This is a genomic window from Streptomyces sp. NPDC037203 (genome assembly GCF_055605065.1).
Genome location: NZ_JBVJUC010000002.1, coordinates 1 through 57,671, shown reverse-complemented (window position 1 = coordinate 57,671; position 57,671 = coordinate 1). Strand labels below are relative to the sequence as shown.

General features: G+C 72.2%; 39 protein-coding genes and 2 rRNA genes (1 of these 41 running past the window's edge). 24 read left to right on the top strand and 17 right to left on the bottom strand.

The window, feature by feature from the left end; genetic code table 11:
• The 7 genes from ACZ7EC_RS04710 to ACZ7EC_RS04680 form a co-directional block, all read left to right on the top strand.
• Positions 1 to 1,620: the end of an FHA domain-containing protein gene (locus ACZ7EC_RS04710; RefSeq protein WP_471058023.1), read on the top strand. The gene continues 1,734 nt to the left of window position 1, outside the view; the window shows 1,620 of its 3,354 coding nt (coding positions 1,735–3,354); its start codon lies off the left edge, out of view; its stop codon occupies positions 1,618 to 1,620.
• A gap of 195 nt (positions 1,621 to 1,815) precedes the next feature.
• Complete coding sequence (locus tag ACZ7EC_RS04705; RefSeq protein ID WP_471058020.1) at positions 1,816 to 3,192, top strand: ABC transporter substrate-binding protein; 1,377 nt, start codon at positions 1,816 to 1,818, stop codon at positions 3,190 to 3,192.
• A gap of 7 nt (positions 3,193 to 3,199) precedes the next feature.
• Positions 3,200 to 4,543 (top strand): carbohydrate ABC transporter permease, encoded by a 1,344-nt coding sequence (locus ACZ7EC_RS04700; protein ID WP_471058017.1) that lies wholly within the window; start codon positions 3,200 to 3,202, stop codon positions 4,541 to 4,543.
• Positions 4,540 to 5,442, top strand: a complete 903-nt coding sequence (locus ACZ7EC_RS04695) for a carbohydrate ABC transporter permease (RefSeq protein ID WP_471058014.1) — start codon at positions 4,540 to 4,542, stop codon at positions 5,440 to 5,442. Before ACZ7EC_RS04700 ends, ACZ7EC_RS04695 begins: the two co-directional genes overlap by 4 nt.
• Before the next feature lie 156 nt (positions 5,443 to 5,598).
• Positions 5,599 to 7,848 (top strand): bifunctional glycosyltransferase/CDP-glycerol:glycerophosphate glycerophosphotransferase, encoded by a 2,250-nt coding sequence (locus ACZ7EC_RS04690; protein ID WP_471058012.1) that lies wholly within the window; start codon positions 5,599 to 5,601, stop codon positions 7,846 to 7,848.
• A 151-nt stretch (positions 7,849 to 7,999) separates the two neighbouring features.
• Entirely contained in the window at positions 8,000 to 10,201 is a 2,202-nt protein-coding gene (locus ACZ7EC_RS04685; protein WP_471058009.1) for a bifunctional glycosyltransferase/CDP-glycerol:glycerophosphate glycerophosphotransferase, read from the top strand.
• A gap of 3 nt (positions 10,202 to 10,204) precedes the next feature.
• Positions 10,205 to 12,409 carry a bifunctional glycosyltransferase/CDP-glycerol:glycerophosphate glycerophosphotransferase gene (locus tag ACZ7EC_RS04680; RefSeq protein WP_471058006.1) on the top strand — a complete coding sequence of 735 codons (2,205 nt, stop codon included), beginning with the start codon at positions 10,205 to 10,207 and terminating at the stop codon, positions 12,407 to 12,409.
• 80 nt (positions 12,410 to 12,489) lie between these two features.
• Here the strand turns inward: ACZ7EC_RS04680 and ACZ7EC_RS04675 are convergent, their stop codons facing one another.
• Complete coding sequence (locus tag ACZ7EC_RS04675) at positions 12,490 to 12,903, bottom strand: organic hydroperoxide resistance protein (protein WP_471058003.1); 414 nt, start codon at positions 12,901 to 12,903, stop codon at positions 12,490 to 12,492.
• A gap of 121 nt (positions 12,904 to 13,024) precedes the next feature.
• On the opposite strand from ACZ7EC_RS04675, the gene ACZ7EC_RS04670 reads away from it, so the two are divergent.
• Positions 13,025 to 13,510: a MarR family winged helix-turn-helix transcriptional regulator gene (locus tag ACZ7EC_RS04670; protein ID WP_471058001.1), complete on the top strand. Its 486-nt coding sequence runs from the start codon at positions 13,025 to 13,027 to the stop codon at positions 13,508 to 13,510.
• Here the strand turns inward: ACZ7EC_RS04670 and ACZ7EC_RS04665 are convergent.
• Positions 13,455 to 15,032, bottom strand: coding sequence for a glycosyltransferase family 39 protein (locus ACZ7EC_RS04665; RefSeq protein WP_471057997.1), 1,578 nt, complete (start codon positions 15,030 to 15,032; stop codon positions 13,455 to 13,457). The genes ACZ7EC_RS04670 and ACZ7EC_RS04665 overlap by 56 nt on opposite strands.
• A gap of 180 nt (positions 15,033 to 15,212) precedes the next feature.
• Here ACZ7EC_RS04665 and ACZ7EC_RS04660 point away from each other — a divergent pair, with 180 nt between their 5' ends.
• The 3 genes from ACZ7EC_RS04660 (at position 15,213) to galE (ending at position 19,271) form a co-directional block, all read left to right on the top strand.
• Positions 15,213 to 16,484: a glycosyltransferase 87 family protein gene (locus ACZ7EC_RS04660; RefSeq protein WP_471057993.1), complete on the top strand. Its 1,272-nt coding sequence runs from the start codon at positions 15,213 to 15,215 to the stop codon at positions 16,482 to 16,484.
• A gap of 43 nt (positions 16,485 to 16,527) precedes the next feature.
• Entirely contained in the window at positions 16,528 to 18,168 is a 1,641-nt protein-coding gene (locus ACZ7EC_RS04655) for a glycosyltransferase family 2 protein (RefSeq protein ID WP_471059705.1), read from the top strand.
• A gap of 107 nt (positions 18,169 to 18,275) precedes the next feature.
• The gene (gene galE, locus ACZ7EC_RS04650; protein WP_471057990.1) at positions 18,276 to 19,271 is read left to right on the top strand and encodes a UDP-glucose 4-epimerase GalE; all 996 of its coding nucleotides are present in this window, start codon (positions 18,276 to 18,278) and stop codon (positions 19,269 to 19,271) included.
• Positions 19,272 to 19,781: 510 nt separating this feature from the next.
• Here galE and ACZ7EC_RS04645 read toward each other — a convergent pair.
• Entirely contained in the window at positions 19,782 to 20,420 is a 639-nt protein-coding gene (locus ACZ7EC_RS04645; RefSeq protein ID WP_471057987.1) for a TetR/AcrR family transcriptional regulator, read from the bottom strand.
• A 208-nt stretch (positions 20,421 to 20,628) separates the two neighbouring features.
• On the opposite strand from ACZ7EC_RS04645, the gene ACZ7EC_RS04640 reads away from it, so the two are divergent.
• From ACZ7EC_RS04640 to ACZ7EC_RS04625, 4 genes are all read left to right on the top strand, one after another.
• Positions 20,629 to 21,540: an ABC transporter permease gene (locus ACZ7EC_RS04640; protein ID WP_471057984.1), complete on the top strand. Its 912-nt coding sequence runs from the start codon at positions 20,629 to 20,631 to the stop codon at positions 21,538 to 21,540.
• On the top strand, positions 21,533 to 22,414 hold the full coding sequence (locus ACZ7EC_RS04635) for an ABC transporter ATP-binding protein (RefSeq protein ID WP_471057980.1): 882 nt from the start codon (positions 21,533 to 21,535) through the stop codon (positions 22,412 to 22,414). Before ACZ7EC_RS04640 ends, ACZ7EC_RS04635 begins: the two co-directional genes overlap by 8 nt.
• Before the next feature lie 181 nt (positions 22,415 to 22,595).
• Entirely contained in the window at positions 22,596 to 24,791 is a 2,196-nt protein-coding gene (locus tag ACZ7EC_RS04630; protein ID WP_471057977.1) for a CDP-glycerol glycerophosphotransferase family protein, read from the top strand.
• Positions 24,788 to 26,461, top strand: a complete 1,674-nt coding sequence (locus ACZ7EC_RS04625; RefSeq protein WP_471057974.1) for a glycosyltransferase family 2 protein — start codon at positions 24,788 to 24,790, stop codon at positions 26,459 to 26,461. The genes ACZ7EC_RS04630 and ACZ7EC_RS04625 overlap by 4 nt, the downstream gene beginning before the upstream one ends.
• Positions 26,462 to 26,562: 101 nt before the next feature.
• Here the strand turns inward: ACZ7EC_RS04625 and ACZ7EC_RS04620 are convergent, their stop codons facing one another.
• Positions 26,563 to 28,077: a hypothetical protein gene (locus ACZ7EC_RS04620; RefSeq protein WP_471057971.1), complete on the bottom strand. Its 1,515-nt coding sequence runs from the start codon at positions 28,075 to 28,077 to the stop codon at positions 26,563 to 26,565.
• 182 nt (positions 28,078 to 28,259) lie between these two features.
• Positions 28,260 to 33,221 carry an NAD-glutamate dehydrogenase gene (locus ACZ7EC_RS04615; protein WP_471057969.1) on the bottom strand — a complete coding sequence of 1,654 codons (4,962 nt, stop codon included), beginning with the start codon at positions 33,219 to 33,221 and terminating at the stop codon, positions 28,260 to 28,262.
• 577 nt (positions 33,222 to 33,798) lie between these two features.
• On the opposite strand from ACZ7EC_RS04615, the gene ACZ7EC_RS04610 reads away from it, so the two are divergent.
• Positions 33,799 to 34,365 carry a DJ-1/PfpI family protein gene (locus tag ACZ7EC_RS04610; RefSeq protein WP_471057966.1) on the top strand — a complete coding sequence of 189 codons (567 nt, stop codon included), beginning with the start codon at positions 33,799 to 33,801 and terminating at the stop codon, positions 34,363 to 34,365.
• A 166-nt stretch (positions 34,366 to 34,531) separates the two neighbouring features.
• Here the strand turns inward: ACZ7EC_RS04610 and ACZ7EC_RS04605 are convergent, their stop codons facing one another.
• Both ACZ7EC_RS04605 and ACZ7EC_RS04600 read right to left on the bottom strand, forming a co-directional pair.
• Positions 34,532 to 35,194 carry an HAD family hydrolase gene (locus ACZ7EC_RS04605; protein WP_471057964.1) on the bottom strand — a complete coding sequence of 221 codons (663 nt, stop codon included), beginning with the start codon at positions 35,192 to 35,194 and terminating at the stop codon, positions 34,532 to 34,534.
• A 58-nt stretch (positions 35,195 to 35,252) separates the two neighbouring features.
• Positions 35,253 to 35,756, bottom strand: a complete 504-nt coding sequence (locus tag ACZ7EC_RS04600) for a DUF6912 family protein (RefSeq protein WP_471057962.1) — start codon at positions 35,754 to 35,756, stop codon at positions 35,253 to 35,255.
• A gap of 289 nt (positions 35,757 to 36,045) precedes the next feature.
• On the opposite strand from ACZ7EC_RS04600, the gene ACZ7EC_RS04595 reads away from it, so the two are divergent.
• The gene (locus ACZ7EC_RS04595; RefSeq protein ID WP_471057959.1) at positions 36,046 to 36,531 is read left to right on the top strand and encodes an Rv3235 family protein; all 486 of its coding nucleotides are present in this window, start codon (positions 36,046 to 36,048) and stop codon (positions 36,529 to 36,531) included.
• A gap of 230 nt (positions 36,532 to 36,761) precedes the next feature.
• On the opposite strand, the gene secA is transcribed toward ACZ7EC_RS04595, so the two are convergent.
• Entirely contained in the window at positions 36,762 to 39,575 is a 2,814-nt protein-coding gene (gene secA / locus ACZ7EC_RS04590; RefSeq protein WP_471057956.1) for a preprotein translocase subunit SecA, read from the bottom strand.
• A 251-nt stretch (positions 39,576 to 39,826) separates the two neighbouring features.
• Between secA and ACZ7EC_RS04585 the strand changes: the two genes are divergently transcribed.
• Positions 39,827 to 40,399 carry a GNAT family N-acetyltransferase gene (locus tag ACZ7EC_RS04585; protein WP_471057953.1) on the top strand — a complete coding sequence of 191 codons (573 nt, stop codon included), beginning with the start codon at positions 39,827 to 39,829 and terminating at the stop codon, positions 40,397 to 40,399.
• Between the two features lie 48 nt (positions 40,400 to 40,447).
• The gene (locus tag ACZ7EC_RS04580) at positions 40,448 to 41,623 is read left to right on the top strand and encodes a winged helix-turn-helix domain-containing protein (RefSeq protein ID WP_471057950.1); all 1,176 of its coding nucleotides are present in this window, start codon (positions 40,448 to 40,450) and stop codon (positions 41,621 to 41,623) included.
• Between the two features lie 16 nt (positions 41,624 to 41,639).
• On the opposite strand, the gene ACZ7EC_RS04575 is transcribed toward ACZ7EC_RS04580, so the two are convergent.
• The 7 genes from ACZ7EC_RS04575 to mtnA all read right to left on the bottom strand — a co-directional run bounded on the left by ACZ7EC_RS04575 (position 41,640) and on the right by mtnA (position 50,582).
• Entirely contained in the window at positions 41,640 to 42,395 is a 756-nt protein-coding gene (locus ACZ7EC_RS04575) for a response regulator (RefSeq protein WP_471057947.1), read from the bottom strand.
• A 206-nt stretch (positions 42,396 to 42,601) separates the two neighbouring features.
• Positions 42,602 to 43,294 (bottom strand): ribosome hibernation-promoting factor, HPF/YfiA family, encoded by a 693-nt coding sequence (hpf, locus tag ACZ7EC_RS04570; protein WP_471059703.1) that lies wholly within the window; start codon positions 43,292 to 43,294, stop codon positions 42,602 to 42,604.
• Between the two features lie 315 nt (positions 43,295 to 43,609).
• Positions 43,610 to 44,479 carry a ComF family protein gene (locus tag ACZ7EC_RS04565; RefSeq protein WP_471057944.1) on the bottom strand — a complete coding sequence of 290 codons (870 nt, stop codon included), beginning with the start codon at positions 44,477 to 44,479 and terminating at the stop codon, positions 43,610 to 43,612.
• Positions 44,480 to 44,664: 185 nt separating this feature from the next.
• On the bottom strand, positions 44,665 to 46,497 hold the full coding sequence (locus ACZ7EC_RS04560) for an LpqB family beta-propeller domain-containing protein (RefSeq protein ID WP_471057941.1): 1,833 nt from the start codon (positions 46,495 to 46,497) through the stop codon (positions 44,665 to 44,667).
• Positions 46,487 to 48,604, bottom strand: coding sequence for an MtrAB system histidine kinase MtrB (gene mtrB, locus ACZ7EC_RS04555; protein ID WP_471057938.1), 2,118 nt, complete (start codon positions 48,602 to 48,604; stop codon positions 46,487 to 46,489). Before mtrB ends, ACZ7EC_RS04560 begins: the two co-directional genes overlap by 11 nt.
• A gap of 1 nt (position 48,605) precedes the next feature.
• On the bottom strand, positions 48,606 to 49,295 hold the full coding sequence (gene mtrA, locus ACZ7EC_RS04550) for a two-component system response regulator MtrA (RefSeq protein ID WP_469867625.1): 690 nt from the start codon (positions 49,293 to 49,295) through the stop codon (positions 48,606 to 48,608).
• A 144-nt stretch (positions 49,296 to 49,439) separates the two neighbouring features.
• Positions 49,440 to 50,582 carry an S-methyl-5-thioribose-1-phosphate isomerase gene (mtnA, locus tag ACZ7EC_RS04545; protein WP_471057933.1) on the bottom strand — a complete coding sequence of 381 codons (1,143 nt, stop codon included), beginning with the start codon at positions 50,580 to 50,582 and terminating at the stop codon, positions 49,440 to 49,442.
• A 140-nt stretch (positions 50,583 to 50,722) separates the two neighbouring features.
• Here mtnA and ACZ7EC_RS04540 point away from each other — a divergent pair, with 140 nt between their 5' ends.
• The 5 genes from ACZ7EC_RS04540 to ACZ7EC_RS04520 are packed head-to-tail and all read left to right on the top strand — an operon-like array spanning position 50,723 to position 56,342.
• Positions 50,723 to 52,066: a DUF7847 domain-containing protein gene (locus tag ACZ7EC_RS04540; RefSeq protein WP_471057930.1), complete on the top strand. Its 1,344-nt coding sequence runs from the start codon at positions 50,723 to 50,725 to the stop codon at positions 52,064 to 52,066.
• Between the two features lie 52 nt (positions 52,067 to 52,118).
• Positions 52,119 to 52,850 carry a DUF4129 domain-containing protein gene (locus tag ACZ7EC_RS04535; protein ID WP_471057927.1) on the top strand — a complete coding sequence of 244 codons (732 nt, stop codon included), beginning with the start codon at positions 52,119 to 52,121 and terminating at the stop codon, positions 52,848 to 52,850.
• Positions 52,847 to 54,043, top strand: a complete 1,197-nt coding sequence (locus ACZ7EC_RS04530) for a DUF4350 domain-containing protein (protein WP_471057924.1) — start codon at positions 52,847 to 52,849, stop codon at positions 54,041 to 54,043. Before ACZ7EC_RS04535 ends, ACZ7EC_RS04530 begins: the two co-directional genes overlap by 4 nt.
• A complete protein-coding gene (locus ACZ7EC_RS04525; RefSeq protein ID WP_471057921.1) occupies positions 54,043 to 55,032 on the top strand; it encodes an AAA family ATPase in 990 nt (329 codons plus the stop codon). The genes ACZ7EC_RS04530 and ACZ7EC_RS04525 overlap by 1 nt, the downstream gene beginning before the upstream one ends.
• Entirely contained in the window at positions 55,032 to 56,342 is a 1,311-nt protein-coding gene (locus tag ACZ7EC_RS04520; protein WP_471057918.1) for a DUF58 domain-containing protein, read from the top strand. Before ACZ7EC_RS04525 ends, ACZ7EC_RS04520 begins: the two co-directional genes overlap by 1 nt.
• 109 nt (positions 56,343 to 56,451) lie before the next feature.
• Here the strand turns inward: ACZ7EC_RS04520 and rrf are convergent.
• A 5S ribosomal RNA gene (rrf, locus tag ACZ7EC_RS04515) occupies positions 56,452 to 56,568 on the bottom strand.
• 75 nt (positions 56,569 to 56,643) lie between these two features.
• Positions 56,644 to 57,671, bottom strand: a 23S ribosomal RNA gene (locus tag ACZ7EC_RS04510); the annotation flags it as partial.

The window sequence follows — 57,671 nt, the reverse complement described above, 5'->3', positions numbered from 1 at the left end:
TCCCCCGCCTTCGGCACGCCGCCCCGCGGTGCCCGCCGTCCCTCCTGGGCCAGGGAGGAAGCCGACCTCGGCGCCACCGGGTTCCCCGGCCCCTACACGGTGGTCGTGGTCGACGGCGACCCCGGCGGGACCGGACTCCAGGAGGCCCTGGCCCGGCTGGCCGCGGTGGGCCCGCGGGCCGGGGTGCACGTCCTGTGCCTGGCCGAGGTCACCGCTGCCTCGGCGGCCTCGCCCGTGACCCGTACGTACGACATGGCGTGCACCGTGGCCCCGACGTTCCGGCACTGCGGGGCCGTGGCCCTGCTTAGCGGCGATGTGGCGGGCACCCTCCAGCTGCTGCGGATCGCGCCGGGCGGCCCGGTGGCGCCCGGTGTGCTCGCCACCGTGGACGCGGTGTCCCCGGCGTGGGCGGAGCGGTTCGCGCGGGCGCTGGCGCCGCTGCGGCCGGACGGCCCGGCCGGCGCGGGGCACGCGCGGGTGGCGGCGCCGCTGCCGCAGTCGGCGCGGCTGCTGGACGAGCTGGGCCTGGCCCGTGCCACCCCGGCCTCGCTGATGGCCCGCTGGGCGGACGCGGCCGACGACCCGGAGGCGCTGGGCGGCCGGGCCCGTGCCGTGCTCGGCGCCGGACCGCACGGCCCGGTGACCGCCGATCTGGTGGCCGACGGACCGCATCTGCTGATCGAGGGCCCGGCGGGCAGCGGCCGTACCGAACTGCTGCGGGCCGTGGTGGCGTCGCTGGCCGCGGCCGAACGGCCGGACCGGCTCGGCATGGTGCTCATCGACGGCCGGGACGGCGTGGGCACCGGCAGCGGGCGCAACGAGGGTCTGCGGGTCTGCGTGGAGATACCCCATGTGACGACCCACCTGCTCGCCAACGACCCCGTCCGCATGCGGGAGTTCGCCCAGTCGCTCAGCGCGGAGCTGAAGCGGCGCGCGGAGCTGCTGGGCCGGACGGAGTTCGTGCAGTGGCACGCGGGGCAGGCGGCGCCGGGCCGGGTCGTCGCGCAGCGCACCCCGCCGGGCACCGGGGACATCGAGGCGCCGCCCAGCTCGACGCTGCGGCTGCGCCCCGGCGCCGCGGCACGCCGGCGCGCCGAGGCGGTACCGCCGTTGCCCCGGCTCGTGGTGGTCGTCGACGATCTGGACGCGCTGGTCTCGCCCGCGCTCGGCGCTCCGGGCCGGCCCGCCGCGGGTTCGGTCATGCGGGCCCTGGAGGCGGTGGCCCGCGAGGGCGAGCGGCTCGGCGTGCACCTGGTGGCGGCGGCCGGCACGGACGGCCGTACCGCGGACAGCGAACCGGCCCGCCGGGCTGCCCTGCGCATCACGCTCGCGGCCCCTCGGCAGGGTCCCGAGGAACCGGCGCCGGGGCGGGGCGAGTTGGCCCGTCCGGGTGCCCCCTCGGTGGAGTTCCAGGCCGGCCGGGTCACCGGTCGCATCCCCCGTACCGCGACCCAGCGCCCCACGGTCGTCCCGCTGGACTGGCAGCGGATGGGCGACCCCCCGGCCCGCCGTCCGGTCCGCGAACTCGGCAACGGCCCCACCGACCTGGCGCTGCTGGCCAGCGCCGTGGAGCGTGCCGCCCGGCAGGTCGCGGCGGTCCGGGTGCCCTCGCTGCTGTAGAGGCCGCGGAGCCGACTCCCCCCGTGTCCGGGCGCATACACCGATGATCACGACCCGGTCACGATCGCCCCTTCCCGGATGCAGGCGCTCTTGCCCCGCCCCGACGGCCCGCGTACACCGGAGCGCACGAACAGCGTCCGGCGTTCACGCGCACGGGCGTTCACGGCAGGACGCAGAACGACGAACGGGGAAGTGATGCGCAGCAAGAGCAGCACCATCCGGACCGGCAGGGCCGTCGGCGCGGTCGCCGCGTTGCTCGCGGGGGGCCTTGTGCTCGGCGCGTGCTCCGGCGGGGGCGGCGACGGCAAGAAGGGCGGCGGAAGCGCGCCCTCCACGGGCGGTTCGGTCGCCCTGCCCCGGCTGGACGGCGCGCACCTGGAGATCGCGGCCGTGTGGACCGGGCAGGAGCAGACGAACTTCAAGAAGGTCCTCGCGGAGTTCGAGCGGCGCACCGGCGCGAAGGTCACCTTCGTGCCCGCGCAGGACCCGATCATCAACTTCCTCGGATCGAAGATCGCGGGCGGGCAGCCGCCGGACATCGCGCTGCTGCCGCAGCCCGGCGCCATCAAGCAGGCCGTGGACAAGGGCTGGGCCAAGCCGGTCGGACCGGACGCGCTCAAGGAGGTCCGGAAGAACTACTCGCAGGGCTGGCAGGACATCGGGAAGGTGAACGGCAAGCAGTACGGCGTCTACTACAAGGCCGCCAACAAGTCGCTCATCTGGTACAACGCCAAGGCCTTCGAGAACGCGGGGGCCAAGGAGCCCAAGACGTGGAAGGACCTGCTGACGACCGCGCAGGCCGTCTACGACTCCGGGGTCACGCCCTTCTCGGTGCCGGGCGCGGACGGCTGGCCGCTGACGGACTGGTTCGAGAACGTCTATCTGTCGCAGGCGGGGCCCGAGAAGTACGACCAGCTCGCCCAGCACAAGATCAAGTGGACCGATCCCTCGGTGAAGCAGGCGCTCCAGACGCTGGCGCAGATCTGGGGCAAGAGGGACTACCTGGCCGGCGGGCAGGACGGCGCGCTCCAGACCGAGTTCCCGAACTCGGTCACCCAGACCTTCACCGGCGGCGACCAGCCGAAGGCCGCGATGGTCTACGAGGGCGACTTCGTGCAGGTCAACATCGGTGAGACCAAGGCGAAGGTGGGCACGGACGCCAAGGTGTTCCCGTTCCCGGCCGTCGGCGCCACCGCGCCCGTGGTCTCCGGCGGTGACGCGGCGGTCGTCCTGAAGGACTCCAAGGCGGCGCAGGCCCTGATGGCCTTCCTCGCCTCCCCGGACTCGGCCACCATCCAGGCGAAGCTGGGCGGCTATCTCTCGCCGAACAAGAACGTGCCGGTCTCGGCGTACCCGAACAGCGTCCAGCAGAAGATCGCGAAGTCGCTGATCGCGTCCGGTGACGACTTCCGCTTCGACATGTCCGACCAGGCCCCGCAGGCGTTCGGGGGCACGCCGGGCAAGGGCGAGTGGAAGGACCTCCAGGACTTCCTGAGGAATCCGGGCGATGTCGCGGGCGCCCAGGCCGCGTTGGAGAAGGACGCGGCGGCCGCGTACGGAAGCGGGAGCTGAGCCGGCGATGGCGTCGGCAGCGGCGGCCGGGGCCCCACCGGGTCCCGCCGCGCCCCGCGCGCGCAAGAGCGTGACTGGTACCCGCAGGGCGGTGGCAGTGCTGTTCCTGCTGCCCGCCCTGGTGCTGCTGGGCGCGCTCGTGGTCTACCCGATCGGGTACTCGGTCGTCCGCAGCTTCGGCACCGACTCCGGGCACGGGTTCGCCGGATTCGACAACTACAAGACGGTCTTCACGGACGACGGCATCCTCACCGCTCTGAAGAACAACGTCATCTGGGTGGTGTTCGCGCCCGCCGTCTCCACCGCGCTCGGGCTGATCTTCGCGGTGCTGACCGAACGGGTCCGCTGGGGAACGGCGTTCAAGCTGGTCGTCTTCATGCCGATGGCGATCTCGATGCTGGCGGCCGGGATCATCTTCCGGCTGGTGTACGACCAGGACCCGGACAAGGGCGTCGCCAACGCGGCGTGGGTGTCGGTGCACGACACCTTCGCGCAGTCCTCGGCGTTCCCGAAGGCGCATCCGGGGCGCGAGTCGCCGCTCGTCCCGCAGGGCGGCGGCTTCGTCACCAGGGCCGCGGTGCACGCCGGGCGGCCGGTCGCCCTGCCGCTCGTCGGGGTGGCCCCGGACGAGATGCCCGGCGACGCGAAGCGGGCGACGGCCGCGCGGGCGGAGCCGGGCAAGGTCACCGGCACCACCTGGCAGGACTTCACCCGCGGCAAGGGCGTGGGCCGGCTCGGCGTGCCCGACCCGTCCGAGCCGGGCTATCCGGGGATGCGGATCGAGGCGGTGAAGGGGGGCAAGGTGGTGGCGTCCACGAAGGCGGCGGCGGACGGCACGTTCACGCTGCCCGCGGCGGCCGACGGGGCCCGGCTGCGACTGCCCGCGAGCAACTTCAAGGAGCCGTACAACGGCGTGGAGTGGCTCGGCCCGGCGTTGGTCACCCCGGCGATCATCGGGGCGTACGTGTGGATGTGGGCGGGCTTCGCGATGGTGCTGATCGCGGCCGGACTCGCGGGGGTGCCACGGGAGTTGCTGGAGGCCGCGCGGGTGGACGGCGCCACCGAGTGGCAGGTGTTCCGCAAGGTCACCGTGCCGCTGCTCGCGCCGGTTCTCGCGGTCGTCGCCGTCACCCTGATGATCAATGTGCTGAAGGTGTTCGACCTCGTGTACATCATCGCCCCCGGCTCCTCCCAGGACGACGCGAACGTGCTCGCCCTGGAGCTGTACCGGCGGGGCTTCGCGGAGGGCCAGCCGGGTGTCGCCAGCGCGATCGCGGTGTTCCTGCTGGTGCTGGTGATCCCGGTGATGCTGCTCAACGTCCGACGGCTCCGGCGGGAGGTACGGCGATGACGGCGCTCGCCACCGATACGCGCACGACCCCGCCCGCCCCCGCGGCCCGGCCGCCGCTCGGCGCCCGGATCACGGAGAAGCTGGGCGGCACCCTGGTCCGCGTCTTCCTCGTCCTGGTCGGCCTGTTCTGGCTGGTGCCGACCATCGGCCTGCTGATCTCCTCGCTGCGCTCCCCCGACGACATGAGCGCGAGCGGCTGGTGGACGGTGTTCACCAAGCCGTCCCAGCTGACCTTCGTCAGCTACCGGAAGCTGCTGGAGAACGGGGACATCACCCACTCCCTGCTGAACTCGCTCCTGATCACGGTCCCGGCGACCGTCCTCGTCGTCGTCATCGGCTCGCTCGCCGGTTACGCGTTCGCCTGGATGGAGTTTCCGGGCCGGGACTGGTGGTTCATCGGCGTGGTCAGCCTGCTGGTGGTGCCGGTGCAGGTGGCGCTGATCCCGATCGCCGAACTCTTCGGCAAGGTCGGCCTGTTCGGGACGATCTTCGGCGTGGTCCTGTTCCACACCGGCTTCGGACTGCCGTTCGCGGTGTTCCTGCTGCGGAACTTCTTCGCGGAGATCCCCCGCGAACTCCTGGAGGCGGCCCGCCTGGACGGCGCCGGCGAGCTGCGCCTGTTCGCCCGCGTGGTGATGCCGCTGGGCGGCCCGGCCATCGCGAGCCTCGGCATCTTCCAGTTCCTGTGGGTGTGGAACGACATGCTGGTCGCCCTGGTCTTCACCAAGTCCGGCACCCAGCCGATCACGGTCGCACTCCAGACCCAGGTACGGCAGTTCGGCAACAACATCGACGTGCTGGCACCCGGCGCGTTCATCTCCATGGTCATCCCGCTGGCCGTCTTCTTCGCCTTCCAGCGGCAGTTCGTGTCGGGGGTGATGGCGGGGGCGGTCAAATAGCGCATGGCAGAAGGCCGTTCAGGGGGCGGGTCCGGGTGCGGGCCCGCCCCCGCGCGTTCACCGGATGTCCCCCGAATGCCGTACGGGCCGTAACCCCGTCACTCCTTCGGCCGTTGCCGGGCAGAACGCCCGCGCCGAGAGACCCATGGATGTCCCGTGCCCAGGTTCAGTGTCATCGTCCCCGTGTACCAGGTCCAGGCGTATCTCTCCGAGTGCCTGGACTCCGTGCTGTCGCAGTCGTACCGGGATCTCGAAGTGATCGCCGTGGACGACCGTTCGCCGGACGCGTGCGGGGAGATCATCGACGAGTACGCGGTCCGGGACCCGCGCGTCAAGCCGTTACACCTGCCGGAGAACCGGGGGCTCGGGCGGGCCCGGAACGCCGGGATCGCGCAGGCCACCGGCGAGTACCTGATCTTCCTGGACAGCGACGACACCCTCACGCCGGGCGCGCTCGCGGCCGTCGCCGAGCGGATCGAGGCGACCGGCGGGCCGGATGTGCTGGTGTACGACTACGAGCGCGCGTACTGGGACGGCCGGCGGGTGCGCAACCATCTCGCGGCCGAGCTGAGCCAGTGGGGGCGGGCGCCCTTCCGGCTCACGGACCGGCCGGGGCTGCTGCGGGTGCTGATGGTGGCCTGGAACAAGGCGTACCGGCGGGAGTTCGTCGCGGAGCAGGGCTTCGCCTTCCCGCCGGGCTACTACGAGGACACCCCCTGGACCTTCCCGGTGCTGATGGCGGCCGGTTCGATCGCGACCCTGGACCGGGTGTGCGTGCGCTACCGGCAGCGCCGCCAGGGCAGCATCCTGTCCACCACCAGCCGCAAGCACTTCGACCTGTTCGACCAGTACGAGCGGGTCTTCGCCTATGTCGCCGACCACCCGGAACTGGCCTTCTGGAAGCCGGAGTTGTTCCGCCGGATGATCGACCACTACGGCGTGGTCTTCACCCGCCCCGGACGGCTGCCGCGCGGCAGCCACGGGGATTTCCTGCGCCGGGCCCGCGACCACTACCGCCGCTACCGGGTGCCGAAGGCGCGGCTGCGGCGGCGGCACCTGCTGATCCGGTTCGGGCTGCACCGCACCTTCCGGGCCCTGCGGTACGCCGCCGCCGCCCGCCGCCGCCTGCGGGCGCTCGTGCTGGGCCCGGCGCGCGCCGTGCGCTCCGGCGCGCTGCAGCTGCACTACGGCGTCCAGCGGCGGCTGCCGCTGCGCCCCGAGCGCGCGGTGTTCGCCGCCGCGGGCGGGTACGGCGGCGACCCGGCCGCGCTGGAGGAGGCGATGCGCCGGTACGCCCCGCATGTGCGCACCACCTGGATCGCCGACCCGGCGCACCCGCACCCGCTCCCCGCCGGTCCCCGCCTCGTCGCCCCCGGCACGGCCGCCCACTGGACGGCACTCGCCCGCTCCACGTACCTGTTCGGCGACGCCCACCTCACCCGCGGGCTGCGCAAGCGGGACGGGCAGATCCTCGTGCGCACCCTCGGCGGAACCCCCCTCGGCCATACCGGACTCGACCTCGTGGAGCGCCCGGCGGCCACCGCGGGCACCGACCCCGCGGCGCTGCTGCGGGACGTCGACCAGTGGGACCACGTGGTCTCCGGCAACCGGCACTCCACCCTGACCTGGCAGCGCGTCCATCCGGGCCGCTGGACCGCCCTGGAGTACGGCAGCCCGCGCACCGACGTCTTCCAGCGGGCCACCCCGGACGACGTGGCCCGGCTGCGCGCCACCCTCGGCATCCCCGCGGGCGCCGTCGCGATCCTCTACGCCCCCGCCCGCCGCGACCACCGCCGCACCCAGCACCTCCCGCTGGACCTGCCGAGGCTCGCGCACGGACTCGGCCCGCGCTTCGTGCTGCTCGCCCGCACGCACGGGGACGCGCCCGTCGAGGGCGCCCGTGTCGTCGACGTCTCCGCGCATCCCTGCCCCGAGAGCCTGTGCCTGGCCGCGGACGCGCTGCTCACCGACCAGTCGCCGCTCATGTTCGACTACGCCGGCCTGGACCGGCCGATCGTGCTGCACACCGGGGACTGGGCGACGTACCGGGCCGTCCGCGGCGCCTACGTCGACCTGCCCGGCGCCCCGCCCGGCGCGGTGGGGCGCGACGAGGACGAACTGATCGGCGTGTTCACCGAGGGCCACTGGAACGGCGCGCGGGCCGCGCTGCTGCGGGCCGCGTTCCGGGAGCGGTTCTGCCCCTGGGACGACGGGCGCGCCGCCGAACGCGTCGTACGGCACATCGTGCTGGGCCGCACCGAGCCGTCCCCGGTGGTGCCGCTCGGCGAGCGCCGTCCGGTCCGCACGGCCATGGCGGGCACCCCGCACCCGGCACGGACCCCGCTGGCCACCGTGCCGCATCCGACCGGCCACCGGTCCGTCACCAGGATCGCCGAACACCGTTGAGAACACCGGGAGTTCCCTTGCCCCTCGGCTCGACGCGGCCCGCCCCGAGCCGGCCGCCCACCTGGCGCCCGGCGGGCCGGCCGGGACGGATGCGCACGGCGCCGTAGAACCACGTCCGCAGGACGACAGGAAGAACGACAGAAAGAGCAGAATGCCCCGCTTCAGCATTATCGTCCCCACTCATGGGGTCGCCGGCCGGCTGTCCCAGGCGCTGGACTCGGTCCTCGGCCAGTCCTTCGGCGACTTCGAGCTGATCCCGGTCTGCGACGCGCCCGACGCCCCGGCCGCCGAGGTGGCCGCCGGGTACGCCGGGCGGGACCCGCGGGTGATGCCGGTCCACTCACCGCCGTCCGCCGGGCTCGGCGGGGCGCGCAATGCCGGGATGCGGGCGGCGAGCGGCGCGTACGTGCTGTTCCTGGACGGCGACGACCTGCTGCTGCCGGGCGCACTGGCGGCCGTGGACGGCCTGCTGACCGGGTCCGGCGGGGTGGACGTGCTGTACGTGGAGCACGAGCGGGCCCCCTGGTGGGAGGGCGATCCGGTGAACCCGGTCGCGCCGCTGTTCGCCGGTGCCCCGCGCGGTGCCTTCGCCCCCGCCGCGCTGCCCCGGCTGACCGGCGCCGCGCTCCCCGCGTGGAGCGCGGTGTACCGCCGCGCGTTCCTCACCGGGCACGAGCTCGTTTTCCCCGAGGGGCACTTCACGGACCTCGGCTGGGGCGGCCTGACCACGGTCGCCGCCCGGCGGATCGCCGTACTGCGCCGGGTGGTCGTCCGGCACCGGCTGCGCCGGCAGGGCAGCCGGCTGAACCTGCCCGGCGAGCACCAGCACGCCCTGCTCGACCAGGTGGAGCTGGTCCTCGCGCGGGCCGCCGAGCACGCCCTGCCCGCCGAGCGCACCCGGCCCCTCTTCGACCAGCTGTTCGCACTGGTGCTGAAGACCGCGGCCCGGCCGGAGCGGCTGGCCCGCGGACACCGGGCGTTCTTCCGCCGCGCGGCCCGCCTGTACCGGAGGTTCCGGCCGGACGGGCACCGGATGCCGCGCGGCAGCCTCGGGGTGCAGCACCGCTTGCTGGCGGTCGGCGCGTACGACGCCTTCCGCGCCCTGCGGGACGCCAACCGGCTCGCGGGCCGGGCCGTCGAGAGCGTCCCGCGCCCGCACGCGGTCCGCACCCGGCTGCGCTACCGCGCCGCCCTGCGCCGCCCGCTCGACCCCGACCTCGCCGTGTACTGCGCCTACTGGGGCCGCGGCTACGCCTGCAACCCGGCCGCGATCCACGCCAAGGCCCGCGAACTCGCCCCGCGGCTGCGCCAGGTGTTCCTGGTGGAGGGCGGGCAGGAGCACACCCTGCCGGAGGACGTGGAGTACGCGGTGCTCGGCTCCCACCGCGCCTGGGAACTGCTGGCCCGCGCCACCTACCTGGTCAACAACGCCAACTTCGCGGAGGGCGTGGTGAAACGACCCGGCAGCGTGCACCTCCAGACCCAGCACGGCACCCCGCTGAAGACGATGGGCGTGGACCAGTCGACGTACCCGGTGGTGGCCGCGCGCTCCGGCAGCTTCACCAAGCTGCTGGGCCGGGTGGACCGCTGGGACTTCAACCTCTCCTCCAACCGGCACTCCACCCGCATGTGGGAGCGCGCCTTCCCCGGCTCCTGGGAGGCGCTGGAGTACGGCTATCCGCGCAACGACGTCTACTACACGGCGACCGCCGCCGACGTGGCCCGCGTCCGCCGGGAGCTGGGCATTCCCGAGAACCGGCTCGCCGTGCTCTACGCGCCCACCCACCGCGACCACCACTGCGGCTTCGAACCCGGCCTGGATCTGGAGGAGTTCTGCGCGGCGGCCGGCGAGGACGTCGTCGTACTGCTGCGCGCCCACTACTTCTACGACCAGGGCCGCACCCGGCACTCGGACCGGATCATCGACGTCACCGCGCACCGCAGCGCCGAGGACGTGTGCCTGGCCGCGGACGCGCTGATCACCGACTACTCCTCCATCATGTTCGACTACGCCAACCTGGACCGGCCGATCGTGATCTACGCCGACGACTGGGACGTCTACCGGCAGGCGCGGGGCGTCTACTTCGACCTGATGGCCGAGCCGCCGGGGCCGGTCGCCCGCACCCCCGAGGAACTGGCCGCCGTCTTCCGCGAGGGCGCCTACGCGGACGCCGAGTCGACCGCGCTGCGGGCCGCGTTCCGGGAGAAGTTCTGCGAGTTCGACGACGGGCGGGCCGCCGAGCGCGTCGTCCGGCGGGTGCTGCTGGGCGAGCCGCCGCAGGCGCTGCCGCCGGTGCTGCCGCTCGGCGAGCGCGTCCCCGCCCCCGCCGCCGTCACCCTCGTGAGGAGCTGACCCGTGCCCCGCTTCAGTGTGATCGTGCCCTGCTTCAAGGTGCAGGCGTACCTGCGCGAATGCCTGGACTCGGTGCTGGGGCAGTCGTACCGGGACCTGGAGGTGATCGCCGTGGACGACCGCTCGCCGGACGACTGCGGGGCGATCCTCGACGAGTACGCCGCCCGCGACCGGCGGGTGAAGGTGCTGCACCTGCCGGAGAACGTGGGCCTCGGACGGGCCCGCAACGCCGGGCTGCCGCACGCCACCGGGGACTACCTGTTCTTCCTGGACAGCGACGACACCCTCACTCCGGGCGCGCTCGCGGCGATCGCCGGGCGGCTGGCGGAGAGCGGCGACCCGGACGTGCTGGTGTTCGACTACGCGCGCACCTACTGGTGGGGCGGCACCCGGCGCAACGCGCTCGCGGAGGTGCTCGCCGAGGCCGGCCCGGACACCTTCACGGCGGCCGGGTACCCGCGGATCCTGGACCTGCTGATGGTGGTGTGGAACAAGGTCTACCGGCGGGAGTTCGTCGCGGCGCGGGGCTTCGCCTTCCCGCCCGGCTACTACGAGGACACCCCCTGGACCTTCCCGGTCATGCTCAGCGCCGGGCGGATCGCCGTGCTGGACCGGATCTGCCTGGACTACCGCCAGCGCAGGCAGGGGAACATCCTGTCCACCACCAGCCGCAAGCACTTCGACGTCCACGACCAGTACGAACGCGTCTTCGCCTTCCTGGACGAGCATCCCGAACTCGACCCCTGGCGGCCCTACTTGCACCGCAAATTGGGCGAGCACTGCCTGGACATCCTGGCCAAGCCGGACCGGCTGCCGCCCGCCGACAAGGCCGAGTTCTTCCGCCGTACCGCGGACCTGTTCCGCCGGCTGAAGCCCGAGGGCGCCCAAGTGGCGGGTGACCTGGCCGTGCTGGAGGGCGGCTGGGTGAACTACCGGCTGCGGCGGCAGGCGGGCCGGGCCGCGCGGGAGGCGGCCCGGCGGGCGGGCGCGGCGCGGCGCGCGGCGGCCGGGCGGGCCCGCACCGGCTGGGCCGCGCTGCACGCCCGCCGCCCGCTCGACCCCGACCTGGTGGTGTACTCGGCGTCCGCGCACCGGGGCCTGCTCGGCGACCCGGCGGCCGTCTACCACGCGGCCCGGCGGATCGCTCCGCAGCTGCGGGGGGTGTGGGTGGTGCGGGACGCGGAGACGGCGGCGGGGCTGCCGCCGGACGTGGAGCATGTGATCGCGGGCACCCGGCGCTGCGCGGAGGTCCTCGCGCGGGCCGCGTACCTGGTGAACGACGTGCCGTGGACCGGCGTCCCGGCCAAGCGGCCCGGCAGCGTGCACATCCACACCCATCAGGGCACCCCGCTGAAGTACCTCGGCGCCGATCTGCTGGACAAGCCGGGCGCCCGGCTCGGCGTGGACGTCCCGCAGCTGCTGCGCCGCGCCGACCGCTGGGACCACAGCCTGGTCGCGAGCCGCTACGCGGAGCTGGTGTACGAGCGGGCCTACCCCTGCCACTTCGCCCCGGCGCGCACCGGCAGCCCGCGCAACGACGTGCTGGTCAACGGCGGTTCGAGCGACTTCCGGGCACGGCACGGCATCCCCGAGGACCACACGGTGGTGCTGTACGCGCCGACCCGCCGGGACTACCGCAGGGGCGGGCACGTGGACCGGATCGACCTGGCCCGCCTCGCGGCCGACCTCGGCGAGGGCCGCACGCTGGTGGTCCGGCTGCACCCGGCGCTGGCGACCGGATTCGCCCGCGGCCTGGGCCTCGCCGAACTGGCCCGGCGCGGTGTCGTGGTCGACGCGACGGACGAGCTCCACCTGCCGGACGTGCTGCTCGCGGCGGACGCGCTGATCACCGACTACTCGTCCGTGATGTTCGACTACGCCAACCTGGACCGGCCGATCGTGATCCACGCCGACGACTGGGAGGTCTTCCGCCAGACACGCGGCACCTACTTCGATCTGCCGGCCGATCCTCCCGGCCATGTCGCCTATTCGTACGCCGAGTTGACCCGGCTGTTCGCCTCGGGCGACTGGCGGAACGAGGAGTCGGCCCGCCTCCGCGCCCGCTTCCGCGCCCGCTACTGCGCGTTCGAGGACGGCCGAGCCGCCGCCCGCGTCGTCCACACCCTCCTGCTGGACGAGCCGCTGCCGGACCCGGTCCGGCTGCCGGGGCAGGCGACGACGGGGCGGGACGCGCTGACGTCGGCGTGAGGGGCATGCGGGGGCGGTGGACATGCCGCGCCCGGCCGGCGGGGGGACCCGCCGGCCGGGCGCGATGCGGCTGATCGGGCTTACTCGACGACGAGGTCGACCTCGATGTTGCCGCGGGTGGCGTTGGAGTAGGGGCAGACCTGGTGGGCGGCCTCGACCAGCTTGCGGCCGGTCTCGCGGTCCACCGTCTCCGGCAGCTCGACGCGCAGGGTGACCTTCAGGCCGAAGCCCTCGCCCTGCTTGCCGATGCCGACCTCGGCGGTGACGGCGGCGTCGGTGACGTCCACCTTCTCCCGGCGGCCGACGACGCCGAGGGCGCCGCCGAAGCAGGCGGCGTAACCGGCGGCGAACAGCTGCTCGGGGTTGGTGCCCTCGCCGTTGCCGCCCAGCTCCACCGGCGGGGCCAGCTTGACGTCGACCTTGCCGTCGGAGGAGACGGCACGGCCCTCGCGGCCGTGGGTGGCGGTGGCGACGGCGGTGTAGAGCGCGTCCATGACGAACCCTCCCTCTCGATGTGTCCTGCGTGGTGTGGCGTGCTTGTGTTCCCCGCCATAAGTAGAGCACACAATTAAGTTGCCCACAACCAAATGCCGGGCGAGGGGCTACCCTGGACTCATGACCGCTTCTCCCGCCGAGACCGAGACGGACTGGCTCCGCCTGGACAACCAGATCTGCTTCTCGCTGCACGCCGCGTCCCGCGCCTTCAACGGCGTCTACCGCGTGATCCTCAAGGACCTCGGCCTCACCTACCCGCAGTACCTGGTGATGCTGGTGCTGTGGGAGCAGGGCGACCTGCCGGTCAAAAAGCTCGGCGAACAGCTGCGGCTCGATTCCGGCACGCTGTCCCCGCTGGTCAAACGGCTGGAGGCGGCGGGCCTCGTACGCCGGGAGCGCAGCGTCGAGGACGAGCGCTCGGTACGGGTCCTGCTCACCGAGGAGGGCACGGCCCTGCGCGAGCGGGCCCTCGCGGTACCGCGCCGCATCATGCGCTCCACCGGCTTCGACCGCGCCGAGATCGCCGACCTGCGCGCCCGCCTCGACCGGCTCACCAGCGCACTGGACGAGGCTGCGGCGACGGAGGCCGGAGACCCGCGGGACTGAGCGGCCGTACATAGAGCCGTACGACGGTCCGCCCGCGCACGGCCTCGCCGCGCACCGTGAACTCCTGCCGGAGCACGGCGAGTTTGGCCATCTCACCGGGGTTGCGCGGCGTCCACCGCCCCGCCAGCACGGCCCGGTCGGCGACGACCCACACCCGCCGGACCCCGGCCACCCGCTGCCGCACCCGTGCGGCGGGGACCTCCACTCCGTACAGGGTCCCGGACACGTCCCCGGCCCGCGCGAGCGCGAGATCCCGCGTCCCGCGGAAGGCCGCCGGGTAGGCCAGCGCGGTGTTGCGCGTGTACGCCGGCAGGTACAGCACCGCGTCCCCCTTCCGCACCCCGTGCGCCGCCGCCCGCGCGATCGCCGCGAGGTCGTCCGGACGCCGGGCGGGGTCCCGGTCCTGCCGGAGGAGGGGGAGCTGCTGGAGGGGGACGAGAGCGAGGGCGAGGAGGCCGAGAACGCCGAGGAGGGTGGCGGGAGCGGGCATGAGGCCCCCCAGGTGCGGCTCGGGGTGATGGCTTCGCGATCGGCCGGCGGTGAGCAGGCGGGCCGCCCCTCCCGCCACCCGCTCCGCACCGCCGGCCACCAGCAGCGGCGCCCCCGCCAGCGCGTACAGCACATACCGGTCGACGTACAGCGGCGGCGAGGACTGCGAGACCAGCATCAGCACGGCCGGCGGCACCACCGCCAGCGGCGCCGCCACCCCCGCCAGCGCCACCTTCCCCCTCCGTCCGGTCCGTCCGGCCGCCCCCGCCACCTCCGCCACCCCCGCCAGCAGACCCGTCGCCGCGAGCCCCAGGCAGACCCAGTAGACCCCCTCCGACATGCCGAAGAACTGCCGCGCCAGCCCCGCCACCGTCTCCCCCGTCGGCCTGCGCAGCCACGCCACCTGCGCCGCCTGCGCCCGCGACGTGGCCACCATCGGCAGCAGACAGACCAGGACCGCCCCGGCCGCGCACCCCCACCCCCGCCACACCCGCCCCCGCACACGGGACAGCGCCAGCGTCACCGCGTGGGCCGGCACCACCAGCACCGCGAACTCGTGCAGCCAGCAGGTGGCGCCGAGGACGAGGCCGTACCCCCACCATCCGCCGCGCTCCACCCCCCGCAAAAGCAGCAGCGTCGCCCCCATCACCCCGGCCGCGACCAGCGCGTAGGAGCGGCCCTCCTGCGCGTAGTGGCCGACCATCGGGTTCACGGCGTAGAGCAGCCCCGCCCACAGGCCCACTCTCGGTCCCGCCAGCCGTGCCCCCACCTCGGCCACCAGGGCCGCCGCCACCACCGCCCCGGCCACCGACGGCAGCCGCAGCGTCACCTCGTCGGCGCGCACGGCGAGCACGGCGTGCATGAGCACGTAGTACAGCCCGTGCACCGCGTCGACGCCGTGCACGAGCCGCCAGATCTGCGGCACCGTCCGCCGCGCGACCTGGAACGTGACCGCCTCGTCCCGCCACATGCCGCCCCGGTCCAGCCCCCACAGGCCGAGCGTCAGCATCACCGCCGCGGGCACCCCGGCCACGGCCCCGCGCCGTCCCCGCGCTCCGGGCGGCTTCCGCGACGGCGCTGGCACGGTTTCCACAGCATCCACAGGGACCCCGACGTTCACCACGGCCCGATCTTTTGCGATGACACGATGTTTGCGGGTGATTGCGGCGTATCGCCGCTGATACTCCATCCACCCGGCTTAGGCTCCAACGCGATGAAGTGTCTCCGTGTCACCCCTGGCCCGGTCCTCGGGCTCACCGCCTGCTGGCTCGCCACCCGCGCGTCGATGCTGTGGCTGCTCGCGCACGACAGTTCGCCGCTGCTCAGCGGCGGTTCGGTGGCGCGCGAGGTGGGCCGGTTGTACTTCCACTGGTACGGCGTCCTCGAACAGGGGTCCTACCCGGTCCACGACACGCTGTGGCAGTACCCGCCGGGCGCGGGCGCGGTGCTGCTGGCGCCGGGGCTGCTGCCGGGGCTGTCGTACGTCCAGGCGTTCGTGACGCTCATGCTGCTCGCGGACGCGCTGATCGAGGGGGCGCTGGTGCGCGCGGGGCGCGGGCCGGGGCGCAGCCTGCTCGGCGCGGCGCTGTGGACGGGCGGGCTGCCGCTGCTACTGCATCTGCCGCTCGCGCGCTACGACGTCCAGGTCACCGCCCTCGCCGTCCTCTCCCTGCTGGCGCTGGCGCGCTCCCCGCGCGCGGGCGGGGTGCTCGGGGCGCTCGGCGCGCTGGTGAAGGGCTGGCCCGCGCTGGTGCTGCTGGGGACGCCCCGCGGCGCGGCGACGCGCAGCGCGTGGACGTGGGCGGCGGCTGCCGGGACCGTCGTTTTGGGACTGCTGTCCGTCGCGTTCCGGCATCCGCTGTCCTTCCTGGCGGAGCAGGGCGGGCGCGGGGTGCAGATCGAGTCGCTGGGCGGTACGGCGCTCAACCTCGCCCGGCACGCGGGCTGGTCGGGGCGGCCCCACTACCAGTACGGCGCCATCGAGCTGGTCGGCCCGTACGTGCCCGCCGTCGCCGCCGTGTCCCTCGCACTGACGGCACTCGCCTTCGGGCTGCTGGTGCTGTGGCGGGTGCGGGCGCGGCGCTGGACCGGGGCGACACCGGCCGACGCGGCGCTGTGCGCGGTGCTGCTGTTCACGGTGACCAGCCGGGTGATCAGCCCGCAGTACATGGTCTGGCTGCTCGGGCTCGCCGCGGTGTGCCTGGCCTCGCGCCACACCGGCCAGCGCCCGGTGGCGGTGCTGGTGCTGGCGGCGTCCGCGCTGAGCACGGTGGTGTATCCGCTGTGCTACGGGCAGGTGATCGGGGGCACTTGGGCCGGCTGTCTGCTGATGCTGGGCCGCAACGGACTGCTGACCGCCGCGGCGGTACTGTCCTTCATCCGGCTGTGGCGGGACACCGGAGCAGCAAAGGTAAAGGGTGAGCAAAGAGCACAACCCCGCCTCGATTCCGACCGTCTACCAGACCGAACACTAAGCCTCTCTTAACGGGGTATTACCGAATATTTCTACGCTCCGGCCTGTGGACTCCATGATTCCCGACTCGCCCGCCCAGTCAGCGAACACACAGACCCGGCAGAGCGCACGGCGCACCGGCTCTGTCGGTGTCGTCGTGATCGGCTACAACGACCGTGCCCATGTGGCCGACGCGGTGCGTTCGGCGCTCGCGCAAGGGCCCGCGGTCGCGGAGGTCGTCGCGGTCGACGATCATTCCACGGACGGCAGCGCCGAGTTGCTCGACCGGATGGCCGCCGACGACGACCGGCTGCGGGTGATCCGGCGGGACGAGACCAGCGGTGGCTGCGGCAGTCCGCGCAACACCGGGATCGACGCGGTGACGGCGCCGTACGTGATGTTCCTGGACAGCGACGACGTGCTGCCGCCGGGTGCGGTGGACGCGCTGCTGGCCGCCGCCGAGGGGGCGGGGGCCGCGGTGGCGAGCGGGCTGTGCGTGCGCCGGGAGCTGCCCTCGGGGCGTGAACAGCCCTGGCAGGAGCCCCTCTACACGGCGCACTCCGTCCTCGCGCGCCCCGCAGAACGCCTGAGCCTGGTCCACGACACGCTGTGCGTGAACAAGCTGTACCGCACCGGCTTCCTGCGCGAGCACGGCATCCGCTTCCCCGAAGGCCGCTTCCTCTACGAGGACTTCGTCTTCACCGCCCGCGTCCTGGCCGCGGACCCGCGCATCGCGCTGGTGCCGGACCGGGTGTACGTCTGGCATGTGCGCCGCGCCGCCGAGCGGCTGTCGCTCTCCCTGGACCGGGGGCACATCGACAACTGGCAGGCGCGCACGCGGGCGTGCGCGCTGGCGTACGACATTCTGCTGGCCGCCGGCCAGAAGGAGCTGGCGCGGGCGGCGCGGGCCAAGTTCCTCGACCACGACGTGCGGATGTACGCGCGGGAGCTGGACTTGCGCGACGCGGCGTACCAGCGCGCGTGGTGGACGCACACCCGTGCGTACCTCGGGCGCTACGACGCCGCCGACTGGGAGCAGGACCCGGCCGCCCCCGGCCGGCTGCTGGGCCGGCTGCTCCTGGCGTCGCCCGAGCCGCGCGACCTGCCCCGGCTGCGGGACCTCGCCGCGCGTCCGGGCCGGCTGCTGCCGCCGTACGCCCGCACCCCGGACGGCACCCCGGTCTGGTCGCAGGACCTCCCCGAGGTGTCCCTCGCCGCCTTCCTGACCAGCCCCGTCGAGGCGCTCCCGGTCGCACTGGACGCGGAGGTGCGGCCGCGGGCGGGCACCGGCACCCTCACGCTGCGCCTGCACGAGCTGTACGGCAGGGTGGCCGAGGCGGGGCCGCGCGAGCTGGACGTGCGCTGGGACGCGCGGGACGACGCGCGGACCCGGCGGCGGGCGACGGCCGCCCTCGTCCCCGCGGGCCCGGACCTGTGGTCGGCCGAGCTGCCCCTCGATGTCGGCGCGCTCGGCGAGGGCGTCTGGGACCTGCGGCTGACCGTGCGCTTCGCGGACGGCGCGGAGCGCGAGGTCACGGCGGCCGCCCGCGCGGGCGCGGGGCGGCTGCGCCGGCGTGTCGTGCCCGACCTGCGGCACGGCGTACTGCTCGTACAGCCGTACGCGACGCACTCCGGCGCGCTGGCACTGCGCGTGGCGGCGGGGATGTCCGGACTCGTCCGGATAGTGCGCGGCCGCCTGCGGCGGCTGCTGCGCTGACGCCGCGGGCCGCTTGCTCGTACTGTGTCGGGGGCCCCCGCTGTGCCGGGAGCCGCTGGGCCGTCTGGAACTACTGGGTCTGGAACGAGACCGGGAAGAGAATCAACGTGTCTGTCCTCATCGCCGGTGGCGCGGGTTACATCGGAAGCACCGTCGCGTCGGCCTGTCTGGACGCGGGGATCACCCCGGTGATCCTCGACAGCCTGGTCCGCGGCCGCGCCGAGTTCACCGAGGGGCGGGTCTTCTACGAGGGCGACATCGCGGACGGCGCCCTGGTGGACCGGATCTTCGCCGAGCACCCGGACATCTCCGCGGTGGTGCACTGCGCGGCGCTGATCGTGGTGCCGGAGTCGGTGGCGGATCCGATCGGGTACTACGAGGCGAACGTCACCAAGAGCCTGGCCTTCGTCGAGCACCTGCGCCGCAACGGGTGCGACCGGCTCGTCTTCAGCAGTTCGGCCTCCATCTACCGGGCGGAGGACGGCTCGCCGGTCACCGAGGACTCGCCGCTGGCGCCGCAGAGCCCGTATGCGCGGACCAAGGCGGTGTGCGAGGAGATGTTCGCCGACATCGCGGCGGCCGGGGAGATGCGGGTGCTGTCCCTGCGGTACTTCAATCCCGTCGGCGCCGACCCGCTGCTGCGCACCGGTCTCCAGCTCAAGCGGCCCAGCCACGCGCTGGGGATGCTGATCCGGGCGCACCAGGCGGGTACGCCGTTCCCGGTGACCGGGGTGAACTACCCGACCCGCGACGGCACGGGCATCCGTGACTACGTGCACGTCTGGGACCTGGCCGCGGCCCACATCGCCGCGATCGAGCGGTTCGACTCCATCCTCACCGCGTCCGCGCCGTCGATCGCGATCAACCTGGGCACCGGATCCGGCACCACGGTCCGCGAGCTGTGCGCGGCGTTCAACAACGTCGTGAGCACGCCGCTGGCCACGGTCGACGCGGACCCCCGGCCGGGTGACGTGGCCGGCGGCTACACCACGAGCGACCGCGCGGCCCGCCTGCTGGGCTGGACGCCGAAACTCTCCCTGGAGGAGGGCATCCGCTCGGCCCTGGAGTGGATCCCGGTCCGGGACAAGATGCTGAAGGACTGAGGGGGTTCCGCCGCGAGAGCGGGGCCGACCGCCGGGTGCGGCTCCGCCGCGGCTGGCCACACGGTTCCCCCCGCCCCTTCGGGGCGCCCCCGGCCGCGGGCAGGCGTGCCGTCCGGGGCGACCGGGGGCGCGCGAGACCCGCGCACACCGACGCCCGGCCTCGGCGGGCGGATGCCGCGGACGCCGGAGCCGGCCCCCTCGCCCGCCGACCCATGTCGCCCGAGCGCCAGTACAGCGGCCCGGAGATGAGGTCGAGGGCGAGGTCGGGGTCCAGGTCGGGGCTCAGTTCGCCGCGCGCCGCCGCCGCGACGACCTTGCTGGTCGCGCGGTTCCCCCCCCCCCCCCCCCCCGCCCCCTCGGGGGGCGCCCCCGGCCGCGGGCAGGCGTGCCGTCCGGGGCGACCGGGGGCGCGCGAGACCCGCGCACACCGGCGCCCGGCCTCGGCGGGCGGGCGCCGCGGACGCCGGAGCCGGCCCCCTCGCCCGCCGGCTCATGTCGCCCCGACCGCCGTCACAACGCCTTGAGCGCTCCCGCCGTGGCCCGCGCCAGCTTCTCCAGATAGCCCTTCGGCTGCTTCGGCGAGCGGATGACCACCGAGCGCCAGTACAGCGGCCCGGAGATGAGGTCGAGGGCGAGGTCCGGGTCCAGGTCGGGGCTCAGCTCGCCGCGCGCCGCCGCCGCCGCGACGACCTTGCTGGCCACGCCCTCCTGACCGTCGCGCAGGGCCTTCTGGAACGCCTCCGCGATCTCGGGGTTGCGGGCCGCCTCCGCCTGGAGGTCGGGGATGATCTGGGAGGCGACGGGGTGGCGCAGCGCCCGCGAGGTCACCTCGTAGAGCAGCCGCAGATCGCCCTCCAGGGAGCCCGTGTCCGGCACCGGCAGGCCGAGGACCGCCATCGCGGAGACCACGTCGAGCACCAGGTGCAGCTTGGAGCGCCAGCGGCGGTACACCGCCGTCTTGCCGACCCCCGCCCGCCGCGCGATCCCCTCGATGCTCATGCGCGCGTAGCCGACCGCGGCCAGTTCCTCGAAGACGGCCGCCCGGATGGCCTCGGTCACATCCGGGCGCAGCACCGCGGCCCCGGCAGGGGTACGGCGGCGCGCGCGCTTGGCCGGTTCTTCTACGGGCCCGGCGGCGTTCGTGGTCATGGCACCCAGCATAGGGCGTGACGACGAAACGGTTGCGTTGCGACGTCACCACGTTCTACGCTCACGTTGCGACGATACGGTCCCGTCCCGTCGTAAGAGAACGTGAAGAGAAACGTAAGGAAACGCCGGACGACGGGACCGGCCCGCCCCGGTTCCGGCCACAGTCGGAGTCGTGGCACCCCCCTCCCCCCGAGCGAAAGCAGCGGATGTGAGCCAGGTCCTCGACACACCGCCCCCGATCCAGGCCCCGGCCGACGACCTCAAGGCGCTGGCCGCCCGGCACGGCCTGTCGGTGAGCGGCGCCCGCCCCTCGCTGCCGGAGTACATCCGCCAGCTGTGGGCCCGGCGCCACTTCATCACCGCCTTCGCCACCGCCAAGCTCACCGCCCAGTACAGCGAGGCGAAGCTGGGCCAGGTCTGGCAGGTCATGACGCCGCTGCTGAACGCGGCGGTCTACTACTTCATCTTCGGCGTCCTGCTCGGCACCAAGAAGGGCGTTCCGGACTACATCCCCTTCCTGGTCACCGGCGTGTTCGTGTGGACGTTCACGCAGAGCTCGATCCAGGTCGGCACCCGTGCGATCTCCGGCAACCTCGGCCTCGTGCGCGCCCTGCACTTCCCGCGTGCCGCCCTGCCGATCTCCTTCTGCATCCAGCAGCTCCAGCAGCTGCTGTTCTCGATGGCCGCCCTGGTCGTCATCCTGCTCTGCTTCGGCGTGCCGGTCAGCGCTTCCTGGCTGCTGGTGATCCCGGCGCTGATCCTCCAGTTCACCTTCAACGCCGGCGTGGCGATGATCATGGCGCGCTGGGGTGCCAAGACCCCGGACATCGCCCAGCTGATGCCGTTCGTCCTGCGCACCTGGATGTACGTGTCCGGCGTGATGTGGAGCATCGACAAGCTCACCAAGAAGGACCACCTGCCGCACATCGTGACGGTCCTGCTCCAGACCAACCCGGCCGCGATCTACATCGACCTCATGCGCTACGCGCTGATCGACAGCTTCCACGCCAAGCAGCTGCCCGCGCACGTCTGGCCGATCGCCCTCGGCTGGGCCCTGCTCGCCGGCGTCGGCGGCTTCGTCTACTTCTGGAAGTCCGAGGAGAAGTACGGCCGTGGCTGAGCAGACCGAGCGGACCCAGCAGACCACCCATCGGACCCAGCAGACCGGGCAGGCCATGCAGAGCGAGCGGATCCCCACCGTCGTCGCCGACAGCGTCGACATCGTCTACCGGATCAACGGCACCGGCTCGGGCCGCGGCTCCGCCACCGCCGCCCTCAACCGCATCATGCGCCGCAAGCAGGCCGAGAAGGCCGCCGGCGTGCGCCGGGTGCACGCGGTGAAGAAGGTGTCGTTCGTCGCCTACAAGGGCGAGGCGATCGGCCTCATCGGCACCAACGGCTCCGGCAAGTCCACCCTGCTCAAGGCCGTCGCGGGCCTGCTGCCGGTGGAGAGCGGCCACATCTACACCCACGGCCAGCCCTCCCTCCTCGGCGTCAACGCGGCGCTGATGAACGACCTGACCGGCGAGCGCAACGTCTACCTCGGCGGCCTCGCCATGGGCATGACCCGCGAGCAGATCAAGGAGCGCTACCAGGACATCGTCGACTTCTCCGGGATCAACGAGAAGGGCGACTTCATCACCCTGCCGATGCGCACCTACTCCTCCGGCATGGCCGCCCGGCTGCGCTTCTCCATCGCCGCCGCCAAGGACCACGACGTCCTCCTCATCGACGAGGCGCTGGCCACCGGCGACCGCAGGTTCCAGGTGCGCTCGGAGGAGCGGATCCGCGAGCTGCGCGAGACGGCCGGCACCGTCTTCCTGGTCAGCCACAACAACAACTCGATCCGCGACACCTGCGAGCGGACGCTGTGGCTGGAGCGCGGCGAGCTGCGCATGGACGGCCCCACCGAGGAGGTCCTCAAGGAGTACGAGGCCTTCACCGGCGACAAGTCGGACAAGACGAAGAAATCTGCCCCGAAGAAGGCCGCGTAACGCGCTCACAAACCCCTCACCACATGAAGGTGGCCGTGCGGGCAACCAGGGACCCGGAACGACTGTCTAACAGCCGGGTCCCCTTCTTCTTACCCCGAACGTGGTCATCCCTTTCATCCGCTTGATGACAGTATGTTATGAAGGGTGATCCTCCACCGACGAGCCGAAGGAGTCCATCGCGATGCCCCAACTCAGCGTCATCGTCTACGGACCCAACGCGCAGGGGCATCTGACGGAACTGCTCGACACCCTCGAAGCGCACCCCCTGTCCGACGCCGAGATCGTGGTCGCCGCGGTCGGTGACTGGGCCCGCGAGACGGCCGAGGGCCACGCCCCCGGCACCATCGTGGTCCCGCTGCCCGACGGCACCACCGACGCGGCCGCCCGAGCCGCGGGCGCCGCCCGCGCCACCGGCCGCTGGCTGCACTTCGTGCACGCCAAGGACGGGCTGCCGGCCGGCGCCCCCCGCCTGATCACCGAGCGCACCGCCGAGCTGGACGACTCCGTGGACGTCCTCCTCCTCGACCACCTCACCACCACCTGGCAGGCCGCCGCCCGCCCCTCCCGCGACGGCCGCTTCCTCGCCGCCGTCGGCCGCGCCGCCCTCCCGCTGGACGAGGCTTCCGACCTGCTGCGGCTGACCCCGCTGCTCGGCAACCGCGCCCTGCGCAGGGAGTTCTGGACGGCCCACGAGGAGCGGCTGAACAGCGACGACGAACCCCGTGCCGCCAGCGCCGCCCTGCTGTGCGCGGACCGCGTCGCCTGCCTCAACCAGGTGGCGTACGAGAACCGGGAGCTGCGCCCCGAGAGCCTGCCGCCGCTCGACCCCGAGGACCGCTTCGAGCTGGTCGAGCGCTACGAGACGCTGATGCCGCTCGCCCGCGACCGCCGCGCCCCGCGCGTGGTGCTCTACGACCTGATGATGCGCGACCTGGTGCGCACCTTCGCCGGCGAGAACCTGCCCGACGCGGTGGCCCGCGAGTTCTTCCGCCGCGCCTCCCTCGCCGCGGTGCGCTGGCGCCCCGAGCGCTACGAGCACCCGGCGGGCGTGGAGGGCGTACGGCACGCGCTGCTGGAGGAGGGCGCGTACACGAAGTACCGCGCGTTCCAGGCCGCCAACCGCACCCGCCGCGCCGCCCGCAAGGCGGTCCGCGCCCGCAAGCGCCAGGTCGGCGCCAAGCTGCGCGAGCAGCAGTACCGGCGCGCCCTGAGCCGGCCGATCGACCCCGACCTCGCGGTGTTCGCGGCCTACTGGGAGCGCGGGGTGGCCTGCAACCCGGCCGCGATCGCCGCCAAGCTGGCCGAACTCGCCCCGCACATCCACCCGGTGTGGGTGGTGGCCAAGGAGAACACGGCCCTGCTGCCGCCCGGCACCGACCACGTGGTGCCCGGCACCCGCCGCTACTGGGAGGTGCTGGCCACCGCCAAGTACCTCGTCAACAACGTCAACTTCCCCAACGCGGTGGTCAAGCGGCCCGACGCGATCCACCTCCAGACCCATCACGGCACCCCGCTCAAGCGCATGGGCCTGGACCAGATCGAACACCCGGCAGCCGCCAAGGGCCTCGACTTCGACGCGCTGCTGGCCCGCATCGACCGCTGGGACTACAGCGTCAGCGCCAACAGCCACTCCACCCGGATGTGGGAGCGCGCCTACCCGGCCCGCTACACCTCGCTGGACCACGGCTATCCGCGCAACGACGTCTTCTACACCAGCGGCGCCGACGCGGTCCGCGCGGCCCGCGCCCGGCTCGGCATCGCCCCCGGCAAGACCGCGATCCTCTACGCCCCCACCCACCGCGACTACGAGGCGGGCTTCACTCCCCGCCTCGACCTCGCCGAACTCGCCGACCGGCTCGGCGAGGACACGGTCCTGCTGGTGCGCGCCCACTACTTCTACGGCGGCGCCACCTCCCCGCTGACCGGCCTGCGCCGCTCCGGGCGGCTCATCGACGTCTCCTCCTACGACCCCGTCGAGGAGCTGTGCCTGGCCGCCGACGCGCTGGTCACGGACTATTCGTCGATCATGTTCGACTACGCCAACCTGGACCGCCCGATCGTCGTCTACGCCGACGACTGGGAGACCTACCGCACCACCCGCGGCGTCTACTTCGATCTCATGACCGACCATCCGGGCCAGGTCGCCCGCACCCAGGAGGAGCTGACGGAGATCTTCCGCTCCGGCGCCTGGCGCGACGAGACCGCGGCCAAGGCCCGCGCCGCCTTCCGGCGCCGGTTCTGCGAGTACGACGACGGCCGCGCCGCCGAGCGGGTCGTGCGCCGGGTGTTCCTGGGCGAGCCGGAGGAGGCCCTGCCACCGGTGCTGCCGATCGAGGACCGCACCCCCGCCCCGACCCCCGAGGAGGCCACGGCATGACGAATGCGGCCACGACCCCCGACGTCACGGTCACCGTCATCGTGTACAACGACGCGGCCCGCCTCCCGCGGGCGGTCGCCTCGCTGCGCGCGCAGACGCACGCCAACATCGAGATCGTCATCAGCGACGACCACTCCACCGACGACACGCCCGCGGTGGCGCGCCGCCTGGAGGCGGAGGACCCGCGGGTGCGCTACCTCCGGCTGCCGGAGAACAGCGGCGGGTGCAGCGCCCCGCGCAACCGGGCCATCGAGATCGCCCGCGCGCCGTACCTGATGTTCCTGGACAGCGACGACGAACTCCCGCCGCAGGCAGTGGAGTTGCTGCTGGCCGCGCACCGCGAGCGCGAGGTCGACTTCACCATGGGCGCGGTGCGCCGGGTACGGGTGGACAACGGCCGGCGTACGACGTGGATGCCGCACCTGGTCGCCGAGCGGCGCACGGTCGAGGGTATCGAGGACGACCCGCGGCTGCTGTTCGAGCACCTGTCGACCAGCAAGATGTACGCGCGCTCCTTCCTGGACCGGCACGAACTGCGCTTCCCCGAGGGCATCCACTACGAGGACCAGCTGTTCTCGGCCCAGGCGTACTGCCTGGCGAAGGCGTTCACGATCATCCCGGACCCGGTCTACGTCTGGTACATCGACCCGTTCGCGGCGGCCGCGTCGGCGTCCATCTCCAACCAGCGGCACAAGGTCAGCAACGTCCGCGACCGCGTCCACGTCCAGCGCCTCATCGACGACTTCCTGGTGGAGAGCGGGCACGCGGGGCTGCGCGAGGACAAGGACTTCAAGTTCCTCAAGCACGACTTCCGGATGTACGCGGGCGATCTGCCGTACCGGGACGAGGAGTGGCTGACCGCGTTCGCGGACATCATGAACCCGTACCTCGACACCCTGGCGCCGGGCGCGTTCGCCCGGCTGCCCCGGCCCGAGCGGGTCGTCCTCGAACTGCTGCGCTCCGGCCGCCTCGCGGACGCGCGGCTCGCGGCGCGGGGGCTGGGCCAGGAGGTGGCGCCGCGCCAGGTCACGACGGACGCGGCGGGCGTGCCGTACTGGGGCGGGAGCGTCCCGGACACCGAGCGCGGCCGGCGCGAGCTGTCCATCGCCGACCTGGAGCTGGAGACGCGGCCGTTCCCGACGGCGCAGTTCCGGCACGAGATCACGGAGCTGGACCGGGGCAGCGGGGCGACCCTCACGCTGGGCATCCGTACGTACGACCCCGGTCTGCGGCTCCCGGTCGGGCCCCAGCGCGCCGGTCTGATCGTCTCCCCCGGCGGGCGCCGGATGACGGTGCCGTTCCGGCTCGACCCGGTCAGCCCCGGTGTCTTCGAGGGCACGGTGCGGCTGGACCTCGGCGCCGCGCGCCTCCCCCTCCAGGGCTTCCAGGGCTTCCGCCACCCGCTGGTCCGCCTCAACCAGCAGGGCCTGTGGAACTCCGGCGTCCTGCTGGCCCCGCTGGACTTCCCCGCGGCCGCGGTCCGTGTCGACTACCACTCCGGCGCGACGCCGCACCTGGTCACGGTGGAGCCGGAGGGCCGCAACCCCGGTCGCCTGCAGCTCCGCTGGGAGCCGGTGGGGGCGACGGCGGTGATCCGACCGGTCCTGCACAAGATCGCACGGCCGAGGGTGCGCAAGGCGGCGAAGCTGGTGGCGAGCCTGCTGAAGTAGCCGCGTGAAGACAGCGCCGTAGCACTGCGGGCCCGTGGTCGTCCACGGGCCCGCAGTGGCTTGTCGCGCGGTTCTCCGCGCCCCTCACGGGATGCTTCGGCTCAGGGCACCACCCGGTACAGAACCTGGTCGGCCGGGCCCGTCGTCACCTTCCGCAGGCCGGGCCCGGCCAGGTCCGCCGAGCCGACGACCCAGCGCACCCCGTACTCCCGCAGAATCCCCCGCCGCTGCGCCGCCGGCGTCCCCGACGCGAAGAACCGGGACACCGCGGCGGAGCGCTCCGCCGCATCCCGCAGGAACACATCCGGATACCCCGGCGCCACCGTGTATCCCCCGTACGCCGGAATCTGCCGCGCCGGCACCGTCCGCGCCATCACCACATCCCCGTACCGCACCCACGGCGTGATCCAGTGATAACCGGCCCACGGTGCCTCGTACTTGTCGGCGAGAACGGACGGCAGCGCGGATTTCCCCGTCGCATACCCGATCGTCCCCGCCTGCCCCCAGAAGCCCACCGCCAGCGCCACCCCGAGCACACCGGCCCACCCGGCCCGCACCGCCCGCCGCCCCGCGGTCACCGCCTCCAGCGCCGCCGCGAGCTGCGCCGGGATCAGCGCGGCGGGCATCGCGCGGCCCCAGGAGTAGTGCCCGGTCAGCCCGCCCGCCACGACGACCAGCGTGCCCAGCGCGAAGAACAGCGCCAGCGCGTCCCACCGGTCCCGCCGCAGCCGCGGCACCAGCGCCGCCACCCCCAGCAGCACCAGCCCGAACCGCGCGAACAGATGCTGGTACAGCGACTTGTGGATGGCCTCCAGATCCGCCCCGGCGGAGAACAGCGAGAAGAAGTCGTAGTAGGGCCACACCCACAGCAGCACCGCGCCGAGCAGCAGACCGCCCCCGAGCCGGAGCCACACCTGCCGCCCCGGACGGGCGGAGACGACCATGGCCAGCGCTCCGAGCGTGGCGACGACGCCCGTGAACTGGTGGCAGAGCAGGATCAGCGCCCACAGCACCCCGAGGGCCAGCCACCGCCCCCAGGACGCCTCCGCGCGCAGCGCACGGGTGAGCCAGGCCCAGAAGTGGAAGGACAGGCCGAGCGCGAACACGCTCGGGTAGGAGATGGTCAGGGCGAGGGAGTGCAGCCCGACGAACCCGCTCCAGTTGAGGACGGCCGTCCCCCACAGCAGCACCAGGCTGAGCAACGCCAGCGCCGGCGCCGCGCGGTGGGCGCTGAGCGTCCTGACGTACCGCCACACCCCGGTGACCAGCAGGGTCAGCCCCACCAGCGCACCGATGCGCAGCACCACGAACACCGACAGGCCCGTCACCTTGGCGAGTGCGCCCAGCACCAGCATCCACGGCGAGTAGTACGGGCTCGGCGTGTCCGCGTCGACCAGCGGGTTGCCGGGGTGCAGCAGGCGGTGGGAGAGCCGCTGGATCGTGGCCGCGTGCATGCCGAGGTCGCCGATCCAGGGCAGCCGGACGATCACCGCCAGCAGCAGGGCCACCACCAGCACCGCGGTCACCTGCGGCACCACACGGGCCGCCCGTGCGCCGCCGCCCGCAGGCTCCGGGCGGCTCAGCTGTTCTTCGAGGTCAGACTGTGCTGCTTGCATTCTGCTGGAACACCCAATCGCGGAAGCCCAGGTAATTACAGCGCAGACCCTATCCGAAACACACCGATAAGCAGGAAACGGTAAATCCGCCTATCTCCTTTGTACAGAGGACGGCAAGAAAGGGAACGCCCCGGACCGATTCTCCATCGGACCGGGGCGTCCCACCTGCCTGCGCGGTATCGCTACGCGTGCGTGCGCAGCAGCGTCCGCATCGTCCGCATCGCCACCGAGAGGTTGGCGAGGTCGAAGGAGTCCGAGCTGCGGATCTCCTCCAGGGTGGTGCGCGCCCGGCCCAGGATCGGGGCGTTCTTCTGCTCCCAGGCCGCGAAGCGCTGCTCCGGCGACGAGGCGCCGTCGCCCGCGCTGAGCACGTCCGCGGTGAGCGCCGCGTGCGCCGCGAAGAGGTCCTCGCGGATGGAGGCGCGGGCCATGGACTGCCAGCGGTCGTTGCGGGGCAGCTCGATGATGCGGTCCATCAGCTGGGTGATGCCGAGGCGGTCGGCGAGGTCGTAGTAGACCTCGGCGACGTCCAGCGGCTCCTTGCCCATGCGGTCGGCCACCGAGACGATGTCGAGCGCCGGGAAGGCGGAGGAGAACCCGGCCACGCGGGTGGCGAGCTCGTCCGGGACGCCGGCCGCGGACAGCTCGTCGTACACGTGCTGGTACCACTCCAGGTCGGCGCCCCGCACCAGCTTGGGCAGCTGCTGCCAGACCTGCTCGACGCGCTCGGCGAAGAACTCCACCGTCTCGGCGAGCTGGAGCGGCTGCGGCCGGTTGTTGAGCAGCCAGCGGGTGCCGCGCTCGACCAGCCGGCGCGAGTGCAGCCGGATGCGGGTCTGCACGGCCGCGTCGACCTTGTTGTCCAGGGCCTCCACCGCGTCCCACACCGGGGCCGAGCAGAAGATGGCGCGGGCCGCGGTCTGGGCGCGGACGATCTCCTCCAGAGAGGCGCCGGTCTCCTCGCGCAGCCGGTGCAGGTACGTCGTACCACCCGTGTTGACCGTGTCGTTGACCAGCACCGTGGTGGTGATCTCGCGGCGCAGCGGGTGGTTGTCGACGGCCTCCGCGAACCGCTCGCGCAGGGCGGTCGGGAAGTACGCGTGCAGCAGTCCGCGCAGGTACGGGTCGTCGGGCAGCGAGGTGGCCAGCAGCTCCTCGGCGACCGTGATCTTCGTGTACGCCATGACGACGGCCGTCTCCGGACCGGTCAGGCCCTGGCCCTGGTTCAGGCGCTCGCGGATCTGGCGGTCGGTCGGCAGGAACTCCAGCGCCCGGTCCAGGTGGCCCTCGCGCACCAGGTGGCGCAGGAAGCGCTGCTGGGCGTGGAGCATGTCCTTGGCCTGGAACAGCGCGTTGGCGAGCGCGGTGTTCTGCGCGTAGTTGTTGCGCAGCACCAGCGCGCCGACCTCGTCGGTCATCTCGGCGAGCAGCTTGTTGCGCTGCTTGATGGTCATGTCGCCGTCCGCGACCAGGCCGTTCAGCAGGATCTTGATGTTCACCTCGTGGTCGGAGGTGTCCACGCCGGCGCTGTTGTCGATCGCGTCGGTGTTGATCTTGCCGCCCTGGTGGGCGAACTCGATGCGGCCGAGCTGGGTCAGGCCCAGGTTGCCGCCCTCGCCGACGACCTTGACGCGCAGGTCGGCGCCGTCGACGCGGATGGCGTCGTTGGCCTTGTCGCCGACGTCCGCGTTCGACTCCGCGGAGGACTTCACGTAGGTGCCGATGCCGCCGTTCCACAGCAGGTCGACCGGCGCCTTGAGGATCGCCTTCATCAGGTCGGCCGGGGTCATCTTGGCGACCTTGCCCTCGATGCCGAGGGCCTCGCGGATGTGCGCGTTGAGCTGGATCGACTTGGCGCTGCGCGGGAAGATCCCGCCGCCCGCCGAGAGCAGCTCGGCGTTGTAGTCGGCCCAGCTGGAGCGGGGCAGCTCGAACAGGCGGCGGCGCTCGGCGTACGAGGTGGCCGCGTCCGGGTTCGGGTCGATGAAGATGTGCCGGTGGTCGAAGGCGGCGACCAGGCGGATGTGCTCGGACAGCAGCATGCCGTTGCCGAACACGTCACCGGACATGTCACCGATGCCGACGACCGTGAAGTCCTCGGACTGGGTGTCCACGCCCAGCTCGCGGAAGTGCCGCTTGACGGACTCCCAGGCGCCGCGCGCGGTGATGCCCATGCCCTTGTGGTCGTAACCCGCCGAACCACCGGAGGCGAAGGCGTCGCCGAGCCAGAAGTTGTACTTCTCGGCGACCCCGTTGGCGATGTCGGAGAAGGTGGCGGTGCCCTTGTCGGCCGCGACGACCAGGTAGGTGTCGTCGCCGTCGTGCCGCACCACGTCCTTGGGCGGGACGACCTCGCCGCCGACCATGTTGTCGGTGATGTCCAGCAGCGCCGAGATGAACGTCTTGTAGCTGGCGACGCCCTCCGCGAGCCACGCGTCCCGGTCCTGCGCCGGGTCCGGCAGCTGCTTGGCGACGAAGCCGCCCTTGGCGCCGACCGGCACGATGACGGTGTTCTTCACCATCTGCGCCTTGACCAGGCCGAGGATCTCGGTGCGGAAGTCCTCACGCCGGTCGGACCAGCGCAGACCGCCGCGCGCGACCTTGCCGAAACGCAGGTGCACGCCCTCGACGCGCGGCGAGTACACCCAGATCTCGAACGCCGGGCGCGGCGCGGGCAGGTCCGGGATGGCCTGCGGGTCGAACTTCATCGACACGTAGTCGTGCGGGTGGCCGTCGGCGCGGCGCTGGAAGAAGTTGGTGCGCAGGGTCGCCTTGATGACGGTCAGGAAGGAGCGCAGGATGCGGTCCTCGTCCAGGCTCGCCACCTGGTCCAGGGCCGCGTCCAGCTCCTCCAGCAGCGCGTCCGTCAGCTCCAGTCCGGCCTGCTGGCGCTCCGGGGACATGCGCGCCTCGAACAGGGAGACGAGCAGCCGGGTGGTGTGGACGTTGTTGCGGAGGGTGTCCTCCATGTAGTCCTGCGAGAAGGTCGAACCGGCCTGCCGCAGGTACTTGGCGTAGGCGCGCAGCACCATCGCCTCGCGCCAGGTCAGCCCGGCGCTGAGCACGAGGGCGTTGAAGCCGTCGTTCTCCGCGCGCCCGGTCCAGGTCGCGGCGAACGCCTCCTGGAAGCGCTCGCGGCCGTCGTCGCCCAGGTAGTCGCCGTTGCCGGCGCCGAGCGACTTCGGCAGCCGCAGCCCGAAGTCGTAGATCCAGCCGGTGGTGCGGTCCGAGCAGCGCAGCTCGTACGGCCGCTCGTCCACGACCTCGACGCCGATGCGCTGGAGCACCGGCAGCACGGCGGACAGGGAGACGGAGGCGCCCTTGCGGTAGATCTTGAAGCGGCGCTCGTCGGGGGCGGCGCCGACCGGCTCGTACAGGCTCAGCGCGAAGTCGTTGCCCGGCTCCTCGGTCAGCCGCTCCAGGTGCACGAGGTCGGCCACGGCAGCGCGCGGGGTGTGGTCGGCCTTGTAGCCCTCGGGGAAGGCGTTGTTGTAGCGGCGCAGCAGCTCGGCGGCGCGCTCCTCGCCCAGCTCGGCGTTGAGCGCCTCGGTGAACCCGTCCACCCAGGAGCGGGCGGCCTCGACCAGCCGGGCCTCGATGCGGTCCTTGTCGGCGTCCGACAGCTCGGGCAGCTCGGTGCCCTGCGGGACGCGGACGACGAAGTGCAGCCGGGACAGGATCGACTCGGTGTTCCAGGCGGTGAAGTCGACGCTGATGCCGCCGAGCTCCTCCTTCAGGATGTCGATGATCCGCAGGCGCACGCCGGTGGTGTAGCGGTCGCGCGGCAGGTAGACGAGGGCCGAGTAGTAGCGGCCGTATTCGTCCTGGCGCAGGTACAGGCGCAGCCGGCGGCGCTCCTGGAGGTAAAGCACGCTGGTGACGATCGACTGGAGCTCGGCGGCCGGCGTCTGGAACAGCTCGTCGCGCGGGTAGGTCTCCAGGATCTGGAGCAGGTCGCGGCCGTCGTGGCTGTTGGGCGAGAACCCGGCGCGGTCGAGGACCTCGGCGACCTTGCGGCGGATGACCGGGACCCGGCGCACCGACTCGGTGTACGCGGCCGAGGAGAACAGGCCGAGGAAGCGGCGCTCCCCGACGACGTTGCCGTCCTTGTCGAACTTCTTGACGCCGATGTAGTCCAGGTACGACGGCCGGTGCACGGTGGCCCGGCTGTTCGCCTTGGTCAGCACCAGCAGCTTGTGCTCGCGGGCCTTGGCGCGGGCGTCGGCCGGAAGCCGCTCGAAGGAGGGGCTGACCGGGTGCTGGTCGTCCTCGTCGTGCTGCGGGTCGGAGCGCAGGATGCCGAGGCCGGTGCCGGGCACGGCGGCCAGGGTGTCGTCGCCGCGCAGCTCGTACTCGCGGAAGCCCAGGAAGGTGAAGTGGTCGGTGGCGAGCCAGCGCAGCAGCTCGCGGGCCTCCGCGACCTCCGCCTCCGGCAGGTCGGCCGGGACCGGTTCGCTCTCCAGCTCGCCGGCGATCCGCGCCGCCGCCTCCCGCATCTTGTCCCAGTCCTCGACGGCCTCGCGGACGTCGGAGAGCACGCGCAGCAGGTCGGAGGTGATCTGCTTCAGGTCCGCGCGGTCGGTCTCGCGGTCGATCTCGACGTGGATCCAGGACTCGATGTGCGCGTCGTGCGGCAGCTCGGCGGGGTCGACGGAGGTGGCCGGGGTGGGCAGGATCTCCAGCAGCTTGCCGGTGAGGTCGCGGCGCACCACGAACTGGGGGTGGATCACGGCGTGGATGCCGCGCCCGCCGCGGGTCAGCTCGTTGGTGACGGAGTCGACCAGGAACGGCATGTCGTCGGTCACGACCTCGACGACCGTGTGGCTGGACGTCCAGCCGTTCTCCTCGACCGTCGGGGTGTGCACCCGGACGTTCGCGGTGCCCTGGGGGCGGTTCTCGGCGAGCCGGTAGTGCGAGACCGCGGCGCCGAAGACGTCGACCGGGTCGCGGTCGGCGAGGTCTTCCGGTGCGGTGTGCAGGTAGTAGCGCTGGAGGAACGCGAGGGTGGACTCGTTGTCCGGGGTGTCCGGGGAGCCCTCGCCCGTCGACCCGGTCGGTAGGTGCCCCCCGACCGGGCTGTTCTCAGCTACCCGAGCGGCCCGTTCGAGCAGCTCGGCCTTGGCTTCGTCCAGCTTGGTCTGCATTGTCCTCTGGCTCCTGTCGCGCGCCGTTGCGTGACGTAGAAGGAAGTACGGGATCTTCCCCTGCGGCTCGACGCCACGGCCCGGAGTTTCCGGTCCGTTCCGACGCTATGCCGCCAGGCGGGATGAGCGGGGGGTATTCGGCCGTTTCCGACACGACCACGTGATGTGACGCTGCTCTCGGCACCGTCGCGTTCCGGGCCGGCCTTGGCGTCCTGGGGGCAGCGGCGCCCCCGTCCCGCCCGCGAGGACCAGCGACCGCCGCCCGGTCACGGAGGTCCTCCGTGCAAGCCGGGCGCAGGGCGGGAGCCTGATCGCTCCCGCGAGCTATCGCGCTGATCACGCCACAAGGCTATCGCCCCGCACCCCGGAACCGTCATGAGCCGTATGTGTACAAAACAGGGGGTCGAACTTTGACGTTCTGCACAGCGCCCGGCGCCACCCGAGTGGCGTAACCGGATTCGGCCACGCGGGGGCCGGGGTGGGGTAGCGGCCCGGCGTCCCGCGCCGCACCCTGAGAGCTGTACGGCCCAGGAGTTGCCGGGGAACCCGTCCCCGTCCGTCCCGGAGGAGCGCCGACATGCCCGCGAAGATCCTCATCGTCACCGGCGACGCCGCGGAGTCCCTGGAGGTCATGTACCCCTACCAGCGGCTGCGCGAGGAGGGCTACGACGTCGACATCGCGGCTCCCTCCCGCAAGACGCTCCGCTTCGTGGTGCACGACTTCGAGCCCGGCTACGACACGTACACCGAGAAGCCCGGTTACACCTGGCCCGCCGACCTGTCCTTCGCCGAGGTGGAGCCCGGTGCGTACGCCGCTCTCGTGATCCCCGGCGGCCGGGCCCCGGAGTATCTGCGCAACGACCCCGAACTGCGCAAGATCCTCAAGGCCTTCTTCGACGCGGACAAGCCGGTCGCCCAGATCTGCCACGGTCCGCTGCTCACCGCGGCGATCGACACCCTGCGCGGGCGCCGCGTCACGGCCTACCCGGCCCTGGAACCCGACATGCAGGCCGCCGGCGCCAGCTTCCAGGACGCGGAGACGGTGACGGACGGCACGCTGGTCTCGGCACGGGCGTGGCCGGATCACCCCGCCTGGATGCGGGAGTTCCTCAAGGTGCTCCGGGCGAAGGCACCGGTGAACTGAGCCCGCCGCCGCGGGGGGCGACTTCCGGCCGTCTTTCGGGCTCCCATCCGGTCCTCCTCCGGTCGTCCCTCGGTCGCCTTCCGGCCGTCGTTCCGCCGTCATCCGGCCGCGGGTCCGTCGTGGTCGCTCGCGCGGTCCCCCGCGCTCCTTCGGGGCGCCGGCCCGGTCACACGGCTATTCGCTGCGCCATCTCCACCGCCTCCGCCAGCGTGTCCACCACCGGGACGCCGACCCCCTCCAGACTGGCCCTGCTGTGCGACCCCCCGGTGTACAGCACCGCCTGTGCCCCCACGTGCCTCGCCGCGACCGCGTCGTCCGCCGCGTCCCCGATCACCACCGTCCGCCCCGGCTCCGCCGTCCCCGCGAGCCGCGACAGATGCCGCACCATGTGCTCCGCCTTGCTCCCGCCGGACGGCCCCGTCCGCCCGTCGACGCGCACGAAGTGCTCCTCGATCCCGAAACCCCGCACGAGCGGCACCAGGTCCTCGTGTCCGTACATGCTCAGCAGCGACTGGCTGTGCCCCGCCGTACGCCACCCCCGCAGCAACTCCGCCGCCCCGTCGGTGAGCGTGCACCGCGCCCGCCGCTCCGTGTAGCGCTGATGGAATATCCCGTCCATCAGCTGCCACTCCGCCTCGCTCGGCAGCCGCCCCATCAGCCGCTCGTAGAACTTCGGCACCGGCACGCAGTACAACGCCCGGTACTGCTCCAGCGTGATCGGCGCCAGGCCCAGCTCCGCGAAGGCCGCGTTGGTGGCCTCGATGATCGCCTCGTTGTCATGGAACAGCGTGCCGTTCCAGTCCCAGACGATGTGCGCGTGCTTCCCCATGCCCAAGACCGTACCCGCCCCCACTGACAATCCCGCCGGGACGGCCGGTCCTGCCTGGTCAGCCCCGCCCGAGGAGGCCGGGGATCTCCTGCGTGGCGAACCACAGCAGCTCGTGGTCCTCGGCCTGGTCCACGGCGGACCCCGCCTCCTCGTCCCCGTCGTCCGCCGCCGCCATCGCCCGCGCCGCCGCGGTCACGTCCGGCTCGGCGTCGTCGCCGTCGGCGTGGACCGCCGCCGCCTTCGCGAGCGGCACCGTCGCCTTCACGGTCACCTCGCCCGGCTCGGCCCCGCTGTCGGACGCGGCCACGACCGCGCCGTCGGACACGTCCACGGCCACCACGACCCGGCGCCGCGGCGCGTCCCCGTCGGCCGCGAGCAGCCGCAGGGAGGCCAGCGCGGCCCGGCCGAGCGCGGCGTACTCCAGCTCCTCGACGTCGTCGGAGCGGTACCAGGCGCGCAGGGCGGGCGTCACGGCGTAGCCGGCGAAGGAACCGGTCCCCAGCTCACCCGTCCGGTGCGCCGCGGCAAGGGCGGGGAGGGTCAGGGGGACGTAGACGCGCATGCTCGCCGCTCTTTCCTGGTCGTTCCAAAGGGCCTTCAGGATACGTGCGGCTGTCCCCTTTCGAGTCCCTGCCCAGACCCCGAAAACGTCAGCACAACACGTCGTTCTTCACCCGGTGCACCCGCATGATTTCGGGGCTCACCCCTCTGTCCATCCCCCCGGAGGGTGAATCGTCTCGGCCCCTCGCCACCACCGGCCGCGTCCTTGCCGCGCGGTCCCCGGCCCCGTACAAGATCCCCACCACTTGGTTACCGCCCGGTATGCACCGGGCCGTCGAACGGGGACCCCCATGAACAAGGTCATGAGCCGCACCCCTGACTCCCGCCCCCGGCACCGCCCGCCGACCCGCCGCGACACCCGCCGCCCCGGCGCGGGGCCGCGCCGTGCGTCCGCCGACGGCCGTACGGCCACCCGCCCGGCCCGCTCGGCCGCTGGGACGCCCGCCGGGCCCCCTCGCCCCACCGACGTCTTCGCGGACCGCCTGCTGGCCGTCCTCAGCGGTCAGCGCCCGGTCCACTGGATGCTCCGCCACACCGCGGGCCGCGCCTACGACGACCTGGCCCGCCTCGCCGCCCGCGGCCCCCTGCGCGCCCGCGGCACCCGCCCGGTGGTCCGCGACATCGGCTACTACGTCGCCGGGGAGGGCGCCCTGGAGGTCTTCGCCCGCGTCGCCGCGGGCAGCCAGCTCCGCGCCCTCGCCTTCCGCCTCGAACTGGGCCCCGATCTCCGCTGGCGCTGCACCGCCGTGGAGACGGGCCCGCGCCCAGCGCCATAGCCGCGAGGGGGCGCTCCCGCCCCTCCAGGGCGCTGCCGCCGCCGTAGCTGCGGGCAGTCGTGCCGCCGGAGCGGCACGAGTGGGCGCGGCGGCACCCGCCGGCGCCGGTGAGGCGGCCCCCCCCCGGCCGGCGCCGGCGCGGGGCCCCACTGGACACAGGCCCACCGGAAAGAACGGCGACGCAAAGGGGGCCGGGCTCGAAAGAGCCCGGCCCCCTCACGGAGTGCGTGTCACTTCTTGCGACGCCGCCCGCCCTTCGCCTGCTTGCGCCGCTCCGCCCGCGTCAGCCCGTCCGACTCCGACCGCACCGGGCCGTCGTCCTCCAGGTCGCGCTCGACGATGCCGCCCTCACCGTCCACCGTCGGCGCGGAGAAGTGCAGATCCCGGCGCTGCGGAACATCGAGACCCTTGGCGCGGATCTCCGGACGGCCCGCACCCGCCTGCGCCGGCACCGCATCCTCGGCACCCTCGCCGACCGGCTCGGCCTCCTCGACCGGCACCTCCTCGACCTGCTGCTCGACCTGGACCTCCAGGTTGAACAGGTAGCCGACGGACTCCTCCTTGATGCCCTCCATCATCGCGGTGAACATGTCGAAGCCCTCGCGCTGGTACTCGACCAGCGGGTCCTTCTGCGCCATCGCGCGCAGGCCGATGCCCTCCTGGAGGTAGTCCATCTCGTAGAGGTGCTCGCGCCACTTGCGGTCGAGGACCGACAGCACGACCCGCCGCTCCAGCTCACGCATGATCTCGGAGCCGAGCTGCGTCTCGCGGGCCTCGTACTGCTGGTGGATGTCCTCCTTGATGGACTCCGAGATGAACTCGGCGGTCAGACCGGCGCGGTCGCCGGCCGCCTCCTCCAGCTCCTCGACGGTGACCTTCACCGGGTAGAGCTGCCGGAAGGCGCCCCACAGCCGCTCCAGGTCCCAGTCCTCGGGGAAGCCCTCGGCGGTCTCCGCGGCGACGTACGCGTCGATCGTGTCGTCCATGAAGTGCTGGATCTGCTCGTGCAGGTCCTCGCCCTCCAGCACGCGCCGGCGCTCGCCGTAGATGACCTCGCGCTGCCGGTTGAGCACCTCGTCGTACTTCAGGACGTTCTTACGCGTCTCGAAGTTCTGCTGCTCGACCTGGGACTGCGCGGAGGCGATGGCGCGGGTGACCATCTTGTTCTCGATCGGCACGTCGTCCGGCACGTTCGCCATGGACATCACGCGCTCGACCATCTGGGCCTTGAACAGGCGCATCAGGTCGTCGCCGAGGGAGAGGTAGAAGCGGGACTCGCCGGGGTCGCCCTGCCGGCCGGAACGGCCGCGCAGCTGGTTGTCGATGCGCCGCGACTCGTGCCGCTCGGTGCCGAGGACGTAGAGACCGCCGAGCGCCTCGACCTCCTCCTTCTCCGCCTTGACGGCCTGCTCGGCCTTCTCCAGGGCGGCGGGCAGCGCCGCGGCCCACTCCTCGATGTGCTCCTCCGGGTCGAGGCCGCGCTGGCGCAGCTCCGCCTCGGCGAGGTCCTCGGGGTTGCCGCCGAGCTTGATGTCGGTACCGCGGCCGGCCATGTTGGTGGCGACCGTCACGGCGCCCTTGCGGCCGGCCTGGGCGACGATCGACGCCTCACGCTCGTGGTGCTTGGCGTTCAGTACCTCGTGCTGGATGCCGCGCTTGCTGAGCTGCTGCGAGAGGTACTCGGACTTCTCGACCGACGTGGTGCCGACGAGGATCGGCTGGCCCTTCTCGTGCTTCTCGGCGATGTCGTCGACGACCGCCTCGAACTTGGCCACCTCGGTGCGGTAGATCAGGTCCGACTGGTCCTTGCGGACCATCGGCTTGTTGGTCGGGATGGGGACCACGCCGAGCTTGTAGATCTGGTGGAACTCGGCGGCCTCGGTCATCGCCGTACCGGTCATGCCGGAGAGCTTGTTGTAGAGGCGGAAGAAGTTCTGGAGGGTGATGGTGGCGAGGGTCTGGTTCTCGTCCTTGATGTCCACCCCTTCCTTCGCCTCGATCGCCTGGTGCATGCCCTCGTTGTAACGGCGGCCGGCGAGGATACGGCCGGTGTGCTCGTCGACGATCATGACCTCGCCGTCGATGACGACGTAGTCCTTGTCCTTCTTGAACAGTTCCTTCGCCTTGATGGCGTTGTTCAGGTAGCCGACGAGCGGGGTGTTCACCGACTCGTAGAGGTTGTCGATGCCCAGCCAGTCCTCGACCTTGGCGACACCGGACTCGTGGATGGCGACGGTGCGCTTCTTCTCGTCCACGTCGTAGTCGCCGGTTTCCTCGACGCCCTTGAGCGGGTTGCCGGCCTCGCCCTTCTTCAGGCGCAGGACGAGCTTGGCGAAGTCGCCGTACCACTTGGTGGCCTGGTCGGCCGGGCCCGAGATGATCAGCGGCGTACGGGCCTCGTCCACGAGGATGGAGTCGACCTCGTCCACGATGGCGAAGTTGTGGCCGCGCTGCACCAGTTCGTCCTTCGACCACGCCATGTTGTCGCGCAGGTAGTCGAAGCCGAACTCGTTGTTGGTGCCGTAGGTGATGTCGCACGCGTACTGCTCGCGGCGCTGGGCCGGCGTCATGTTGGCGAGGATGACGCCGACGTCGAGACCCAGGAACTTGTGGACGCGGCCCATCATCTCGGAGTCGCGCTCGGCCAGGTAGTCGTTGACCGTGACGATGTGGACGCCGTCGCCGGACAGTGCGTTCAGGTACGCGGGCAGGGTGCCGACGAGGGTCTTGCCCTCACCCGTCTTCATCTCGGCCACATAGCCGAGGTGCAGCGCGGCGCCGCCCATCATCTGCACGTCGTAGTGACGCTGGCCGAGGACGCGCTTGGCGGCCTCGCGGACGGTGGCGAACGCCTCGGGCAGCAGGTCGTCCAGGCTCTCACCATCGGCGTACCGCTGCTTGTACTCCTCGGTGAGGGCCCGCAGCTCGGCGTCGGAGAGGTCGACGAAGTCCTCTTCGATGGAGTTGACCTGGTCCGCGATGCGGTGCAGCTTGCGCAGGATCTTGCCTTCGCCTGCACGCATGATCTTCGAGAGGACGGACACGGGGGCTGGTCTCCTTGCCGGTCGGGCCTGGGACGGTCGGTTTTCCATGACGTACTGAGCAACGGCCATCGTATGCGAGGACCCCGCCGCGCCGGGAGTGCCTGGTGTCCCGGCCGCTGCTTCACAGGGACAACGGACGGGATATGCGGATAGTGCCGCATCGGCGCGGGGATTTATGCGAATTGTGATCGCGCGCTCACGGATCGCGGAAATCGATGGCCCGCGCGGCTCGGGCCGAGCAGAATCGCCCGATGGAACCCGTCACACTCACCACCGGCCGTCTCCACCTGCGCGCCGTCGGACCGGCCGACACCGAAGCCGTGTACGAGGCCGCGCAGGACCCCGACATCCAGCGCTGGACCCCGATCCCCTCCCCTTACCTGCCCGAGCACGCGCGCGGCTTCACGCACGAGACGGTCCCGGACGGCTGGGCGCAGGATTCGATGTTCACCTGGGGGATCTTCCTCCCCGGCGGGGAGCTGGCCGGCATGCTCGGCCTGTCGATGCGCGGCCCGGCCACGGCCGAGGTCGGCTTCTGGGCCGTCAAGGAGCACCGCGGTCGCGGCCATGTCACGGAGGCCGTGCTCGCCGCCTGCCGCTGGATCTTCACCGACCTGGGCGTCGACCGGGTCGAGTGGCGTGCCGAGGTCGGCAACCACGGCTCGCGCGGGGTCGCCGAACGCGCGGGCTTCACCCTGGAGGGCACCCTGCGCTGCGCCCTCGCCAACAAGGGGGTGCGCCGGGATTGCTGGATCGCCTCCCTGCTCCCCGCGGACCTCGGTCTGCCGTCCACCGCCCCCTATCTGCCGGAGCCCGGTCGGTAAACCGCAGCTCGGGACGGGTTGTCAGTGCCGCCGTCTATCGTCCGTGGCATGACGACCCTGCCGCGCCCGACCACCACGCTCACCGCGGACGACGCCCGCCGTATCGCCCTGCGGGCCCAGGGTCTGCTCGGCGCGCCCGACCGGCGGGCCGGGGTGCGCGGGGTGCTGCGCCACCTCGGCGCGGTCCAGCTCGACACCATCTCCGTCCTCGCCCGTTCACACGAACTGGTGCCGTACGCCCGCCTCGGCGCCGTCGGCCGCACCACGGTTGAGGACGCCTACTGGAAGGACGCACACGCCTTCGAGTACTGGTCGCACGCCGCCTGCCTGCTGCCCATCGAGGAGTGGCCGCACTTCGCCTTCCGCCGCCGCGCCTACCGCGACCGCCCGCACTGGAACCACGAACTCCCCGAGGGGGTTTACGAACAGGTCGTCAAGCAGCTGCGCACCGAGGGCCCGCTGACCGCGACCGAACTGGGCGGCGCGAAGCGGACCAGCGAGTGGTGGGACTGGTCCGGCACCAAGGTCGCGGTCGAACGGGCACTGATGTACGGCGAGGTGGTGTGCGTCGAACGCCGCGGCTGGAAACGGGTGTACGACCTCGCCGAGCGCGCCGTCCCCGCCGCGCTGCTGCACGACGAGCTGGACGACGCCGAGTGCCTGCGCCGCCTGGTCCGGCTGGCCGGCGAGTCCCTGGGTGTGGGCACCCGCGCGGACATCGCCGACTATCACCGGCTGAAGGGCGAGCAGGTGGACGCGGTGCTCGCGGACTCGGGTCTGGTGCCGGTCGAGGTCGAGGGCTGGGGCAGGCCGGCCTGGGCGGACCCGGCGGCCCTGGCGACCCAGCCGCGCGGCCGCCACCGCACCACCCTGCTCTCGCCCTTCGACTCGCTGATCTGGGAGCGGGCGCGCACGGAGCGGATCTTCGGCTTCACCCACCGCCTGGAGGCGTACACCCCCAAGCCCAAGCGGGTGTACGGCTACTTCGCGATGCCGGTGCTCGCGGGCGGCCGCCTCGTCGGGCGTGTCGACCCGGCGCGGGAGGGCCGCACCCTGGTGGCCCGGCAGGTCACCCTGGACGGCGCCAAGGCGGTCCCGGCGGTCGCCCAGGCGCTGCTGGAGGCCGCCACCTGGGTGAAGTGCACGAACATCCGGGTCGAACGCGTGGACGACCCCGCCCTGCGCGGACCCCTCACCGCCGAACTCGCCCGCGCCCTGGACTGAGGAGCGGTGCCGACGGCTAGCGGATCTCCAGGATCTTCTCCCGCATCGCGTAGACCACGGCCTCCATCCGGGAGTGCAGCTGGAGTTTCTCCAGGATGTTGCGGACGTGGTTCTTCACGGTGTTCTCGGAGATGAACAACTCCTTGGCGATGTCCCGGTTGTTCATCCCCGTGGCGACGAGTTTGAGGACTTCCAGTTCACGGTCGGTGAGCCGGGGCGCGGGCACCAGCCGGCGCTCGTCGGTGCGCTGGATCATCGACTTGAACTCGGTGAGGAGTTTCGACGCCATGGACGGGCTGATCTGCGACTGCCCGTCGGCGACCGCGCGAATGGCGGTGGCCACCTCGTCGGTGGAGATCTCCTTGAGCAGATATCCGGTGGCGCCCGCCTTGATCGCGTCGTAGAGGTCGGCCTCCTCGTCGCTGATCGTCAGCATGATGATCTTCGCGCTGGGCGCGACCTCCTTGATGGAGGTGCATGCCTCGATGCCCCCGCGCCGGGGCATCCGGACGTCCATCAGCACGATGTCGGGCAGCAGATCCGCCGCCTTGTCGACGGCCTCGGCGCCGTCTCCCGCCTCGCCGACGACCTGGATGTCCTCCTCGGCCGCCAGCACGATCTCCAGGCCGCGCCGAAAGAGCGCGTGGTCGTCCACCACCAGGACCCTGATCGGTTCCTCGCCCGAGGAACCCTCTCCGGGGCACCCGCCGAGTACACCGTCGTCGGTGTCGTCGGCCGCCTCGCCCCGCATCGGTCCGAAGGTGTCCGCCATCGTTCCTCCCCCTGAAGGCTGTGGCCTGTGTGGTCCCGTGCCATCGCCAACCCAAGGCAGCGGCCCACCGGTTGGGCCCTTGCGCTCATGATTTCATGCCGGAACCGCACCGGGGCGCCGCACGCGGCGCGAAGTGGTCGCACACTGGTGCCCCTGGGGGCGCACACGCGCTCCAGGGGCACCGGTCCGGCTCCGGCCCCGGACGGTCAGCCGCCCAGCGTGCCCCCTGCCGCTGGGGGCTGCGCCTCGGCGACCATCGGGTCCGTGCTGAGGTGGATCACGCCGTAATCGTAGGCGTGGCGCCGGTAGACGACGCTCGGCTCCTTCGTCTCGGAGTCGACGAACAAGTAGAAGTCATGGCCGACCAGTTCCATCTCGTACAGGGCCTGGTCCAGGCTCATCGGGGAGGCGACATGGGTCTTCTCGCGGACCACGAGGGGGCCTTCGCCCTTGACCTCGAGCGGGCCGATCTTCGTGGTCGGCACTCCGTCCGTCTCGTCCTCCCCCACCGGGACGCCGTTTCCGTTGAGCGTCGCCGCGCCCGGAACGTGGTCGGGGACCTCCGCCGCCGAGATCCGCCGTGAGCCACGGCGCGAGAACCGCTTGTCGTGCTGCTTGCGCAGGCGCGCGTCCAGCTTTTCCGCCGCCATGTCGAGTGCCGCGTACGGGTCGCTGGCCGCGGCCTCCGCACGGATCACCGGGCCCCGCGAGCGGAGCGTGATCTCCACCCGGTCGCAGCGGTCGGCCTGCCGAGGGTTGGGCTCCTTGGACACCTCGACGTCGAGGCTGATCACCTTGCCATCGAGCTTCTGGATCTTCTCCAGCTTCAGCTTCTCGGCCACGTGCTTGCGGAACCGCTCGGGCACCTCGGTCTTGCGGCCTTTGACGACGATGTCCACGCAGAACTCCGTTCCCGGATCGCTCCGCTGCTTCGGCGGAGCATCTCCCTTTTGCACCAGGTCCGGTGAGCACCGGACCTCGGACTCGGTGACGTCCACCTCCTCCTCCCCCAAGGGCGCGTTCTCCACCCCACCGGTGCGGGTGATTGCCGGAAAACCCGCAGCACGGCATTCGGATATGAGAGGTGTGGCCTGCGCCTCTTTCCTCACAACCGAACATATCTCGCCCGGACGGATGTCGTCACCCTCTACTGCGGCGTACCTCCATTCAGGTGAATTAACCCTGTCACTACCTGCAACGATGCAGGTCGGCGGTCAGTTCCTGTTTATTTCGAAAGAATCTGCGGGCGCGGCGATCACGGCCGCGTGCAACGGCGGCCCGAAGGCGCTTGCCGCCGTTCTTTTCGCTGCACCGTGCACCCACTTCCGCTTCTCCGTCTCCGACCGCCTCCCGGTGGTTCGTTCTTCCCTTCCTTCCCGACTTGCGTTCTCGTACACAGCCCGCGACTCGCCGATTCGCAGGGCCCGCGCCGCCTCCGCGAGACTCGCGCCGGTGGTGACGAGATCGTCGACCAGCACGACCCGGCCCCCGGCGAGCAGCCGGTCCCCGCCCGCCGTCACCTCCAGCGCGCCGGCGAGGTTGGCCAGGCGCCGCCGCGCGTCCAGTCCCGCCTGGTCCGCCACGGCTCTGCGCTGGCGCAGTACCGCCGCCACCCGAGCCGGTGTCCCGGTGCGCCGCAGCTCACCGGCGGCCGCGAGCGCCATCCGCCGCACCGGATCGTGCCCCCGCGCCCGCACGGCCCATCGCGCGGAGGGCACGGGCACGAGCACGACGGGCCCCACAGCGCCGGTCCCACGGACGCCGACCGTCGGCGCACCGTCCCCGGCCGGCGCGTCGAGGGCCGCCCGCACGGCCCCCGCCAAGGCCGCGCCCAGCACTCCCGTGAGCGTGAGCGCGCCCCGCTCCTTGTGCGCCAGCAGCAGCGCGCGCACCGCCTGCGCGTACGGAGCCGACGCGTACACCGCCGGCAGTCCCGGTGGCTCCGGCAGCGGCCGCACCCGCCGGGGCGCATTCCCGGCCAGCGCGGTCCGGCAGCGCGCGCAGAGCGGCGTACGAGGTGCTCCGCAGCCCGCGCAGTCGGTCGGCAGCACCAGGTCGGTGAGGTCCCGCCACCACCCCCGCATGACCACCACTGTGCCAAGGCCGGAGTCGGCCCACCACCCCTGTGGACAACGGCCTGTGGATAACTCGCACGGGGCTTGGTCAGGCCGTTGTCAGCGTCCCCGGCCAGGCTCGTTCCGCCTCGGCGAGACTCTTCCGGCCTCGTCGAGCCCCGTCGTCCGGGCACGCCGGCCCGGACGGTCGGCCGTCAGCCCGGATAGACCGGCGCCGTACCGTCCTTGTCCACCTTCTGCCACTGCGCCCCCGTCGGCATCCGGACGATCCCGTCGTCGGAGTACGCCACCAGCGGTACCCGGTCGTCCTCGGACGCGGCGATCGCCTTCACTCCGGGCAGGGCGCCGGGCGCCGGACCGTCGAGGGTGGCGCCGTCGACCTGGACGTAGCGCATCTGCTGTACGCCGCCCTGCTCCTGACCGACCACCAGCAGCCTGCTGTCCCCGGCCCACGTCATGGCGCTGACCTGCTCCAAGTCGGGCGCCGCGGAACGGAGTCCGACCACCGAGGGCGCCTCACCGGTCCCCTCCTCGCGCTCGATCCGGCCGATCATCAGGGACTGCTTGCCGTCCTTCTCCACGACCAGCGCGACCCGCACGCCATCGGCGGCCACGCGGGCGTCCCTGATCCGGCCGGGCAGGTCCGGGACGGTGACCTTCCGCGCCCTCGCGGTGCCGTGCTCCACCACGTACAGGGCCGTGGCCCGCGGGTCGCGGTCGGCCACCCACAGGTCGCCGCGGGCGTCCCAACTCGGCGTGGTCAGCCGGTCGGCGGGGGCCGGGCCCTTGCTGGTGACCAGCGCGTCGCCGAGCGAACTGTCCAGGGCCAGCGACGTCACGCGCAGCGACGCGCCGTAGTCGTCGACCGCGGCCACGCTGTGCTCGTCCCGCGACACCGCCACCGACTGGAGCGTCTTGTCGCCCTCGCCGAGCGCGCCCGGCACCTGCACGGACCCGGTGCCGGTGCTCCCGGTCGGCATCCGCACCAGCCGGTGCCTGCCATCGACGTAGTACAGGTATTCGGGCCGCTTGGAGGAGCCGTGCCAGGCGGCGGACTCGGCGCGCTCCTCGGTCAGATCGCACAGCCGGTGGCCGCCGGTGCCCTGCAACGCGACGGACTCCAGGGTCGGCGCCAGGTTCCGCAGCGTGAACAGCAACTGCGTGGCCATCTCGGTGCACTTGGACGCCGAGACGCGCACACCCTTGAGATCCAGGGGCACCGTCAGCCGGTTCTGGTCGTCCGGCGCCAGCCCGGACACGCCCTCCTGGAGGGTCGTACCGGTCGGGAAGCTGGAACGCACCACCGGGCGGAGCCACGCGGACGGCCTGCCCAGCACCGAGCGGACCATCTGCGTCATCGCGTCGACCTTGCTGCGCACGAACACCGGATCGGCGACCGCCACCGGCTCCCCGGCAGACCCGGCCGACGCACCCGAGGCGAAGTAGTACTTGTCGACGGACGTGTAGTTGCGCTGGAAATCCGACTTGCCCATGACCACACCGTTGGGCAGCTCGTCGATGCGCCACTGCCCTGACTTGCCGTCACGGGACAGATGGACCTTCTTGCGGTAGGTGCCGGCCGCGGGCGCGTACGCCTGCTCGTTGTCGACCGTGGCGACGCGGGCGCCGGTCAGCACGCAGGTGATGCTGTCCGCCGTCTCCCGGCCGCCCGCACGGCAGTCGGTCTCGATGCTCGGCCCGTTCGCGAGGACCGTGGTCGAACTCTCCGGCCGCCAGGTGCGCGCCGCGTCGTTCGACAGGTATTTGCGGGCCGTGTCGTATGCCGGGTCGTCGCTGGTCAGCGCCTCCAGGAAGCCCTGCATGATCTCACCGGGCGGAGCGTCCTCGGCGGGCGGCATGGCGAAGACCCGTACCCCGGTGTCCTGCCGGGGAGTGGACTCCACGTCCCGCAGATCACCGCTGTCGGGCATGGAGGCACACCCGGCCAGCAGAACGACCCCCAAGGCGGTGTACGCCGCCGCGCGCCACGGCTTGCGCCGGGCGCCCCCCTCGCGGTCAGCGCCCACGAAATGCCTCCCCTGCATCGGTCGAATCCTCCGGCCGCGCCGTCTCCCACCGGTCGGATTCCGGTCGTACCGCCCCGGCGTCCCCTCCCGGATCCGCGGCCGGCCGCTCCTCCGGGTGCCGCACGGACCCCGTGGGCCGGGGCACGACCCGCGTGCCGTTGCCGTTGCCGGGCAGGGCGGTCGGGTCGGCGGTGGGCGCGACGGGGGCGCGCGGGGGCAGCGCGGACGCACGACCGCCGCCCTGCTGCGCCGGCACGGTCGCCCGCTTCTCCGCGCGGGGCGTCCCGGAGTCGTCGGGGCGCCGCTTACGGCGCGAGTCCTTGGGCTCCAGCGGTATCGGCGAACCCCGCAGCGGCTCGTCCGCGGTCCTGGGCAGGGTCAGCCGGAACTGCGAACCGCCGCCGGGCTCGCCCCATGCCTGGAGCCAGCCGCCGTGCAGCCGCGCGTCCTCCAGGGCGATCGACAGTCCGAGGCCGGTGCCCCCGGTGGTGCGGGCGCGGGCCGGGTCGGCCCGCCAGAAGCGGCTGAACACGCGGGTCGCCTCGCCCGGCTTGAGCCCGACGCCGTAGTCGCGCACCGCGACGGCGACCGCGCCGCCCGCGGCGGCCAGCTTGACGATGACGTCCTTGCCCTCGCCGTGCTCGACGGCATTGACGACGAGATTGCGCAGGACCCGCTCCACCCGTCGGGCGTCGGCCTCGGCGACCACGGGCTGCTGGTCGCCGACCACCCGGATGCGGGTGCCCTTGCGCTCGGCGAGCGGCTCGGCGCCGCCGACGACGCGCCGCACGACCTCCCTGAGGTCGATCGGCTCGGCCTCCAGGGCCGCGGCGCCCGCGTCGAAGCGGCTGATCTCCAGCAGGTCGGCGAGCAGCGACTCGAACCGGTCCAGCTGGTCGGCGAGCAACTCGGCGGAGCGCGCGGTCACCGGGTCGAAGTCCTCGCGCGCCTCGTGGATGACGTCGGCGGCCATCCGGACCGTCGTCAGCGGGGTGCGCAGTTCGTGCGAGACGTCCGAGACGAACCGGCGCTGCATCCGCGAGAGGTCCTCCAACTGCTGGATCTTGCCCTGGAGGTTCTGCGCCATCTTGTTGAACGCCTCGCCCAGCCGGGCGATGTCGTCCTCACCGGTGACCTTCATCCGCTCCTGGAGCCGGCCGGCGGACAGCCGCTCGGCGATGCCGGCGGCCATCCGCACCGGCGTGACGACCTGCCGCACCACCAGCCAGGCGATGGCACCGAGCAGGACGACGACGAACAGCCCGGCGGTCGCCAGGGTGCCCTTGACCAGGCTGAGGGACTTCTCCTCCTGGGTGAGCGGGAAGAGGTAGTACAGCTCGTACGGTCGCCCGTTCGGGTCGTTCACCTGTTTGCCGATAACCAGCGCGGGCTGCGAGTCCTTGCCGCTGGAGTAGACGATCCGGGTGTAGCTCTGGGCGGCCGTCGTGCCGCTGTTGACCCGCTGGCGCAGGTCGGCCGGGACGCTGGAGGTCGGGTTGACGTTGCCGGACCCGCGCGGGCTGCGGCCGCCGCCGCTGTCGTCGCCGACCGGCAGCGTCACCACGTCGAAGGCGCCCGCGCCACCGCTGGACAGCGACTCCACGAGGTCGCTCATCCACTGGATGACGTTCTGCGTGGGCCGGCCGTCCGCGCCGTCGGTGCCGTCCGTGCTGCCGTCGGCGGTGCCCGGCGCGGTGCCGGTGCCCGCGCCGTTGGTGCCCGCCGCCTCGTCGGCGCGCTGCTTGGCCACCGCGAAGCCGCCCGTGGCCTGGCTCTGCGAGGCGCGCACCTTCGCGTCCAGCAGGCCGTTGCGCACCTGCCCGATCACGACGAAGCCGAGCAGCAGGACGACGCCCAGCGACATCAGCAAGGTGGTCGCGACGACCCTGAGCTGGATGTTGCGCCGCCACAGCCGCATCACCGGCAGCAGCGGCCGGCGCACCCAGCGCAGGAACAACCGCAGGACCGGGCTGCCCTGCACCCCGCCCTGGAGCAGTCCGCCCTCGAAGAGGCGCCTCCAGCGGGTACCCGCCGCCGTCCGGCCGACAGGCCGCTTCGGACGTTCTCCGGGCATGCCGGACCCCGAAACGGCACTGTCCTCTGACATGTCAGCTCGGTCCGGCCTTGTAACCGACACCACGGACGGTCACCACGATCTCCGGCCGCTCCGGGTCCTTCTCGACCTTGGAACGCAGCCGCTGGACATGCACGTTGACCAGGCGGGTGTCGGCGGCGTGGCGGTAGCCCCACACCTGCTCGAGCAGCACCTCGCGGGTGAAGACCTGCCAGGGCTTGCGGGCGAGCGCGACCAGCAGGTCGAACTCCAGCGGGGTCAGCGCGATCGACTGCCCGTCCCGCTTCACCGAGTGCCCGGCCACATCGATGACCAGGTCACCGATGGTCAGCTGCTCGGGCGCCGGCTCCTCGGAGCGCCGCAGCCGAGCCCGGATCCGCGCCACCAGTTCCTTCGGCTTGAACGGCTTGACGATGTAGTCGTCCGCACCCGACTCCAGGCCCACCACGACGTCCACGGTGTCGCTCTTGGCCGTGAGCATCACGATCGGCACACCCGACTCGGCCCGGATCAGCCGGCACACCTCGATGCCGTCCCGTCCGGGCAGCATCAGGTCGAGCAGCACCAGATCGGGCTTGTTCTCACGGAACGCCGCCAGCGCCTTGTCGCCGTCGGCTACGAAAGACGGCTCAAAACCTTCACCACGCAGCACGATGCCGAGCATCTCGGCCAGTGCGGTGTCGTCGTCGACGACAAGGACTCGTCCCTTCATAAACGACATCATCCCATTCTCGTAACGACGACAGAGGTGCAGGTGAGGCAGCTCACTGGCCTGTGACGATAGTCGTACGGAGCCGTCACTGTCTGCCCCCGGCCGTCTCACGGGGCGCGCTGCGGCGCCGGACCCGCGTCCGGCGCCGCGCTCCGATCAGCCGGTCGCCGCCTCGCGGGCCCGCTTGCACACGCCGGCGAGCGCCTCTTCCGACACGGGCGTGACGACCCCTTCCTCGGTGACGATCGCCGTCACCAGCTCGGGCGGCGTCACATCGAACGCCGGGTTGTACGCCTGCGTCCCCAGCGGCGCCACCGGGATCCCGCCGCCGGGCCCGGTCATCTGCACCTGCGGCGCCATCACCTCGGTCACCTCGAAGCCGGGACGCTGCTCGACCTCGATGGACGCGCCGTCCAGGGTGTCCGGGTCGATCGTGGTCATTGGCGCCACCACGATGAACGGCACCCCGTGGTGGCGTGCGAGCACGGCGAGCGGATAGCTGCCCACCTTGTTCGCCACCGAGCCGTCCGCCGCGATCCGGTCGGCCCCGATCAGCACCGCGTCCACCTCGCCCGCCGCGAACAGCGAACCCGCCGCGTTGTCGGTGAGCAGCGTGTACGCCATGCCGTTGCGGGCCGCCTCGTACGCCGTCAGGCGCGCGCCCTGGAGAAGCGGACGTGTCTCGTCCACCCACAGCCGCCGCAGCCGCCCCACGCGGTGCGCCGCGAGCGCCACCGCGAAGGCCGTGCCCTCACCGCCCGAGACCAGCGCCCCGGTGTTGCAGTGGGTGAGAAGCCGGTGCCCGCCACCGGGCAGCAGCTCGTCCAGCAGCGCCAGGCCGTGGGCCGCCATCCGGGCGCTGGCCTCGGCGTCCTGCCGGTGCAGCGTCCGCGCCGCGGCCAGCGCCGCCTCGGCCGCGGCGGCCGGGTCGCCGCTGCGGGCCAGCTCGGCCTCGTGCGCGGACCGCGCCCGGCGCACACCGACGGACAGGTTCACCGCGGTGGGCCGCGCCTCCTCGATGGAGCGCGCCGCCTCGGACACGTCGAAGCCCCGCGCGGCAGCGAGGGCGACGCCGTACGCCCCCGCGATCCCGAGCACCGGTGCCCCGCGCACGGCGAGCGAACGGATCGCCTCCACCAGCGCCGCCGCGTCCGTGCACACCAGCTCGACCTCCTCCACGGGAAGTCGCGTCTGATCGAGAAGGACCAGTACAGGACCTTCGGGTGGTTCCTCCCATCGGATCGTCGGTATTCCGGACGGCCGTTCGTCCCCGCCGCTTCGTGCCTGCTGATCAGCCATGCGGTCAGTCTGCCCCGGACACCGCGGGCAACTGAAGACATCGGGCTCGCACCTCGCCCGGACCCGGCTTGACCACGCCATGGCACGATGTGCACCAACCTGCCGCCGCGACCGCGGACGGGCACCGAGAAGGAGCTCCGATGACAGACACTCCGGGCTGGGCCTCGCCCGGATCCGACCCGACGCCCGAGGGACGGGAACCCGGCGCGTCCGACACCGCCGACCGGCCCGGAGACGACTCCGGCGCACCCGCGCCGCAGCCGGGCCCGCAGCCGCAGGGCCCAGGCGCGCAGTGGTCCGGCCAGCAGCCGCCACCCGGCCAGTGGTCCGTGCCCACCGGCGCTCCGGGCCAGACCCCGCCGCCCGGCCCCGGCTGGGGCGGCACCGGTCCCGGCGCGCCCGGCGGCTACGGAGGCCCCCCTGGCCACGGCGGTTACGGCGCTCCCGGCGGTTACGGAGTCTGGGGCGGGGGCTGGGGCGGCCCACCGCCCGCAGCCAAGCCCGGCGTCATCCCGCTGCGCCCGCTCGGCGTCGGCGAGATCCTCGACGGCGCCGTCTCCACCCTGCGCACCTACTGGCGCACGGTCCTCGGCATATCCCTGGCGCTCGCACTGGTCACGCAGATCACCACGGTCCTCGTGCAGGGCTTCTTCCTGAACGACATGAGCGTCCAGTCCTCCCTCAGCGACCCGGCCGCCACGCCCACCGAGGCGCTTCGCGTCATGGGCGAGTCCTTCCTCAGCTCCATGGTCCTGGGTCTGATCACCGTGATCGGCACCCTCATCGCCACGGCGATGCTGACGAGCGTCACCAGCCGCGCGGTTCTCGGCCGCCCGGCCACCCTCGGCGAAGCCTGGCGGGAGGCCCGCCCGCAGCTGTGGAAGCTGCTCGGGCAGCTGCTCCTGCTGGCCCTCATGGGCATCGGAACCATGCTGGCCGCCTCGATCCCCGGCGTCATCGGCTTCCTGAGCGGCAGCCGGGGCGCCGGAATCGCGCTCCTGGTCCTCGGTTTCCTCGCCGGCATGGTCGTACTCGTGTGGCTGTCGGTGCGCTTCTCCCTGGCCGCGCCCGCGCTGATGCTGGAGAAGCAGGGCATCGTGCACTCCCTGCGCCGCTCCACGAAGCTGGTGCAGGGCTCCTGGTGGCGCATCCTCGGCATCCAGCTGCTCGCCGGGCTCATCGTCGCCCTCGTCAGGGTGGTGATCTCGGTCCCCTTCACCATCATCGCCCTGATCGCGGGCAACGACGGTCTGGCCGGGATGCTGGGCCAGAACGGCGGCCACCTCAGCTGGACCTTCCTGGTGATCGTCGGCATCGGTGCGGTGATCGGCACCACCATCACCCTGCCGATCTCCGCCTGCGTCACCGTGTTCCTCTACATCGACCAGCGCATCCGGCGCGAGGGCCTCGACCTCGAACTGGCCCGCGCCGCCGGTGTCCAGGGCGCTCCGGTCGGCGCCCCCGGCCCCGTTCCGGGGAGCTGACCGGGTGTTCTCGACGGGGGGACCGTTCACGGCGCCCGGCCCGCCCGGCGCCGTGGCGACAGTCGTACACGGCCTGCTGCGCGCCTCGGGCACGTCCGTCCGCACGGCCGCCGGACCGGGCGACGGACCGCCGGTGACCATGCCGCGCGACCCCGCCCGCGAGGCGGCCCGGCGCGAACTGGCCAAGCGGATGTACCACGAGAACGATCCCGGCCTGTTCGAGCGCGCCCTGAAGGCGTTATGGAACTGGCTCGACGACCTGTTCGGCAGCGTCGCCGGACCGACCCCCGGCGGCGCGGTCGGCCTGCTGGTCGTGATCCTCTTCGTCCTCGCCGTCCTGGGCGCCCTGTGGTGGCGCCTGGGCACCCCCCGCCGGGGCCCGGCCCGCTCCACCTCCGTCCTGTTCGACGACGGGCCGCGCAGCGCCGCCCAACACCGCGCGACCGCCGAGGCGCACGCGGCCCAGGGCCACTGGAGCCAGGCCGTCCAGGAGCGCATGCGCGCCGTCGTCCGCTCCCTGGAGGAGCGCACCGTGCTCGACATCCGGCCGGGCCGCACCGCCGACGAGGCCGCCGCCGAGGCCGGCCGCGCCCTGCCCGCACACACCGCCCGACTGCACGCCGCGGCACGGGAGTTCGACGACGTGACATACGGCGGACGCGCCGCGAGCGAGCAGTCGTACCAGCGCCTCGCCGAACTCGACCGCGACCTGGAACGCACCAGGCCCGCCCACGCCGACAGCATGGCCACCACGGCCCGCAGCACCAGCCAGGGGGCCGGGTGACCACCGAGGCCGCGCCGCCGATCGCCGCCACCTCCACCGCGCCCACGGCCCGCACGGTGTGGACCAGGACGCGGGGCGTCACCCTCGCTGTCGTACTGCTCCTGGTGGCGGGCGTCGCCATCGCCGCCGTGCGCTCCGCGGAGCGGCACGGCGAGCTGGACCCGCGCTCCGCCGACCCCTACGGCAGCCGCGCCGTCGCCCAGTTGCTGGCCGACCGCGGGGTCACCACGCGCGTGGTCACCACCCTGCGCGCCGCCCGCGCCGCCGCCGGCCCCGACACCACCCTCCTGATCGCCGTCCCCGACCGGCTCAGCAGCGGCCAGCAGCGCGAACTGCACCGGGCGACCGCGCCCTCCGGCGGACGCACCGTCCTCGTCGCCGCGAGCGGCTGGTCCGTCGGCCGGCTCGCCCCCGGAGTCAACGCGGACCCCGCCGACAGCCTCGGCTCCACCCTGCCCCCCGACTGCGCCCTGCCCGAGGCCCGGCGCGCGGGCACCGCCGACACCGGCGGCGTCCGCTACACCACCACCCGGCTCGACGCCGACTCCTGCTACCCCAGCGCACGGCTCGCCACCCTGCTGCGTGTCCCGGCCGCCGCCGGGGGCGACACCGTCGTGCTCGGCGCGCCCGACATCCTCTGCAACAACCGCCTCGACAAGCACGGCAACGCCTCGCTCGCCCTGCAACTCCTCGGCTCGCGGCCCCATCTGGTCTGGTACCTCCCCTCGCTGTCCGACGCCCCCGCCGCCGACAGCGACCGCAAGAGCTTCTTCGACCTGATCCCCTCGGGCTGGCCGTGGGCCACCCTCCAGCTGTTCATCGCGGCCGTGCTCGCCGCCGTCTGGCGGGGCCGCCGCTTCGGGCCGCTGGTGCCCGAACGACTCCCCGTCGCGATCCGCGCCTCCGAGACCGACGAAGGCCGCGCCCGCCTCTACCGCAAGGCCAACGCCCGCGACCGCGCCGCCGCCGCGCTGCGCTCCGCCGCCCGCACCCGGCTCGCCCCGCTCGTCGGGGTGCCCGTCGCCCAGGCGCACACGCCCGAGGCCCTGCTCCCCGCGCTGTCCGCCCATCTCACCGGCGACGGACAGGATCTGCGCTCCCTGGTCTTCGGGCCGCCGCCCGGCGACGACGCGGCCCTGATCGCTCTGACCGACCAACTCGACGCCCTCGAAAGAGAGGTACGCCGTTCATGATGGACCCGACCACTGACAACGCCGGGCTGGCCGAGGCCGCGGGGGACCCCCGCGCCTCCCTGGAGGCCCTGCGCTCCGAGATCGCCAAAGCCGTGGTCGGCCAGGACCCCGCCGTGACCGGACTCGTCGTCGCCCTCCTGTGCCGCGGGCATGTCCTTCTCGAAGGCGTCCCCGGAGTCGCCAAGACGCTGCTCGTGCGCGCCCTCGCGTCCGCCCTTGAACTCGGCACCAAGCGTGTCCAGTTCACCCCCGATCTGATGCCGAGCGATGTCACCGGCTCCCTCGTCTACGACACCCGCTCCGCCGAGTTCTCCTTCCAGCCCGGCCCGGTCTTCACCAACCTCCTGCTCGCGGACGAGATCAACCGCACCCCGCCCAAGACCCAGTCCTCCCTGCTCGAAGCCATGGAGGAACGCCAGGTCACGGTCGACGGCACGCCCCGCCCGCTCCCCGAGCCGTTCCTCGTCGCGGCCACGCAGAACCCGGTCGAGTACGAGGGCACCTACCCCCTCCCCGAGGCCCAGCTGGACCGGTTCCTGCTCAAGCTGACGATCCCGCTGCCTTCCCGCGAGAACGAGATCGACGTCCTCACCCGCCACGCCTCGGGCTTCGACCCCCGTGATCTGCGCGCCGCGGGCATACGTCCCGTCGCCGGCCCCGCCGACCTCGAGGCGGCCCGTGCCGCGGTCGCCAGGACGACCGTCTCCCCCGAGATCACGGCCTATGTCGTCGATGTCTGCCGTGCCACCCGCGAATCCCCTTCCCTCACCATGGGCGTGTCTCCCCGTGGGGCCACGGCCCTGCTGTCCACCGCTCGTGCCTGGGCCTGGCTGACCGGCCGGGATTACGTCATCCCGGACGACGTCAAGGCGCTCGCCCTGCCGACCCTGCGCCACCGCGTCCACCTGCGCCCCGAGGCGGAGATGGAAGGCGTGACGGCCGACTCGGTCATCAACGCGGTCCTCGCCCACGTGCCGGTTCCCCGCTGATGGCGCTCACCGGACGCGCCGCCCTGCTCGCGGCTCTCGGCTCCATCCCGGTCGGCATCCTGGAGCCCGGCTGGACCGGCATCCTCGCGGTCAACGGTCCGCTGGCCCTGGCCTGTGCCTGCGACTTCGCGCTGGCCGCGCCCGTACGACGCCTGGCCCTGAGCCGCTCCGGGGACACCACCGCCCGGCTCGGCGAGGGCGCCGATGTCACGCTCACGATCGCCAACCCGTCCCGCCGCACGCTGCGGGCCAGGCTGCGCGACGGCTGGCCGCCCAGCAGCTGGCTGAACGGGACGGAGGTCGAGTCGTCCCGGCACCAGGTGACCGTGCCTTCGGGCGAGCGCAGGAGGGTGACCACCCGACTGCGTCCCACCCGCCGAGGCGACCGCGAGGCCGACCGTGTGACGATCCGCTCCTACGGCCCCCTCGGGCTGTACTCCCGCCAGGGCGCCCATCGGGTGCCGTGGTCTGTACGGGTTCTGCCCCCGTTCACGAGCCGAAAGCATCTTCCGTCGAAACTCGCTCGATTGCGTGAACTCGACGGTCGTACAAGCGTTTTGACGCGCGGTGAGGGCACGGAATTCGACAGCCTCCGCGAGTACGTCCCCGGCGACGACACCCGTTCGATCGACTGGCGGGCCACCGCCCGGCAGTCCACGGTCGCCGTACGCACCTGGCGCCCCGAACGCGACCGCCACGTCCTTCTCGTCCTGGACACCGGCCGCACCTCGGCCGGCCGGGTGGGGAACGCTCCTCGGCTGGACGCCGCCATGGACGCGGCGCTCCTTCTCGCCGCGCTCGCCTCGCGGGCCGGCGACCGGGTCGACCTCCTCGCCTACGACCGCCGGGCGCGTGCCCTTGTCCAGGGCCGCACCGTGAACGAGTTGCTGCCCTCTCTCGTGAACGCGATGGCCACGCTCGAACCGGAGCTCGTGGAGACCGACAGCCGGGGCCTGACCTCCATGGCTCTGCGCACGGCGCCGCGGCGCTCTCTCATCGTTCTGCTCACCACCCTGGACGCGGCACCGGTGGAGCAAGGACTGCTCCCGGTACTCCCTCAGCTCACGCACCGCCATACGGTCTTGGTCGCGGCGGTGGCCGATCCGCACATCGACCGGATGGCGAGGGCCCGAGGCAGCGCGGAGTCGGTGTACGAGGCCGCGGCGGCGGCCCAGGCACAGAACGAACGGCAGCGCACCGCGGACACGTTGCGCCGACACGGTGTCACCGTGGTCGACGCGACCCCGGAGAATCTGGCGCCGGCGCTGGCGGACGCGTATCTGGCTCTCAAGGCGGCGGGCCGACTCTGAGGGGGCGTCGGCTCGCTGCCTTTCGGGGCATCAGCAGTACTCACGGCTAATTAGCCCTGAACGCAGAAAACCCCCGCACCATACGGTGCGGGGGTTCCCCGGAATAATTGTTCGGCGGCGTCCTACTCTCCCACAGGGTCCCCCCTGCAGTACCATCGGCGCTGAAAGGCTTAGCTTCCGGGTTCGGAATGTAACCGGGCGTTTCCCTAACGCTATAACCACCGAAACACTATGAAACAAACAACAACCGGCACTTTGGTTGTTCGTGGTTTCAGAACCAACACAGTGGACGCGAGCAACTGAGGACAAGCCCTCGGCCTATTAGTACCGGTCACCTCCACCAGTCACCTGGCTTCCAGATCCGGCCTATCAACCCAGTCGTCTACTGGGAGCCTTACCCCATCAAGTGGGTGGGAGTCCTCATCTCGAAGCAGGCTTCCCGCTTAGATGCTTTCAGCGGTTATCCCTCCCGAACGTAGCCAACCAGCCATGCCCTTGGCAGAACAACTGGCACACCAGAGGTTCGTCCGTCCCGGTCCTCTCGTACTAGGGACAGCCCTTCTCAAGACTCCTACGCGCACAGCGGATAGGGACCGAACTGTCTCACGACGTTCTAAACCCAGCTCGCGTACCGCTTTAATGGGCGAACAGCCCAACCCTTGGGACCGACTCCAGCCCCAGGATGCGACGAGCCGACATCGAGGTGCCAAACCATCCCGTCGATATGGACTCTTGGGGAAGATCAGCCTGTTATCCCCGGGGTACCTTTTATCCGTTGAGCGACGGCGCTTCCACAAGCCACCGCCGGATCACTAGTCCCGACTTTCGTCCCTGCTCGACCCGTCGGTCTCACAGTCAAGCTCCCTTGTGCACTTACACTCAACACCTGATTACCAACCAGGCTGAGGGAACCTTTGGGCGCCTCCGTTACCCTTTAGGAGGCAACCGCCCCAGTTAAACTACCCATCAGACACTGTCCCTGATCCGGATCACGGACCCAGGTTAGACATCCAGCACGACCAGACTGGTATTTCAACGACGACTCCACCCATACTGGCGTATGGACTTCACAGTCTCCCAGCTATCCTACACAAGCCGAACCGAACACCAATATCAAACTGTAGTAAAGGTCCCGGGGTCTTTCCGTCCTGCTGCGCGAAACGAGCATCTTTACTCGTAGTGCAATTTCACCGGGCCTATGGTTGAGACAGTCGAGAAGTCGTTACGCCATTCGTGCAGGTCGGAACTTACCCGACAAGGAATTTCGCTACCTTAGGATGGTTATAGTTACCACCGCCGTTTACTGGCGCTTAAGTTCTCAGCTTCGCC

Excerpts from the sequence above, each read along its gene's own strand:
- ACZ7EC_RS04705 (WP_471058020.1), top strand. The coding sequence starts at position 1,816 with ATGCGCAGCAAGAGCAGCACCATCCGGACCGGCAGGGCCGTCGGCGCG.
- ACZ7EC_RS04700 (WP_471058017.1), top strand. The coding sequence starts at position 3,200 with ATGGCGTCGGCAGCGGCGGCCGGGGCCCCACCGGGTCCCGCCGCGCCC.
- ACZ7EC_RS04695 (WP_471058014.1), top strand. The coding sequence starts at position 4,540 with ATGACGGCGCTCGCCACCGATACGCGCACGACCCCGCCCGCCCCCGCG.
- ACZ7EC_RS04685 (WP_471058009.1), top strand. The coding sequence starts at position 8,000 with ATGCCCCGCTTCAGCATTATCGTCCCCACTCATGGGGTCGCCGGCCGG.
- ACZ7EC_RS04675 (WP_471058003.1), bottom strand. The coding sequence starts at position 12,903 with ATGGACGCGCTCTACACCGCCGTCGCCACCGCCACCCACGGCCGCGAG.
- ACZ7EC_RS04670 (WP_471058001.1), top strand. The coding sequence starts at position 13,025 with ATGACCGCTTCTCCCGCCGAGACCGAGACGGACTGGCTCCGCCTGGAC.
- ACZ7EC_RS04660 (WP_471057993.1), top strand. The coding sequence starts at position 15,213 with ATGAAGTGTCTCCGTGTCACCCCTGGCCCGGTCCTCGGGCTCACCGCC.
- ACZ7EC_RS04655 (WP_471059705.1), top strand. The coding sequence starts at position 16,528 with ATGATTCCCGACTCGCCCGCCCAGTCAGCGAACACACAGACCCGGCAG.
- ACZ7EC_RS04645 (WP_471057987.1), bottom strand. The coding sequence starts at position 20,420 with ATGACCACGAACGCCGCCGGGCCCGTAGAAGAACCGGCCAAGCGCGCG.
- ACZ7EC_RS04630 (WP_471057977.1), top strand. The coding sequence starts at position 22,596 with ATGCCCCAACTCAGCGTCATCGTCTACGGACCCAACGCGCAGGGGCAT.
- ACZ7EC_RS04625 (WP_471057974.1), top strand. The coding sequence starts at position 24,788 with ATGACGAATGCGGCCACGACCCCCGACGTCACGGTCACCGTCATCGTG.
- ACZ7EC_RS04620 (WP_471057971.1), bottom strand. The coding sequence starts at position 28,077 with ATGCAAGCAGCACAGTCTGACCTCGAAGAACAGCTGAGCCGCCCGGAG.
- ACZ7EC_RS04615 (WP_471057969.1), bottom strand. The coding sequence starts at position 33,221 with ATGCAGACCAAGCTGGACGAAGCCAAGGCCGAGCTGCTCGAACGGGCC.
- ACZ7EC_RS04610 (WP_471057966.1), top strand. The coding sequence starts at position 33,799 with ATGCCCGCGAAGATCCTCATCGTCACCGGCGACGCCGCGGAGTCCCTG.
- ACZ7EC_RS04605 (WP_471057964.1), bottom strand. The coding sequence starts at position 35,194 with ATGGGGAAGCACGCGCACATCGTCTGGGACTGGAACGGCACGCTGTTC.
- ACZ7EC_RS04600 (WP_471057962.1), bottom strand. The coding sequence starts at position 35,756 with ATGCGCGTCTACGTCCCCCTGACCCTCCCCGCCCTTGCCGCGGCGCAC.
- ACZ7EC_RS04595 (WP_471057959.1), top strand. The coding sequence starts at position 36,046 with ATGAACAAGGTCATGAGCCGCACCCCTGACTCCCGCCCCCGGCACCGC.
- ACZ7EC_RS04585 (WP_471057953.1), top strand. The coding sequence starts at position 39,827 with ATGGAACCCGTCACACTCACCACCGGCCGTCTCCACCTGCGCGCCGTC.
- ACZ7EC_RS04580 (WP_471057950.1), top strand. The coding sequence starts at position 40,448 with ATGACGACCCTGCCGCGCCCGACCACCACGCTCACCGCGGACGACGCC.
- ACZ7EC_RS04575 (WP_471057947.1), bottom strand. The coding sequence starts at position 42,395 with ATGGCGGACACCTTCGGACCGATGCGGGGCGAGGCGGCCGACGACACC.
- ACZ7EC_RS04565 (WP_471057944.1), bottom strand. The coding sequence starts at position 44,479 with ATGCGGGGGTGGTGGCGGGACCTCACCGACCTGGTGCTGCCGACCGAC.
- mtrB (WP_471057938.1), bottom strand. The coding sequence starts at position 48,604 with ATGTCAGAGGACAGTGCCGTTTCGGGGTCCGGCATGCCCGGAGAACGT.
- mtrA (WP_469867625.1), bottom strand. The coding sequence starts at position 49,295 with ATGATGTCGTTTATGAAGGGACGAGTCCTTGTCGTCGACGACGACACC.
- mtnA (WP_471057933.1), bottom strand. The coding sequence starts at position 50,582 with ATGGCTGATCAGCAGGCACGAAGCGGCGGGGACGAACGGCCGTCCGGA.
- ACZ7EC_RS04540 (WP_471057930.1), top strand. The coding sequence starts at position 50,723 with ATGACAGACACTCCGGGCTGGGCCTCGCCCGGATCCGACCCGACGCCC.
- ACZ7EC_RS04525 (WP_471057921.1), top strand. The coding sequence starts at position 54,043 with ATGGACCCGACCACTGACAACGCCGGGCTGGCCGAGGCCGCGGGGGAC.
- ACZ7EC_RS04520 (WP_471057918.1), top strand. The coding sequence starts at position 55,032 with ATGGCGCTCACCGGACGCGCCGCCCTGCTCGCGGCTCTCGGCTCCATC.